General features: G+C 50.7%; 46 protein-coding genes, 2 pseudogenes and 2 CRISPR repeat arrays (2 of these 50 only partly in view). Of the genes and pseudogenes, 15 read left to right on the top strand and 33 right to left on the bottom strand.

The window, feature by feature from the left end; genetic code table 11:
• Window positions 1-186: the end of a Gfo/Idh/MocA family protein gene (locus tag QWV57_RS02015; protein WP_301100221.1), read on the top strand. It extends 993 nt beyond the left edge of the window; only the last 186 of its 1179 coding nucleotides appear in the window; its start codon lies beyond the left edge, outside the window; it ends in the stop codon at window positions 184-186.
• A 61-nt stretch (window positions 187-247) separates the two neighbouring features.
• Here the strand turns inward: QWV57_RS02015 and QWV57_RS02010 are convergent, their stop codons facing one another.
• Entirely contained in the window at window positions 248-700 is a 453-nt protein-coding gene (locus QWV57_RS02010) for a (deoxy)nucleoside triphosphate pyrophosphohydrolase (protein WP_128578064.1), read from the bottom strand.
• Between the two features lie 162 nt (window positions 701-862).
• Between QWV57_RS02010 and QWV57_RS02005 the strand changes: the two genes are divergently transcribed.
• On the top strand, window positions 863-1627 hold the full coding sequence (locus QWV57_RS02005; RefSeq protein WP_020754998.1) for a sporulation protein: 765 nt from the start codon (window positions 863-865) through the stop codon (window positions 1625-1627).
• 423 nt (window positions 1628-2050) lie between these two features.
• Window positions 2051-3313, top strand: a complete 1263-nt coding sequence (gene sstT, locus QWV57_RS02000; protein WP_063193685.1) for a serine/threonine transporter SstT — start codon at window positions 2051-2053, stop codon at window positions 3311-3313.
• A 58-nt stretch (window positions 3314-3371) separates the two neighbouring features.
• Here the strand turns inward: sstT and rlmD (QWV57_RS01995) are convergent, their stop codons facing one another.
• Complete coding sequence (gene rlmD, locus QWV57_RS01995) at window positions 3372-4760, bottom strand: 23S rRNA (uracil(1939)-C(5))-methyltransferase RlmD (RefSeq protein ID WP_063193684.1); 1389 nt, start codon at window positions 4758-4760, stop codon at window positions 3372-3374.
• Window positions 4761-5022: 262 nt separating this feature from the next.
• Between rlmD (QWV57_RS01995) and QWV57_RS01990 the strand changes: the two genes are divergently transcribed.
• Window positions 5023-6105 carry an RNA-guided endonuclease InsQ/TnpB family protein gene (locus QWV57_RS01990; RefSeq protein ID WP_015863580.1) on the top strand — a complete coding sequence of 361 codons (1083 nt, stop codon included), beginning with the start codon at window positions 5023-5025 and terminating at the stop codon, window positions 6103-6105.
• Window positions 6106-6186: 81 nt separating this feature from the next.
• Window positions 6187-6537 carry an ArsR/SmtB family transcription factor gene (locus tag QWV57_RS01985; RefSeq protein ID WP_050572306.1) on the top strand — a complete coding sequence of 117 codons (351 nt, stop codon included), beginning with the start codon at window positions 6187-6189 and terminating at the stop codon, window positions 6535-6537.
• Window positions 6538-6693: 156 nt separating this feature from the next.
• Here the strand turns inward: QWV57_RS01985 and QWV57_RS01980 are convergent, their stop codons facing one another.
• The 9 genes from QWV57_RS01980 to QWV57_RS01940 all read right to left on the bottom strand — a co-directional run bounded on the left by QWV57_RS01980 (window position 6694) and on the right by QWV57_RS01940 (window position 19825).
• The gene (locus QWV57_RS01980; protein WP_020755003.1) at window positions 6694-8163 is read right to left on the bottom strand and encodes an alanine/glycine:cation symporter family protein; all 1470 of its coding nucleotides are present in this window, start codon (window positions 8161-8163) and stop codon (window positions 6694-6696) included.
• 365 nt (window positions 8164-8528) lie between these two features.
• Complete coding sequence (locus QWV57_RS01975; protein ID WP_015373875.1) at window positions 8529-8693, bottom strand: hypothetical protein; 165 nt, start codon at window positions 8691-8693, stop codon at window positions 8529-8531.
• A gap of 121 nt (window positions 8694-8814) precedes the next feature.
• Window positions 8815-12156, bottom strand: coding sequence for a DEAD/DEAH box helicase family protein (locus tag QWV57_RS01970; protein WP_301100220.1), 3342 nt, complete (start codon window positions 12154-12156; stop codon window positions 8815-8817).
• Between the two features lie 43 nt (window positions 12157-12199).
• Window positions 12200-13429 (bottom strand): restriction endonuclease subunit S, encoded by a 1230-nt coding sequence (locus QWV57_RS01965; protein WP_301100219.1) that lies wholly within the window; start codon window positions 13427-13429, stop codon window positions 12200-12202.
• A complete protein-coding gene (locus QWV57_RS01960; RefSeq protein ID WP_301100218.1) occupies window positions 13426-14880 on the bottom strand; it encodes a type I restriction-modification system subunit M in 1455 nt (484 codons plus the stop codon). The genes QWV57_RS01965 and QWV57_RS01960 overlap by 4 nt, the downstream gene beginning before the upstream one ends.
• Before the next feature lie 343 nt (window positions 14881-15223).
• Window positions 15224-16597 (bottom strand): 23S rRNA (uracil(1939)-C(5))-methyltransferase RlmD, encoded by a 1374-nt coding sequence (rlmD, locus tag QWV57_RS01955; protein WP_238980938.1) that lies wholly within the window; start codon window positions 16595-16597, stop codon window positions 15224-15226.
• A 76-nt stretch (window positions 16598-16673) separates the two neighbouring features.
• Window positions 16674-17594, bottom strand: a complete 921-nt coding sequence (locus tag QWV57_RS01950) for a diacylglycerol kinase (protein WP_301100217.1) — start codon at window positions 17592-17594, stop codon at window positions 16674-16676.
• A 149-nt stretch (window positions 17595-17743) separates the two neighbouring features.
• Window positions 17744-19267 (bottom strand): flotillin lipid rafts scaffold protein FloT, encoded by a 1524-nt coding sequence (gene floT / locus QWV57_RS01945; RefSeq protein ID WP_055359157.1) that lies wholly within the window; start codon window positions 19265-19267, stop codon window positions 17744-17746.
• Between the two features lie 21 nt (window positions 19268-19288).
• Window positions 19289-19825 (bottom strand): NfeD family protein, encoded by a 537-nt coding sequence (locus tag QWV57_RS01940; protein ID WP_100664449.1) that lies wholly within the window; start codon window positions 19823-19825, stop codon window positions 19289-19291.
• Window positions 19826-20030: 205 nt separating this feature from the next.
• Between QWV57_RS01940 and QWV57_RS01935 the strand changes: the two genes are divergently transcribed.
• The gene (locus QWV57_RS01935) at window positions 20031-20897 is read left to right on the top strand and encodes an Rpn/YhgA-type helix-turn-helix domain-containing protein (protein ID WP_301100216.1); all 867 of its coding nucleotides are present in this window, start codon (window positions 20031-20033) and stop codon (window positions 20895-20897) included.
• 101 nt (window positions 20898-20998) lie between these two features.
• Here the strand turns inward: QWV57_RS01935 and QWV57_RS01930 are convergent, their stop codons facing one another.
• The 3 genes from QWV57_RS01930 to QWV57_RS01920 all read right to left on the bottom strand — a co-directional run bounded on the left by QWV57_RS01930 (window position 20999) and on the right by QWV57_RS01920 (window position 22974).
• Window positions 20999-21328, bottom strand: a complete 330-nt coding sequence (locus QWV57_RS01930; protein WP_050368152.1) for an Mpo1-like protein — start codon at window positions 21326-21328, stop codon at window positions 20999-21001.
• The gene (locus tag QWV57_RS01925) at window positions 21309-21665 is read right to left on the bottom strand and encodes a hypothetical protein (protein WP_225995674.1); all 357 of its coding nucleotides are present in this window, start codon (window positions 21663-21665) and stop codon (window positions 21309-21311) included. The genes QWV57_RS01930 and QWV57_RS01925 overlap by 20 nt, the downstream gene beginning before the upstream one ends.
• A gap of 736 nt (window positions 21666-22401) precedes the next feature.
• Window positions 22402-22974, bottom strand: a complete 573-nt coding sequence (locus tag QWV57_RS01920) for an IS630 family transposase (RefSeq protein ID WP_015373864.1) — start codon at window positions 22972-22974, stop codon at window positions 22402-22404.
• Window positions 22975-23548: 574 nt separating this feature from the next.
• Between QWV57_RS01920 and QWV57_RS01915 the strand changes: the two genes are divergently transcribed.
• The gene (locus tag QWV57_RS01915) at window positions 23549-25267 is read left to right on the top strand and encodes a M56 family metallopeptidase (RefSeq protein WP_042382517.1); all 1719 of its coding nucleotides are present in this window, start codon (window positions 23549-23551) and stop codon (window positions 25265-25267) included.
• 433 nt (window positions 25268-25700) lie between these two features.
• Here the strand turns inward: QWV57_RS01915 and QWV57_RS01910 are convergent, their stop codons facing one another.
• From QWV57_RS01910 to QWV57_RS01900, 3 genes are read right to left on the bottom strand one after another with little or no spacing between them, the layout of a single operon-like run.
• Entirely contained in the window at window positions 25701-26906 is a 1206-nt protein-coding gene (locus tag QWV57_RS01910; RefSeq protein ID WP_301100215.1) for a S1C family serine protease, read from the bottom strand.
• Window positions 26887-27072, bottom strand: coding sequence for a hypothetical protein (locus tag QWV57_RS01905; RefSeq protein ID WP_081212707.1), 186 nt, complete (start codon window positions 27070-27072; stop codon window positions 26887-26889). Before QWV57_RS01905 ends, QWV57_RS01910 begins: the two co-directional genes overlap by 20 nt.
• Before the next feature lie 23 nt (window positions 27073-27095).
• The gene (locus tag QWV57_RS01900; protein WP_020754554.1) at window positions 27096-27521 is read right to left on the bottom strand and encodes a PepSY-associated TM helix domain-containing protein; all 426 of its coding nucleotides are present in this window, start codon (window positions 27519-27521) and stop codon (window positions 27096-27098) included.
• A 179-nt stretch (window positions 27522-27700) separates the two neighbouring features.
• Between QWV57_RS01900 and QWV57_RS01895 the strand changes: the two genes are divergently transcribed.
• From QWV57_RS01895 to QWV57_RS01880, 4 genes are all read left to right on the top strand, one after another.
• Window positions 27701-28372, top strand: coding sequence for a response regulator transcription factor (locus QWV57_RS01895; RefSeq protein ID WP_033005208.1), 672 nt, complete (start codon window positions 27701-27703; stop codon window positions 28370-28372).
• Window positions 28317-29726, top strand: a complete 1410-nt coding sequence (locus QWV57_RS01890) for a sensor histidine kinase (RefSeq protein ID WP_435817512.1) — start codon at window positions 28317-28319, stop codon at window positions 29724-29726. Before QWV57_RS01895 ends, QWV57_RS01890 begins: the two co-directional genes overlap by 56 nt.
• A gap of 175 nt (window positions 29727-29901) precedes the next feature.
• A complete protein-coding gene (locus tag QWV57_RS01885; RefSeq protein ID WP_301100213.1) occupies window positions 29902-30471 on the top strand; it encodes a TetR/AcrR family transcriptional regulator in 570 nt (189 codons plus the stop codon).
• 75 nt (window positions 30472-30546) lie between these two features.
• On the top strand, window positions 30547-32856 hold the full coding sequence (locus tag QWV57_RS01880) for a YhgE/Pip domain-containing protein (RefSeq protein WP_301100212.1): 2310 nt from the start codon (window positions 30547-30549) through the stop codon (window positions 32854-32856).
• A gap of 221 nt (window positions 32857-33077) precedes the next feature.
• On the opposite strand, the gene QWV57_RS18030 is transcribed toward QWV57_RS01880, so the two are convergent.
• Together QWV57_RS18030 and QWV57_RS01875 are read right to left on the bottom strand one after the other, a co-directional pair.
• Window positions 33078-33293: a hypothetical protein gene (locus tag QWV57_RS18030; protein ID WP_483299730.1), complete on the bottom strand. Its 216-nt coding sequence runs from the start codon at window positions 33291-33293 to the stop codon at window positions 33078-33080.
• Between the two features lie 660 nt (window positions 33294-33953).
• A complete protein-coding gene (locus QWV57_RS01875) occupies window positions 33954-34337 on the bottom strand; it encodes a hypothetical protein (protein WP_129447002.1) in 384 nt (127 codons plus the stop codon).
• Between the two features lie 179 nt (window positions 34338-34516).
• On the opposite strand from QWV57_RS01875, the gene QWV57_RS01870 reads away from it, so the two are divergent.
• From QWV57_RS01870 to QWV57_RS01860, 3 genes are all read left to right on the top strand, one after another.
• Window positions 34517-35041, top strand: coding sequence for a hypothetical protein (locus tag QWV57_RS01870; protein ID WP_129447001.1), 525 nt, complete (start codon window positions 34517-34519; stop codon window positions 35039-35041).
• Window positions 35001-35654: a PspA/IM30 family protein gene (locus QWV57_RS01865; protein WP_081132787.1), complete on the top strand. Its 654-nt coding sequence runs from the start codon at window positions 35001-35003 to the stop codon at window positions 35652-35654. The genes QWV57_RS01870 and QWV57_RS01865 overlap by 41 nt, the downstream gene beginning before the upstream one ends.
• Window positions 35655-35888: 234 nt before the next feature.
• Window positions 35889-37121, top strand: coding sequence for an MFS transporter (locus tag QWV57_RS01860; RefSeq protein ID WP_060788656.1), 1233 nt, complete (start codon window positions 35889-35891; stop codon window positions 37119-37121).
• Window positions 37122-37181: 60 nt separating this feature from the next.
• Here the strand turns inward: QWV57_RS01860 and QWV57_RS01855 are convergent, their stop codons facing one another.
• The 10 genes from QWV57_RS01855 to cas6 form a co-directional block, all read right to left on the bottom strand.
• Window positions 37182-38228 (bottom strand): DmpA family aminopeptidase, encoded by a 1047-nt coding sequence (locus tag QWV57_RS01855; protein ID WP_033005207.1) that lies wholly within the window; start codon window positions 38226-38228, stop codon window positions 37182-37184.
• A 289-nt stretch (window positions 38229-38517) separates the two neighbouring features.
• Window positions 38518-39565: a CRISPR direct-repeat array (repeat unit 30 nt; unit sequence GTTTCAATCCCTCATAGGTACGATAAAAAC).
• Between the two features lie 180 nt (window positions 39566-39745).
• Window positions 39746-40888: a type III-B CRISPR module RAMP protein Cmr6 gene (gene cmr6, locus QWV57_RS01850; RefSeq protein ID WP_301100211.1), complete on the bottom strand. Its 1143-nt coding sequence runs from the start codon at window positions 40886-40888 to the stop codon at window positions 39746-39748.
• 12 nt (window positions 40889-40900) lie between these two features.
• On the bottom strand, window positions 40901-41305 hold the full coding sequence (gene cmr5, locus QWV57_RS01845; protein ID WP_025039256.1) for a type III-B CRISPR module-associated protein Cmr5: 405 nt from the start codon (window positions 41303-41305) through the stop codon (window positions 40901-40903).
• Between the two features lie 14 nt (window positions 41306-41319).
• Entirely contained in the window at window positions 41320-42222 is a 903-nt protein-coding gene (cmr4, locus tag QWV57_RS01840; protein ID WP_081132784.1) for a type III-B CRISPR module RAMP protein Cmr4, read from the bottom strand.
• A complete protein-coding gene (gene cmr3 / locus QWV57_RS01835) occupies window positions 42222-43352 on the bottom strand; it encodes a type III-B CRISPR module-associated protein Cmr3 (RefSeq protein WP_301100210.1) in 1131 nt (376 codons plus the stop codon). Before cmr3 ends, cmr4 begins: the two co-directional genes overlap by 1 nt.
• Window positions 43349-44989, bottom strand: coding sequence for a type III-B CRISPR-associated protein Cas10/Cmr2 (gene cas10, locus QWV57_RS01830; RefSeq protein WP_301100209.1), 1641 nt, complete (start codon window positions 44987-44989; stop codon window positions 43349-43351). The genes cmr3 and cas10 overlap by 4 nt, the downstream gene beginning before the upstream one ends.
• Window positions 44986-45891, bottom strand: coding sequence for an RAMP superfamily CRISPR-associated protein (locus QWV57_RS01825; protein WP_301100208.1), 906 nt, complete (start codon window positions 45889-45891; stop codon window positions 44986-44988). The genes cas10 and QWV57_RS01825 overlap by 4 nt, the downstream gene beginning before the upstream one ends.
• Window positions 45891-47231, bottom strand: a complete 1341-nt coding sequence (csx2, locus tag QWV57_RS01820; RefSeq protein WP_015373845.1) for a TIGR02221 family CRISPR-associated protein — start codon at window positions 47229-47231, stop codon at window positions 45891-45893. Before csx2 ends, QWV57_RS01825 begins: the two co-directional genes overlap by 1 nt.
• A 2-nt stretch (window positions 47232-47233) precedes the next feature.
• Complete coding sequence (locus QWV57_RS01815) at window positions 47234-48433, bottom strand: CRISPR-associated protein (protein WP_081212710.1); 1200 nt, start codon at window positions 48431-48433, stop codon at window positions 47234-47236.
• 1105 nt (window positions 48434-49538) lie between these two features.
• Window positions 49539-50285: a CRISPR-associated endoribonuclease Cas6 gene (cas6, locus tag QWV57_RS01810; protein WP_015373843.1), complete on the bottom strand. Its 747-nt coding sequence runs from the start codon at window positions 50283-50285 to the stop codon at window positions 49539-49541.
• Window positions 50286-50333: 48 nt separating this feature from the next.
• On the opposite strand from cas6, the pseudogene QWV57_RS01805 reads away from it, so the two are divergent.
• Window positions 50334-51207: pseudogene (locus QWV57_RS01805) on the top strand (IS982 family transposase).
• 49 nt (window positions 51208-51256) lie between these two features.
• Window positions 51257-51686: direct repeats of the CRISPR family, unit length 30 nt; unit sequence GTTTCAATCCCTCATAGGTACGATAAAAAC.
• A gap of 196 nt (window positions 51687-51882) precedes the next feature.
• Here the strand turns inward: QWV57_RS01805 and QWV57_RS01800 are convergent.
• The 4 genes and pseudogenes from QWV57_RS01800 to QWV57_RS01785 all read right to left on the bottom strand — a co-directional run.
• A pseudogene (locus QWV57_RS01800) lies at window positions 51883-52266 on the bottom strand (RpnC/YadD family protein); the annotation flags it as partial.
• Between the two features lie 49 nt (window positions 52267-52315).
• Window positions 52316-53536 carry a TIGR02679 family protein gene (locus tag QWV57_RS01795; RefSeq protein ID WP_015373841.1) on the bottom strand — a complete coding sequence of 407 codons (1221 nt, stop codon included), beginning with the start codon at window positions 53534-53536 and terminating at the stop codon, window positions 52316-52318.
• Complete coding sequence (locus QWV57_RS01790) at window positions 53533-57654, bottom strand: TIGR02680 family protein (protein WP_301100207.1); 4122 nt, start codon at window positions 57652-57654, stop codon at window positions 53533-53535. The genes QWV57_RS01795 and QWV57_RS01790 overlap by 4 nt, the downstream gene beginning before the upstream one ends.
• Window positions 57614-57671: the final stretch of a TIGR02678 family protein gene (locus QWV57_RS01785; protein WP_301100206.1), read on the bottom strand. It continues 1139 nt past the right edge of the window; 58 of the gene's 1197 nt are visible here — the last part of the coding sequence; its start codon lies off the right edge, out of view; its stop codon occupies window positions 57614-57616. Before QWV57_RS01785 ends, QWV57_RS01790 begins: the two co-directional genes overlap by 41 nt.

Genomic DNA, 57671 nt, shown 5'->3' with positions numbered 1-57671 from the left:
GCGCTCTCAAACCGCCACGGTTGGTACGAAGCGATCGCCCAAGCGCGCTTTCTCGACTTTTGCCGCCTAATCGAAAACCCAAACGAGTGCGGCCTTGTGACGGCGGAAGACGCCGCCGCCGACCTCTCCCTAGCCGAAACGTGCACCGTGACGGGTAAAGCAGTCGACCCACTTGACATCCGCTAACATGCTGACACAAAAAGAGCCTGGTGCGGCCACATGGCAAACGGCCGCAACCAGGCTTTCTTCACCTCAATCGGCGATAGATCTCGGTCTCACCAGAACATCCAAAACGCCCTTCTGCGCCCCCCTCGACCAACAATGCCTCAACAGTCGGAATGTCCGCCGGCGCCCACTCAAGCGAGCGCAATGCTTGAAGCGGCACCCACCGAAGCTCAGCATGCTCCCGCGCCCGCGGCTCCCCATCGACTAAGCGGGCTTCATACGTCCGCAAATGCACGATGGCGTGTTCATACTCATGGAACACATCAGCCAACAACTCACCGACCGAAATGGTGCAGCCAAGCTCCTCGCGAATTTCCCGAACTAAAGCGTCTTCGGGCCGCTCCCCCTCTTCCACTTTGCCGCCGGGAAACTCCCACACGTTTGGAAGCGACATATTTGGCGCACGCAACGCGCATAACACATCCCCCTGTTCATTGAAGATGGCTGCCCCGACAACGTGAACGACCCGTTTCATTCATAACCCGCCCTTCTCATCCATATACGCCATTTTAGCAAAAACCGTCTCGCTTTCCAAAACAGTGGAACCCCTTTAGGCGTTAGTTACTTTAAAGAAGAGCAGAACCTTTTCACCAGGTGCTCCGTATTCTCAACTGAAATCGCTGACAAGGGGGAGAACGTGTTGTTCAAAAAACTGTTAAGCTCCATCGGCATCGGTGCCGCCACTGTTGATACGAAGCTCGCCAAAGCGCAATATGTCCAAGGCGAAACCGTCGAAGGGGTTGTCGACATTCGCGGCGGCAGCGTCGAACAGCACATTGATGAAATTTATTTGGCATTAGTCACAACGTACATCCGCGAAATCGATGATAAGAAATTTGAAGAAAAAGCCGTGCTGGCGCGCTACAAAGTGAGCGGCCCGCTGACGATCGCGCCGAACGAAACGAAAACGATCCCGTTTCAATTCGCCTTGCCGTACGACGTACCGGTCACGCTCGGTTCTTCGCGGGTATGGCTGCAAACCGGCCTTGACATTAAAATGGCGCTCGACCCGCAAGACCGCGACTATCTCACCATCGAGCCGCACCCGCTTGTCGCCGCGTTTCTCGAGGCGGCCCGCCAATTAGGTTTCCGCCTTCGCCATGTGCAATGCGAACAAGCGCCGCGCTATTGGCAACGGCGGCTGCCGTTTGTCCAAGAGTTTGAATTCAAGCCGGCAAGCGGACCGTTTAAAGGCCGACTTGACGAACTGGAGGCCATTTTCTTTGTCTCCGAGCATGGGGTTGAAGCCATTTTAGAGATTGACCGCAAAGCGCGCGGGTTTGCTGGATTGCTTTCCGAGGCGCTTGATATGGACGAAACGCTTGTCCGGTTCACCTATGGGCCGAGCGATGTCGCTTCATTGGCGCAACGGTTGGCGAATGCAATTAGCCGGTATAGCTGAGCTAAAAGGGGCAAAAAACGAAGGGGCCACTCGGCCCTTTTGTACTATGTGCTATACGGATGCAGTGAAAAGCTTGTCTATCTTCCCTGCAGTCGACCCAACTGTTCTGCAAAAACCACATTACTACAATTTCAAATTGCACCACACACTCCTTTTGTTTATTTTGATTCATACGGCTAGGATTCAGTGAGCTTTTTGCTTTGCAACCGATGTCAGCCCCATCGCGGCTGGCTTCTTTTTCGACCTTGCCATAAGCGCAAAAGGCAATGCAACGTTTGGATAATTCAAACTATTCTAATATAACAATCTATTCGTTAATCACTAATATTCATGCTAAAATAGTGTTTGTTCACCACTGGAAAACACTTGTGCATGTACGGTGAATTTCATTCTTGATCATCCATGAGTGTCAGGAGGAACGTTATGAAGCAACTCATTGTAAGGTGGAATCAGCTTAGCCTTGTCAGACGTATCCTTGTCGGTATCATCATCGGGATTGTCCTCGCCATGGCCGTCCCGGAATCAACAAAATGGGTGTCCATTTTTGGTTCCTTGTTTGTCAGCGCTCTAAAGGCCGTCGCACCCGTATTGGTGTTCTTTCTCGTGGTCTCCGCCATTTCCCGCCATCAAAGCGGCCAAAAAACAAATATCCAACACATTCTTGTCCTATACGGGGCCAGCACGTTCTTAGCCGGTCTTACCGCCGTCGTGGCCAGCTTCATCTTTCCGGTTCATTTATCTTTAGCTGAAGGGATGAAAGATATCTCTCCCCCTAGCGGCATAACAGAGGTACTTCAGTCATTGTTGCTTAATATTGTTGATAACCCTATTCATGCACTGATCAATGCGAATTATATCGGTATCCTGACTTGGGCGGTGCTGCTTGGCATCGCATTAAGACCTGCGCCGGAGACGGTCAAAAACGTCATCGCCAGTTTTTCTGACGCCATTTCAAACATTGTCACATGGGTCATCAATTTGGCACCCATCGGAATCATGGGGCTTGTTTTTGACGCGATGGTCACCAACGGGCTTTCCGCTTTCATCGAATACGGAAAGTTATTGGCCGTTCTTCTTGGGACGATGTTTTTCGTGGCATTCGTCATGAATCCGCTGATTGTCTTTGTGAACATTCGCCAAAATCCGTACCCGCTCGTGTGGAGATGCATTCGGGAAAGCGGAATGACCGCCTTCTTTACGCGCAGCTCGGCCGCAAACATTCCGGTGAATATGAATTTGGCTGAAAAACTCGGATTAAACAAAGATACGTATTCGGTCTCGATCCCTCTCGGTGCAACGATTAATATGGCTGGCGCCGCCGTTACGATTTCCGTGTTGACGCTTGCTGCGGTTCACACATTGGGGATTGAAGTCGATCTAGGTACAGCGCTGATTCTTAGCATTCTTTCCACCATCGCCGCTGCAGGGGCATCCGGCGTCGCGGGCGGCTCGCTTCTCCTTATCCCGTTGGCATGCAGTTTGTTTGGCATCCCAAATGATATTGCCATGCAAGTAGTAGGGGTTGGTTTTATCATTGGCGTGTTGCAAGATTCATGTGAAACGGCCCTGAACTCCTCTTCCGATGTTCTTTTCACCGCAACAGCGGAATATGCGAAGAGACGCAAAGAAAAAACCGCCGTCATCATCGAAGCTGAATTTCATGCAAAACGAGCGGGTGGCAACTGAAACCCTTCTTGTATAAAGCCCGTTTCCCTCTCACTTGGGGGAACGGGCTTTTCCTGATTTATGATGATTTGACAAGCAACGCACAGCACTCGACATGCGCCGTATGCGGAAACATGTCCACCGGTTGGACAGTTTTCAACACATAGCCGAACGGGGCTAGCTCCGCAATATCAGCCACAAACGTCTCCGGATTGCAGGAGACATACACCACCCGCTTTGGTTGCGCCCGGCCGATTTTGCGCATCACTTTTCCGCCTGCGCCAGAACGTGGAGGATCCAAAAGCAGCAGCTCCGGCCGCCCGAACTGCTCCAACACGTCATCAATCCCGCGCCGCGCATCCCGCGCCAAAAAGTACGTATTGTCAACGCCGTTGTCTTTCGCGTTTCGTTTCGCCGACTCGATCGACGTTTCCACAATTTCAATGCCCGCCAACGCTTTCACCCGCTTGGCGAACGGCAAGGAAAACGTGCCGACTCCGCAAAAGAGATCGATCATTTTCTCATGGGGCTTGGGCTCGCCCATCTCCAACGCCAGTTCAACCAATTTGGCCGCCTGCACCGGGTTCGTTTGGAAAAACGTATCAAACCAAAGACGGTAGCGGAACCCGCACAATTCATCGTAAATGAAATCCCGTCCGGCCAGCACGTGCGTTCGTTCCGCCTGGGTGCGGTCGGCCCACGCCCGATTCTCCAGCCAAAGCAAACTTTTCACGTCCGGGAGCGCCTTCGTGATCCGCTCCGTCAAATCAGCCGCCGCTTCTTTCAACTCCCCTTCCGGCGCCTCGGTCGCAAAGAGCGCCACCATCACCTCTCCTGTCGCAAACGACTCGCGCACCATGACGTGGCGAAGCAGCCCTTCATGGGTGTCTTTGTGATACCCAGGCAGCTGATGATCGCGCGCCCAACGCGCCACTTCCATAGCGGCTTTGACGATCTTCTCGCCGGCAATGAGACATGTCTCCAACGAAATCACTTGCCGGAAATTCCCTTGCTCGTGCAGTCCAAGCAGGCCCTCAGGAGAGAACGTAAACTCCATTTTATTGCGGTAATGCCACGGATGTTCCATCCCGATCGTCTCGCGCACAACGTCCGGATCAAATCCGTGCTGGGCAAGCAGCGCCTTCACCTGTTCGGTCTTATGCCGCAGCTGTCCCTCATAGCGCCAGTGCTGCCAGACACAGCCGCCGCAGCGGTCAAAGTGCGGACACGGCGGATCGAGCCGCTCTGGATGCCGCTCGATCACTTCTTCCACTCGGGCATGGGCCCTCCGGCGTTTCGGCCAATCGATCAAAACCCGCACCTTTTCACCAGGAAGCGTGGACGGAACAGTGAGTTTGAGCTTTTTTCTCCTCCCTTCTTCTTCCTGCCAAACGACCGCTTGTCCCGCTCCTTTTTTATCCAACTGATGAATGTCCGTAATGAACGATTGTTTTCCGCTGTCTGTCAATGGCTTTCCTCCTTCCGAGATGAACGATGTTGTCACCCTTTATGTATTGTACACGATCAGTGGACGAATCCAAAGAAACTTCGCGCAGGGAAAAGATTGGGAATGAAAAGCATTGGAAGACGGAAAAACGGAATTCACGAGAACATCCGCCGGAAGCCCACTGCTTTAGCTGTGGGAGGAAGGCGGGGTTTATATTTTCAGTATATATTGAATTTTCGTTCAATATAAGTACACTGGATTTAGAAAGGTAGGTGAATCAAGAATGCTCTGCACTCTCAAGATTAAATTAATGCCAACTCTTGAACAGTTTCATGCGCTGCTGGAAACAATGAAACGGTTTAACCAAGCATGCAACTATATTAGCGAGATTGCTTTTCGCTCCAGAACCTTTTCCAAAACGAAAATCCAGCGGCTTTGCTACTATGACGTCAGGGAAAAATTTGGCCTCTCTGCCCAAATGACCGTTCGTGCCATCGGCAAAGTGTCGGAAAGCTATCGTTTGGATAAAAAAACCTTGCATAACTTTAAAGAAACCGGTGCCATCGTGTATGATGAAAGAATCCTGTCCTTTAAAGGGTTAGAGTATGCTTCCATCCTTACCTTGCAAGGAAGAATGGAAATCCCTATGGTCATTAGCCGCTACCATCAAGGTTTGCTGTGTGGCAACCGTGTTCGGGGTCAAGCCGATTTAGTCCTTCAAAACGGTATTTTTTATTTACTGCTCGTGGTGGACGTTCCCGAAGGCCAGCCCAATTCCGAAAACGGATTTATCGGTGTGGACCTTGGCATCATTAATATCGCCGTCGATAGCACCGGTGAGGTATTTTCCGGCTCGAAGGTCAACGGGCTGCGCCGCCGCCATGCGAAACTTCGCGCCAAACTCCAAAAGAAAGGCACCAAGTCAGCGAAACGCCTGCTTAAAAAGCGTTCCAAGAAGGAAAAACTATTTGCCCGTGATGTGAACCACTGCATTAGCAAGAAGATTGTTGAAAAGGCAAAGGCACTCGGATGCGGCATTGCCCTTGAAGATTTAAAGGGCATCCGCCAACGCACCGAGAAAACGGTTAAAAAGCAACAGCGTCGTCAACACTCTTCTTGGTCTTTTTATCAGTTGAGAAAGTTTATTGAGTATAAAGCGGCGATCGCTGGCGTGCCGGTGGTATTGGTTCATCCAAAAAATACTTCCCGCACCTGTCCGGTTTGCGGACATGTGGCCAAAGAAAACAGACCGTCAAGGGATCAGTTTTGTTGTCGAGCTTGTGGGTACGCTGCCCCTGCCGACAACGTGGCTGCGGAAAACATCCGCAGGGCTGCTGTCAACCAGCCGAACGCGGCAGCCAATTAGGCTAGTTGCAAGCCCACGGCTTTAGCCGTTGGGTAGTTGACACAGTCGTTCGCAAGATTATGGATGACGGGTGGGAGAACATTGTCAACCAAAAACTTCCCGCATATCTCGAAGGATAAACGAACCGTTTCCGCGCCGAAGCACGATGTGTTTCACGCCATCGCCGATCCAATCCGCCGCCAGATGTTGCAGATGCTCGCGGACAACGAATTGTCGATTGCCGCGATTGCCAAATCCTTCCCGATCAGCCGCACAGCTGTCAATAAAGCAAGGTTGGGCAGCTGTCGGAAAACGGGACGTGAAACAAGGTACAGGCTGGAGCCCGAACCTCTCGTCGAACTGAAAACGTGGCTTTCCTTCTTTGAAGGGTATTGGGATGAACGGCTTGCGGCTCTCAAGCGTGTGGTGGAAGCGGATGAGGAGCCATCATAATGGCAAAATCGCATGAATTCACAGGGGTCAAGATGGTTCGAGGATGCCCATCCTAGAGAATGTCTAACGAAAGTGTTCCTTAATCCATATAGATGATGATGAAAAAAGGGTGTCCCGCTGCATCCGGGACACCGTCGACTCCAACCAATCAACCTGTTACAATGCCTTCTCTTTCTTTTCTTCCCATCTCTTATATCCATTTTCCCAGAATTCCGCATTCTTGATTCCGTATTTCGACGCGTTGAACTCCGGATCTTTCCCTTGCTTCAGCTGTTCTTCGTAATCTTTCAAGGCCATATAGGCCGGTTTAAATAACAACAAGATCGCAATCAAGTTGAGCCACACCATGATGCCAAGCCCGATGTCGCCCATCGCCCACGCCGTCGTCGCCGTTTTGACCGTTCCATAGAACGTGGCCGCCAAAAAGATGAGCTTCAAGGCAAAGAAGGCCGTTCCCCTCTTTTCACTGCGCACCAAATAGGCGAGGTTCGTCTCGGCAATATAGTAATACGCGTACATCGTCGTAAACGCGAAGAAGAACAGAGCGATCGCAATAAAGGCCGACCCGAATCCCGGGAAGAGCGTGTCCACCGCCGCCTGCGTATACCCTGCGCCCGGTTCCACCCCTTTCAAATGCTCGACAATCGTCTCTCCCGTTTTTTCATTGATCACATTGTATTGACCTGTAAACAAAATCATCAGCGCCGTCGCCGTCACGACCAAGAACACATCCAAATAAATCGAAAACGCCTGCACAAGCCCCTGCTTGGCCGGGTGGGACACTTCCGCCGCCGCTGCCGGGTGGGCGCCCGTCCCTTGCCCCGCTTCATTCGCATAAAGGCCGCGTTTGACCCCCCACATCACCGCCGAACCAAGAATGCCGCCAAACACTTGATCAGCGCCAAACGCGCTTTTGAAAATCAAACCAAACACATCCGGGACTTTCTCAATATTGGCCGCAATAATGGCAATCGCGACCAACAAATAGCCAACTGCCATAAACGGCACGACAATTTCCGCCGTTTTCGCGATCCGCTTCACTCCGCCAAAAATCGTAAAGCCAAGAACGGCAATCACGAAAATTCCCGTCACCAATTTCGGAATGCCAAACGCATTCGAAAAGCTGTCGGCAATCGAGTTTGCTTGAATTCCCGGCATCAGCACCGCCATCGAGAGAATGATCGCCGCGGCGATCACCACCGCAAACCATTTCCAGCCAAGGCCTTTTTCAATGTAGAACGCCGGACCGCCGCGGTATTGTCCGTCTTGTTCCTCTTTATAAATTTGCGCCAGCGTCGACTCGACATACGCGGTCGCCGCTCCGATAAAGGTGATCACCCACATCCAAAAGACCGCGCCCGGCCCCCCGTACGCAATCCCCGTCGCCGTCCCGGCCACGTTCCCGACGCCGATGCGGCCGGACAACGACATCGTCAACGCCTGGAAAGAAGACACCCCGGCCTCAGAGCTTTTCCCCGTCGTCACAAGCCGGACCATCTCTTTCACATGGCGGATTTGCAGGAAACGGGTGCGAATGCTAAAATACAAACCGCAACAAACAATGAATGCAATCAAAAAAGGACTCCATAGCCACCCGTTCACCGTTTCTACAAGCTTTTCAATCAACCCAATCCCTCCTATGCCAGCTGATTATTTTTGTTGTACAACACACAACTTAAATAATATTATAAATATTACACATTTCAGCTTCAATAATTTTTTTCATATATCATTCTTTTCTGCATTTTCTTTATATTTCCTGCGCTTGTCCTCGTGTAGAAAAATGAACGACTTTCTTCGCTTTTTTAAAAATAACTTTGAAGCCCAAAAATGATAGATGAGGCAAGACAGAGAAATCCGCCTCGAACGGTCCCCTAATGCCAGTCCTTGAGGCCTTGAGCGCGAGCCCCATCTCCCCCAATGATCCCCATCTGAATCGCCGCAAACGCAAAGCCGAACACACAGAACAGCGTGTTCGGCTTTGGCTGTTGTTACATATAGCCGATGAGAAACACGACAAAACCGGCCAATCCGACCGATGCGACGAAGAGGCCAAAGGCGATCCGTTTCGCGGCTTTGCTCTTTTGGACAACACCATACACGAACAACACGATCGACATGACCAACAAAAGCAAAATGAGAGACGAAATGCTCACGTTCAGCGCTCCTTATCGTGCACTGCCCCTAGGAAAGACAGCGCATCTCCATCCGTGCCATCACAACCAGCGATTGATCCATTCCCGCGAGAACCTCTTCCCGGTTGATGCCGCCCATCGCTCACGCCCCCGCAATTTCTTCCGAATTTCGGTTAATCTCATCGATAATGCGAATAATCTTCCGCGCGTCATCCATGTTGTCTTGAAAGAGTTCAACAATGCTGCCGACGGTTTTGAACGGTTCTTCCTGCAGCACCCGCTTGTCCATGACTCCATTTTTCACAAAGTAATCGACGATCAATTTGACAAAACGGCTTTGTTGGATGTTCAACCGTTCGCTTGATAAAAATTCGGAAAACGCTTCGTTGGCGGCCTGTGGGTCAAGGCCGACGATTTGGCGGACGAGTTTTGTAATCGGTGTGTCTCCGAATTCTCTTTGATAATCTTCCTGTGTGCCAAGCTCATTCCAAAGAATATGCTCCAACGTTTTTACGTCTTGGACGGTTAGCTTTTTATTATTTCGCAACTTGTAAATGGCCATCTGGTCGCGGTGTTCGTGCAGATAATGTTCCACCTTTTTTCGATAATTTTTCAGATCATTGACATTAAACATCGGGCCGTTTTCTTTGACCTCTAAGACTTGGTCTTTAAAGTTCGTATAGTAAATTTTTTGCGTCTCTTTTTCAAGGAATTTCACTAAATCACGCAACGCTTCGCGAACGGCTTCCAATTCGAAAATATCGGCTTCGCTCCAAAATTCTTCCGTCTGTACTTTTTCAATAATGTATTTTTGTTCCATCACTTGAGGAATGGAGCCGAGCTTAGATAACGCCTCTGCGGTGCGAATCACACTCCGAATTGGCTTTGTGGCATTTTTCGTTTGCAGCTTCGCCAATTCGATCGTGTACATGAGCAAATCAAAACGTTTCGCAAATTCATCATCATTCAACGGAACAATCAGCGGCGAAATATGTTCTTTGATTTCATTGACATCCATGGCCGTTAAGGAGTCCCATTTAGTCCGGTTTTTAAACTTGTGTACGTATTGAATATGTTGGCGTACACGGAAGTTTTCTTCGTTCAACTTATTGATTTCCGCCAGCACCTCGTCAATCAATTCATTGCGATAGGCAATATACTCTTCTTCTTGGTACTGTAAATGCTGCAGTTCTTTAATGATTTCGATTTTGGCATTAAATAGACGCTCCGTTAAGCTTTCCACCGCTTTTCCTTCGATTCCCTTTGGATTCTCGCGAAAAAACTCAAAGTTGCCGCAATAGTCAAAAATAAGGAAATGCGTTTTATCTTTCCCGACTCCGAATAAGTCTTTGCATAAACGGGTTCCGCGTCCAATCATTTGCCAAAACTTTGATTTGGAGCGTACTTTCTTGAAGAACACAAGGTTGACAACTTCCGGAATATCCACTCCAGTATCGAGCATATCGACCGATACCGCAATCTGCGGCCATTTGTTACGGTCGGAAAAATCATCGATTAAGGTTTGGTAGTAGTTCACGCTGTAATCAATGATCCGCGCAAAGCCGCCCTTGTATTCAGGGAACAATTGATCAAAGCGCTCCACAATCCGTTCCGCATGACGATGGTTTTTCGCAAAAATAATCGTTTTGCCAAGTTTGTCTCCGCCTTCGACGCGAATTCCTTTTTCCATTAAATCTCTCAGCACCGTATCAATCGTATCGTCGTTAAACAGCCATTCATTTAACGCGGCACTGTCAATGTCCTCGCCCACTTCCTCATCAAATGTTTCTTCATATCGTTCTTTTTCTTCATCCGATAACTCATCGTAATGAATGCCTTCTTCGAGAAACTTTAATTTTGTTTCAATCGTCCGATAATCGACTAAATAGCCGTCCTGAACGGCTTGATCTAACTCATAGGCATAGGTCGGCACGCCGTTTTCTAAATCAAACACTTCATACGTATTGCGGTCAATTTCATCTTTTGGTGTGGCGGTAAGCCCAAGCAATATCGCGTCAAAATAGTCAAAAATAGCCCGATATTTCTTATAAATACTGCGATGGGATTCATCGACGATAATTAAATCAAAATGCCCGACGGTAAAGAGACGTTTGCCGTCTTTTCGTTTCGCTTCGTCAATCGCGTTCATCATTGTCGGGTACGTCGAAAACACCATGCGGCTTTCCTCTGGATTATCTTTGTTATCGAGCAAATTACAAAGTGTCAAGTTCGGCAACAAATGGCTAAAGCTGTTTTTGGCTTGCGTTACCAGCGTTTTGCGGTCCGCTAAAAACAAAATATTTTTTACCCAATTATGACGGGTAAGAACATCGACAATCGAAATCGCCGTCCGGGTTTTGCCGCTCCCCGTCGCCATGACAAGCAACGCTTTGCGCCGTTTGTTCTCGAGCGCGTCACATACGGCTAACACCGCTTCTTTTTGGTAATAGCGATTCGTTATGTTGTCATTGATTTGCACATTTTTTAGCGGCTTCTTCATCGTCCGACGATCAATAAGCAAGCTTAATTCTTCCTTATTGTAAAAGCCGGAAACTCTCCGCGCCGGATAGTTAAGGTCGTCCCAAATATACGTTTCAAAACCGTTTGTGTAAAAAATGATTGGACGCTGGCCGTGCATTTTTTCAATACAGTCGGCATATAGCTTGGCTTGTTGCTTTCCTTTGTTCGGGTCAGCGGTTGTCCGTTTCGCTTCGATAACCGCAAGCGGCTTCCCGTTGTCGCCAAAAAGGACATAATCGACATAGCCGACTCCTTCCTGATTCGGCATGCCAACCACAGGGTATTCCACAATAACGTCCTTTTTAAATTCCCAACCCGCTAACTTTAAATCTAAATCAATGTATTTCCTTCTAGTTTCAAATTCGCTTAATTCGTCAACTTGGAAATCGTACTCTTTCGTGTTCGCTTCCCGTTTGGCGGTGAGAAGGGCGCGAAGCTGTTCGTTTTCTTTCATCATTTCTTCGAGACGTTTATCTTTGGAGCTTAACCGTTCGTATAAATCTTTTAATTCTTCCGGACGCTCGCGCTTCTCCTCACCGATCGGCAGCAACGATTCATCAAAGTCCGTAGCGGTGTATTCGTCAGAATAACAATAATCAATCCAAGACACAAACTGATGAAGATTGTGGAGAGAAAGAATCGCTTCTTCCCTCGTAATCATCGAGTTCGTATGAACCGCGACATTTCCCAGTTTGACAATGTAACGCAACAACGGCAATAAATCTTCGTCAATGATCGACAAAAATCCATGATCATGAATCAAGCTCGAGAGATTATCTTGATACGGAACTTTCAAAGCGCTATCAAAGCTGTACACCCACTTCACCGCGAGTTCCAGCGCACGGCGCGTCAAAATCGCGCACGTCGCCGGACTCACGACTAAACTTTTCTCTGCCTCTAAACACGCATTCGTAAAGCTCTCATAATGAGGTTTTCCTATTAAAAAATGAAAGTTGGATAACAACAAACACCCCTCCCTTGACCAGCACGAATTCCTTTTACATTTACTAATCGTTGAACAACTCTCCCTTAAACGCCCGTTGCATGAGGGAGTTGAAATTATTCTGTAGCTCTACCATGCTCTTTTGAAGTAACTCTTTTTCAGCTTCTATTTCTTCAACAATTTTAGCAAACCTGTTTTGTAATTCTAACGGAGGGCAAATTATAAATAGTTCCTCTCCATACTGCTTCGCATTTATATTCGGTTGAGCAACAGTATTTTGCTTACTCATAACCCACTGCTTATAATATTGGGTTCTTGTGAAATGAAATAAGAATTTAGGATTTATTTTACTAGTATCCGGAACAAATCTGATTAAGTAACCCGCAAAGATACAATATCCATTTTTCTCAGAATGTAAATAAGTTTTTCCAACAGTTGCGCCAGACCTTGCAAATAATATATCTCCTTCGTTCAATCTATACTTCTCATAATCATCTGGATTACTCGGTGCCACTATATCATCATTTAAACTACCATCATCTCTAATATCAGTAATTCTAATATACCTTGGTTTACCAGAATCATAGGGGATTGCAGAAGAACCTGAACCATATTCGCCCTTACGAAGGCAAACATCATTTAATTTTTGTTTTTTCCAATTTTTCTTATTTAATTTTGGATCCCCAAACATCTCCAAAAACACACTTTGCGTTAACTGGTCTAACGCTTCAATTTGGGCTTTTCGTTTGTCAATGAGTTCTTGGGCTTTCAACAAAACAGCACTAATCTTTTTTTGTGTCTCAAGAGAAGGCATAACAACCGGTATTTGTTTAATTTTCCCTAGACTTAAAGCCGGCTGAGCAGTCTTAGATGCATTTTTCTTCAAATAATTGACAACTGTATCAGATCTTAACCAAAAGAGTAAATAGTTTTTATCAACTTTACTATAATCAATAGAAACTTTTGCTAAGTTAGCTGGGATAATAGCAAAAGGGTACCCGTTTAAATCAGTTACTTCTGCTGAATAACCAATTGAACCTATTTTTACAAATAATATATCTCCTACTTCAACTTTACTTCTAATTAATTCCTGCGCTTTTTGAGGAGTTATATATCTTATATCTGAAAAATTAAATTGAAAGTTACTAATATTTTTCCCCTGTAAAACGGGTATCCCATCATCAACGTAATCTTTTACTTTTAATGCCGATCCGAAGGGACCATCAACAATTGCATTTTTGCTATTAACAGCAATATCTTCTAACTTTAATACTTTATATTTAGTCCTTATCATTTGATCATTCCTTCCAGCTCAACAATACCCTCTCTAATTTCTTCTTCCAGTACCTTAATTCTTTTAATTATTTCCATAGGCGCTTCATACTCCACTTCTTCATACTCAATCTCTTTATACTTGTTAATCGAAAGGTCATAGTCATTTTCCCGGATTTCTTCCACCGGCACAAAGAACGATTGCTCTGTCCGTTTCCGGTCTTTTTCCGCTTCACGGTTATGGAAGCGCGCAATGATGTCCGGAATGTCATTTTCTTCAATCGGAGTGCGCTTGTCGTCCAATGAATAGCCATCGGCTTTCATATCATAAAACCATACTTGATCCGTACCGCCGACTCCCGTTTTCGTGAAAATCATAATCGCTGTCGATACGCCCGCGTATGGTTTAAATACGCCGCTTGGCATGGAAATAATTGCTTCTAATTTATGATTTTCCACAATTTCTTTACGGATGTCTTTATGCGCTTTCGAGCTGCCGAACAATACCCCGTCCGGCACGATGCACGCGCAACGTCCGCCTGTTTTTAAAATGCGTAAGAATAATGCCAAAAATAAAAGTTCGGTTTTCTTTGTCTTTACAACTTTTAACAAATCATTTGAAACTGCATCATAATCTAATGAACCTTTAAAAGGCGGATTGGCAAGGACAAGGGTGTATTTGTCCTTATCTTTGTTTTGTTCCGATAAGGAGTCGCGATATTCGATATTCGGATTTTCAATGCCATGGAGCATCATGTTCATCGCACCGATGCGCAACATCGTGCGGTCCATATCAAAACCGTAGAACATATGGTTATTAAAATGCTCTTTTAAACTTTGCACTAAAAATAAGTCACTGCGATGTTTGCGCAAATATTCGCCCGCCGCCACCAAAAACCCCGCCGACCCCGCCGCCGGGTCGACGATGATGTCTTCCGGCGTCGGTTTCATCAGTTCGACCATCATGTGAATGATATGACGCGGGGTGCGGAATTGGCCGTTCGTGCCTGCGGTGGCGATTTTCGATAACAAATACTCGTACAAATCGCCTTTCGTATCGCGGTCTTTCATCGGAATGCGGTCAATGCCGTCGACGATTTTGACGAGCATTTGCGGCGTCGGGATCATGAAAATGGCGTCGCCCATATATTTTGCATAGGCCGATTCCCGATTGCCGTGCAAGTTTTTGATGAACGGAAACACTTCATTGGACACGACATCGTACATATGGGCGGCTTCAAAATGTTTGAATTTGCTCCAGCGCAAGTGTTGCTTATCGGGAGGAAAGATGCGTTCCGATTCAATGCCGAGCAGCGCATCCTCCTGCTCGCGCTGTGTTTCGACTTCATCCAAGCCTTTGATGAACAATAAGTAGGTAAACTGTTCAATGACCGTCAGCGGGTTCGTAATGCCGCCTGTCCAAAACGTTTCCCATATTTTATCGACTTTATGGCGCAATTCGCCTGTGAGCATGGCTTCTATGTACCTCCTTGTGATTTCCAATCTCCATTATATACGGTTTTCGGTACAAAAGGGGAAGAAAAATACGTTTTATGCCGGTTGACGCTCAGGAAGACGGAGAATGGCTTTCTTTGTGGAACAAAGAAACTCCCACTGTGCTTTGTTATGAAGCGGGAGTCGTTCACCATAACCGTTCGAGGAACACTTGCAAGTGTTGTGGATTCTCAATAGGATGGATCTCATCCAGCCCCCAGTTTTGCAGGCGGATGAAATCTTTATCATGTCATTCGTGTCGTCATGGCCGTTTGCCCAATTCGACTGCAAACAACAAGGCCGGATCCACCGGCCCGTTGTCTTATCTCAACCGAATTTTCGCCACACACTCCACATGCGCCGTGTGCGGAAACATGTCCACTGGCTGGACTTCGATCGTTTCGTAGCCGCCGTCTTCTAGGATGCGCAAGTCGCGGGCGAGCGTCGCCGGGTTGCACGAGACGTAGACGACGCGGGGCGGTTTCATGGCGATGATCGTCTCAAGCAGCGAGGCGTCACAGCCTTTGCGCGGCGGGTCAACGACCAAGCAGTCAGCGCGGATGCCTTCTTCGTACCAGCGCGGGATGACGTCTTCGGCGGCGCCGACTTCGAAGGTGACGTTTTGGATGCCGTTGAGTTTGGCGTTGCGCTTGGCGTCTTCGATCGCTTCGGGGACGATTTCGACGCCGTAGACGTGTTTCGCTTTACGCGCCAAAAAGAGCGAGATCGTGCCGATGCCGCAGTAGGCGTCGATCACCGTCTCCCGCCCGGTCAGCTCCGCGTATTCGAGCGCTTTGTCATACAGCACTTTCGTCTGTTCGGGGTTGACTTGGTAAAACGAGCGGGCCGAGATGGCGAATTGAATGCCGCCGATGCGGTCGGTGATGAACTCGCTTCCCCATAACACCCGCGTTTTGGCGCCGAAAATGACGTTCGTCCGCTCGGGGTTGACGTTTTGCACGATCGATTTCACGCCCGGAATGGCGCGGACGATGTCACGGACAATGTCCTGTTCGTGGGGCAGATGGTCCGTGCGGGTGACGAGCACGACCATCACCTCGCCAGTTGACGCGCCGTAGCGGGCGACAATATGGCGAAGAACGCCCTTGTGCGTGGTTTCGTCGTATGGGGGAATACCATAGCGCTCGGCGATGCGCTTCACGGCCTGGACGACGACATCGTTCGCCTCTTGCTGGATGAGGCAGGCGTCCATATCGATGATTTCATGCGTCCGCTCCTTGTAAAAGCCCGCCACCAAGCCCCCTTCGCGCTCGCCAACGGGCACTTGCGCCTTGTTTCGATACCGCCATGGGTTCTTCATCCCGATGACGGGATGGACGGTGACGCCTTCTAGCTTGCCGATGCGGGCGAGCACTTCTTTCACCTGCTTTTCCTTCGCTTTCAGCTGGCCTTCGTAGCTGAGGTGTTGCAGCTGGCAGCCGCCGCATTGGCGATAGACGGGGCACGGCGGCTCAACGCGGTCGGGGCTTGGTTCGTACAGCTCCACGAGGCGGCCGTACCCATACCCTTTTTTCACTTTGATCGCTTTCACCTTCGCCCGCTCGCCGGGAAGCGCGTGTTTCACAAACAACGGAAAGCCGTCGACTTTCGCCACCCCGAGCCCGTCGTGGGTCAAATCGGTGAATGTGACGTCATAATACTCGTTTTTGGCGACTGGTGGTTGCTGCTTCGTCATGTCGTTCTCCTTTCTGCCGTTCCTCTGTATATGTAGCGTGCCCTTTATAGGGGAAAGGCATAAGAAAAGAACAGGCTTATCTTCCTGTTCTCACTTGTTCTGCCTTTTCTTTTGGCATCAATACGTCAATATGGCGGCGCAAATTGACGAACTCCCCTGGAAGCATGCCGCCGAATTCGCCGTCTAAGTTTAGCTGCATCGGCGAGTGCACTTTCACCCGGTTCGCTTTCGTGTAAATGATATGCGGGTCGTTGATGTGCTCGCCGCGCGCGGCGAGCGTGACAAGGCGGATGAATTCGGCCAAGTTCGTTTTCTTGACGATGATAAAATCGAACAGGCCGTCATTCAATGATGAATCGGGTGCCAGTTTTTCAAACCCGCCGACCGAGTTCGTGAGCGAAACTAAAAACATCATAATCTCGCCTTCGAACAGTTTGCCGTCATACTCAATTTGCGCTTCGGTCGCCTTGATGGACGGCAACATCTCGATCCCTTTCAAGTAATAGGCGAGCTGGCCAAGCATCGTTTTCAGCTTGCTCGGCACTTCGTAGGTGAGCTCGGTCAGGCGCCCGCCGCCCGCGATGTTGATGAAATAGCGCGTTTTGTCTTCGTTCGTCACACAGCCGATGTCAATCGGGACGGGCTCACCCGTGGCGATCACGTCGCACGCCCCTTCAATCGAACGGGGCACGCCGATGGCGCGGGCGAAATCGTTCGTCGTCCCAACGGGAATGACGCCCAGTGTCGGCCGATGCGGCTGATCGGCGATGCCGTTGACGACTTCATTGATCGTTCCGTCGCCCCCTGCGGCGACAACGAGATCAAATTCCCGCAGGACGGCCTGGCGCGCTGCTTCCGTCGCATCCCCCGGCCCTTCGGTGGCGTGGCACGACGTTTCATAGCCCGCCTTTTCCAACCGCACGAGCACATCAGGCAAATGGCGCTTAAACAACTCGCGACCCGATGTCGGGTTATAAATAATTCGAGCTCGTTTCATTATTCTCAACCTACTTCCTTTTTTCCATTCCACCCGTTCCCATCATAACGAAACAACGCTTCATGCGCAACTCCGACGAATGTCGTGAACAAGGCGGCGAGAAACAGCGCCCTCGGGTTCAAGCGAAGGGCGCTGTGGGAGGATAGGCATCATTCTGTTGTCTTCGCCTCTTGGGACGATGCTGGCGCACCGAGCGGCTGGGCATGGGCGGGTGCGCCCCCTTGGGCGATGTTCTCAAGCAACTGCTTCACATCGATGCCCGTTGACGCTTTCAACGTCTCCTGCAAGCTCGCCATTAAGTTCGTCGCATAGCCCGTGACGCGGTTGGCGCCGCCTCCCGCTCCTGAGCCGGTGTCGACGATCGTCAGCTTCTCGATGTTCGCAAGCGGGCTCGCCACTTGTTTCGCATACTCCGGAAGCATCTTGATGATCATGTCGAGCACCGCAGCCTGGCCATAGCGCTCGAACGCTTCGGCGATCTTTTGTTTCGCTTCCGCTTCGGCGAGGCCTTTCAGTCGGATGATTTCCGCTTCCGCTTCCCCTTTCGCTTTCTCCGCCTCGGCTTTTGCCAACCCGTCGAGTCGGACGCGCTCCGCTTCCGCTTTCGCCAGCGTTTCGACGCGGTACTTTTGCGCATCGGCTTCGGCGATTTGTTTCGCCTTTTCCGCCGCCGCTTTTTGTTCGATCGCATAGCGCTCGGCATCGGCTTTTTTCTTCACTTCCGAGTCGTATTGGCGCTCGCGGCGCAAAATTTCTTTTTCTTCGAGCTCGATTTGTTTTTGCCGCTCGATGATTTTGATTTGCATTTGTTGGGCCATCACTTCTTGTTTCGCCTTCGCTTCCTCCAAATGATACGCCTGGTCGGCGCGCGCTTTGGCGATGTCTTGTTCGCGGCGGAACTCGGCGAGCTTCAGTTGGTTGATTTTCTCCGCTTCGGCGATTTCCGTCAGCCGCTCGAGCTCGGCTTTGCGCGCTTCCTTGTCCGCTTCGGCGCGCTTGATGCGCGTCTCTTTTTCCGCCTCGGCTGTTGCGATGTCGGCGTCGCGCTTCACTTGGGCGATGCGCGGTTTCCCGAGTGCATCAAGGTAGCCGTTTTTGTCGCGCACGTCTTTGATCGTAAACGAGACGATGACGAGCCCCATTTTCGCCAAATCTTGCGACGCAACGCGCTGCACTTCTTGCGAAAACTTGTCGCGGTTTTTGTAAATTTCTTCAACAGTCATTGACCCGAGAATGGAACGGAGATGGCCTTCGAGCACTTCTTTCGCTTCGTTTTCCATATCTTGACGCGTTTTGCCTAAAAACTGCTCGGCCGCGGTCGCGATTTCGCCGATTGAGCTGCCGACTTTAATGATCGCCACCCCGTCCGCCATCACGGGCACGCCTTGTTCGGTGTACACCTCGGGCGTTTGCACGTCAAGCTTGATCGACAATAGGCTCAGCGGCTCGGCCTGTTGGAAAATCGGCACAACAAACGTGCCACCGCCGCGGACGATTTTGATTTTGTTTCCCGACTCATCGACATGAACGTTTTTGCTTCCTAAGTAGCTGCCCGTCACAATGAGCGCCTCGTCCGGCCCGACGGTGCGGTAGCGGGCGATAAAAATGGCAATAAGTCCGACAAGAAGCAAGACGACGACGCCGATCACGACAAGCCATGGCGCAATAGTCATCACTTTTTCCCCTTTCTCTGTTTAAATCAAAACATGATACGGATCGCGCTTCGCCACTACAGCGATGCCGTTTTCCATTTGCACGATGACGACTTCTTCCCCCGCAGCGATTTCCTCGCGATGGAGGCTTTTCGCTGGTTTCGCCACCGCCCCGCTTTTGCGGGAGATGAGAATTTCTCCAAATCCATCAGGCGGCACCGGGATGATCACTTTGGCGAGCGCTCCCTCCAAATCGGCGTCCGTATACCCAAGTGACGCCTCAGCCGAACGGAGCGGCAAAAAAACGAAAAAGTGCAACAGCAACACAGCAACAAGCGCCACGCCGATGGCAAGCCACAGAACCAAGCTCGATGCCCAGTCTGTGTACCATTCCGCCAGCAATCCGACCGCGCTGCCAACAATGAAAAACGATAAAACTAGCTGCGGACTGAACAGCGGATGATCAGCCACATCGAACAAACCGTCAAGCACATCGCTGAAGAAAAAATACAAAACCGTCAACAACGCACTGACGACAAGCACCCATCCGTACACAACTTCAGGCGAATGGCTGAACAACTCCCCTCCCTCCTTTCCCCTTCGCTTATACATACGGCGAGGGCAGCCGTTGGTTTCATCATTTTTCCAATGTCATCAAAATTCGACAATCCTCCCTGATTTCCTTCTTCTAACAGCAGAAAAAATGCAGGGAGACCGGCAGGATTTTGCATAGTGCAAGGCGAATCAAGCTATGCGAATCTAAAAACATATCGGGAGGAAGACCATGTCAGAAACGCGCATTGACCACGATCGGCTGTTTAAAGAGTTGTTGAGCACCTTTTTTGAAGAATTTGTTCTCCTCTTCTTTCCTCACGTACACGAACAGATTGACTTTCACTCCCCTTCCTTTTTATCAGAAGAAGTGCTGACCGATGTCACCGCGGGTGAAAAACATCGAGTCGATTTATTGGTCGAGACGAAGCTGAGAGGAGAAGATGGACTGATCATCCATCAAAGCTACATCCAATCCTCGTTTTCAGAGCGAATGTTCATTTATTTCAGCCGCTTGTTTCAAAAACACCGCCGCCGCATTCTTCCGATCGCCATCTTCAGCTATGATGCCATCCGCGATGAACCATCTTCATTCACCGTTTCGTTTCCGTTTTTGACCGTTCTCGATTTCCGTTTTTTGACGGTGGAATTGTCCAAACTCCCATGGCGCACATACATCCGCCATGACAACCCGGTCGCTGCCGCCCTGTTAAGCAAAATGGGGTATAATGAGGAGGAGAAGGTGGAAGTGAAAAAGGAATTTTTGCGCATGCTCGCCCGCCTCGAGCTCGATGAGGCGAGACAGCGTCTGTTGTTCGGCTTTTTCGAAACGTATTTGCGGTTATCGGAGGAAGAAGAAGTCCGACTGCGAAATGAGGTGAAGACCGTGGAGGAAAAGGAGGCTGCCAAAGTCATGGAACTCATCGTGTCATACGAACAGAAAGGCATGGAAAAAGGAATGGAAAAAGGAATAGAGAAAGGAATGGAGAAAGCAAAGCTAGATGTTGCGAAACGAATGTTGGCAAAAGGATTTGATGCTGACACGATCCATGAACTGACCGGACTGCCGCTGGAAACGATTGAACAATTGAAGCCATGAGAAGGCAAACCCCTTCTCCCTGAATCATTCGGGTTGCCGCCCCCCATTTCTCCAAACTTTGGAACATCTTCAGGGAGAAGGTCTTTTCATCGTTCTTCGCTTTATTCCTCTGAAATCCCCAGCCGCTCCAACTCCCGCCCAAGCTGCCCCGTAAGCATGAGCCCGTACATGCGAAAATCGGCCCGAAGCGACCAAAACGGATGGCCGAAGGTGGCGGGCTTGTTTCCTTCAATGAAAAAGTGGCTGAACCAGGCGAGCGCATAGGCGGCCACTGGAGCGCCGAGCAGCCACCACGCATTCCTCGTCACGATCGCAATGATCACAAACAAAAACACGAAGCTCGTTCCGACAAAATGCCAGCGCCTTGTCGCCCGTTTGCGGTGCTGAGTCAAATAAAATGGCCAAAACTCTTCATAATCGCGGAATTCCATCTCCCTTTCCCCCTTTGATGGATGCGGCGCGCCGCCCACGAATGCCGCGAACGAGCAGCACCCAGTACCCGATCATGTACAGAAACAGCACAAGCGACAGCCACGCCCACCATTGCCCTTCGATGAGGGATTGCTGCCAGTAGGCGAACGGATCGACGCCGACCCTGGCGATCGTGTGAAAATTGTTCAGAAAAAAGAGCGGCACTGCGATCACCGCAACGAGCGAATACAAGCGGCGAACCGTTCCTTTCACTAGCATCGCCACACCGACAATCAAGGTGGCCATGCACATAATGTAGTACAACACGGACATCCATAGCGGCGCACTCGGGCCCATTTCAAATCCCTTTTCATCCGTCATAATGGCCATATTCGATGAGAACCAAAAGAGTTCCTTCCTGTTAGAACGATGTTCCCTTCCTCTGTGAGGGAGCGGCTGCTCAAGTTCAACACACATTTGGCCTGCACCCACAAAGCTCCCCTTCATAATGAATTGTGTTTTCAAGTTGCGGGAAAGAGTGTGGGAACACAGAAGGACGTAACTCTTAGAACGGGATCTCCTCCATTTTTGGGATCATGCCCGCTCAGCTGCAGTCAGTTCGCTTTTGTTATGTTTAGCACTTGAGAATCAATACCTAATTCTATATACATGCAACATGAAGAGTTAACTTCTCAGTCATCCTGCACACCCTAAGCGTTGCAGCACTTCCTGCGGACGTTCGTGGATGTCGTCCGCAAACCGAGCAATGGCCTGGACGATATCGTTTCGATGTTTGTGAAACACATTGGCGATCACGGTGTCTTTCAGCCATTTCCACAAGCTGAATGCGGGCGTTATCCAACACCAAGACGATGAGACGGTCTGGATAGCGCTCTTTGAGCATTCTCAAGAAATTCAAGAACGTCGCGGCATTGGCACGGCAGTCGTTTGATGAAGCACCGTTTCGCCATCGTGGATGTTGACCGCGCCAAACCGCGATACGTGGGCATGATGGCCGAACGTCGGCACTTGTTTTTGGCGGCCGACTTCTGACCATGTGGACCGCAAGACATGGTAAGAGCGGATATGGGTTTCATCGATGTACAGAAGAACGGCATCTTCTGTGTCCTTGGTGATCAAGTTTTTTGATCAGATCCATTTGCTTTTCCAATTGCTTTTGCTCATCCGGGTTCCCTTTCGCCAGTGTGTACGTCGGTCGTGTCCACGACAGCCCTTTGCGGTGCAGGAGTTTTCGCAGCGCTTCGCGGGAAATGGAAACACCGAATTGCTTTGCGACATAGGATTGCAGGAGTTTGGTGTTCCACGCCGAGGCGACGTCCCAGCCCAGTTCGGCGGGAGTGGTGGTCAATACAAGCTGTTTGATCTTTTCCTGCTGTTCTTCGGTGAGAAACGGCTCCCGCCCGGGGGCGAAATCCCGATGAAGCAGGAGTTCAAGGCCGCCTTCGTTGAACAGCGACACATAATGGGAAACGGTTTGTCGGCACACGTTGACCATGGAGGCCGCTTCTTTGCCCGAATAGCCTTCCATGACGAGGCGAACGGCCATCACCCGTTGGCGAAGAAGGGTGTTTTTGATTTTCCGTTCCTGTTTGCGAAGTGTCCGAGGTGTCCATCCGTGATCGTTGGTGATTTTGAGACGTTTCATGCAGAATTCCGCTCCTTTTCCATGTTTTTCATTAGGAGCAGTATAACCGGAGTGGGCACCGCTTATGCGAAGGTTAACTTTTCAATGAGCATGTATATACAATGAATGGTCAAAACATCAGCAACAATCTGCTGATCCATTCATGCAACGAACATACCAGGACACTGACCGCTCGCTTTCGTAAGCGTAAATCACGAATCATGCGGAAGACAACAACATGAGTCATACAAAAACGGGTCTCTTAATCATACGGTTCCTCTCCTACATGAATGATCGTTATCCGTTACATGTGAGGAAAATATTGTAGGTCATATTCATGTTCCCCAACAAGCGCAGTGGAGTGAAAAAAGAAAAAGATATACAAAACGAACCTGTCCCTGCTATAATGTCAATTGAAAAAAGAACCAATATTGGAGAAAAACGTTCATGAACGTTCAACAACATGCCATTGTCAACCACCTACATGTAGAATGGACGAATTTCGTTACCAATGGGTGTTAGTGGATTTACTTAAGTGATAAATAATGACTAGGGGTTTTCTTGCACTTTTTCAACTAGACAGGGGGAGCAACAGATGCCAGATGTGACTATATCGATTTGGACTGCTGCAGTCGGCTTTTTTCTCGGTTTCTTGGCATACTTTTTTAAAAAATGGTGTCCTTCTTTATATGTACATATCCTCACTGCGATACTCGGAATCGGATGGATCGTCTATGTGTTCTTAGATCAAGGGTTTATAAAAACGGTGCCCATTTTTTTTATATTTGGATTTAGCTTTTTTAGCTCTCCGGTACCGGAAAGAAGCAAAACCCAATTGAAAGAGATCATCGATCAACTAAAAGAACAAGGTGCGAGAGAAATAGTCTTGTCTAAAAATAAAGAGCGCCTATTAGCGGATTTGTTATTTTCCGGATTTTTCATCGTCATTGCTGTTCTTTATTTCCTTTTCGGGCCGAATTCCGCGATTACGTTCATCCTTTTATATAGCTTCATCTCTCTTTTTGTTGGGCTGACAAAAAGAGTGGGACTGCTTCGCTCTCTCCGCCTTTTTTACGCAGAACACGAAGAAGCATTATATGCTGTATCTTTGTTTGAAACCAAAAAATATCCATTGAAGGAACTTTCAGAAGTAAGCGTTCAGACAAGGCCGGATGTGTTGCAACTATTCCAGCTTTTTTCTTTGTTCTCTCCTAATATGGACTATACGACCAGCATGGGGAAAACGTGGAAGTTATCTTTTTCCGGTGAAAAAGTTTATCTCACCCCTGATCCATTAGAATCGATGGATTTTCTCCTTAAAGGAGAAATACATAAAATGGAAGAGTTCGAAGTAAAGCCTTTTTATCATCCGAAAAATTGGAAACGACTTTTAGGAAAATGGTATTTTGCAGCAACGGTGAAAGGGGTGGGAGCTTATGCAGCCCTTCTCACACTGTTTACTTTGCTGGGGATCGGGCCGATCGCAACAACCGCTGTTATTATACTATTTTGGATATTCAATCTATGGATTTCGGATCGCGTATTGAAAATCGCTTTAGATATGAGGAAAATAGACGATCCCGATTTGCTGCCCATCATCGAGAAAGTCTTTTCACGTGCCGGCCTTTCTCATGTTGATATTTATGTTACGGAATCGGCCGAATATAACGGTTTTGCGATAGGTGCGAATATTGGTCGATCATTGGTAGCGTTAACTTCAGAAACGCTGAAACTTCCCCATGAAGCCATTGAAGGCATTTTGGCTCATGAGGCGATTCATGTGAAAAAGCGAGATGTCTTGATGGGACAGTTATTGCGATTTGCGTTGATCGGGTTAGTTTTTGCTGGTGTTTTCCTTATCCATGAAGCCTTTCCAAATTGGCTAGAACATAATCAAATCTTTGTTTTTCTCGGCCTATGGCTCTTGATTTTTCTGCTTCCTGCTTTCCAATCTCTATTCACACAGTGGATGGAAGTCCGGGCAGATCATTTAGGAGCAACGCTGTTGGACGGTGGGAATGCTCAAATGGCTAACAGTTTGACGATCCTGTGTGAATATCAAGATCGAGCATTGGAAAAGTCTGTAGGATACCACATTGATTTTAAAAACGAGCAAGAAGCAAATAAAAAGGACAAAAAAATCTCTTCCTTAGAAAGAGATTCTTGGTTTTTTAGATTTTTGGAATTCCAGTTTATGTCCCATCCGCCCATGTATTGGCGTGTTCATGCGCTTCAAACAACAGAAACCGAATGGAGCATCAGGAAAATCAAATTATGGTGGTGCAGCCGCTTCCGAGAGTCGTTGCCCAATTGAAACCGTAGGTGAGCAAACTTACTCATCTCCATGGACAACTGAGATCCCTTCGTGAGACTTCGCTGTTGTACATATGAGGCACGAACGGTCCTTGTGGCTCGTAGTAGGCACGCCTATTCTAGCCAAGGAATTCGGTCCTTGTGACAACAGCAAACGAAGCCCTTCCTCCAACATCATTCCGAGCGAAGTGATGATTCGGATCATGGGGCCCCCTGTATTGAGGGCGCACCCACTCTCGGACATGCAACGGCTGCACGTCGTCCTGCCAGCTCTCGCAATATGAGCAGACTCGATACAAAAAGTGCTGACGACACGGAATCAACGTACAGCCGTCTCATTTCGCTTTATACTCCAGCATCATGAGCAAGCGCCGCACACGAAAATGAACATCGCCTCTTTCCAGCCGCTTCGGCTGAAAAGAGGCGATGTCTTCTTACGACTGGCTGCTTTCTCTCGCTTTTAAGGTGACGGATACGGTCGTCTCAAACCCGTCGCGATAAATCGTCAGTTTGATGCGATCGCCCACCGATGTTTTCGTATACAAATATTTGCGCAAGGCGCTGACGCTGTCGATTTTCTCCCCGTTGATCGCCGTGATGACGTCTTTCGATTTCAATCCGGCCTCGGCGGCTGGGGAGAACGGTTCGACGGATGTGACGGCCGCCCCGCTTGTGATGTTCGCCGGCAATTTCAATTCATTCGTGCGGACGTCATCGGACAAATCCGCCACATCGACAAGCTGGACGCCAAGGTACGGGCGTTTGATTTTCCCATCTTTCATCAGCTGCTCGACGATCGGTTTGACGTTTTCGCTCGGGATGGCAAAGCCGAGCCCTTCGACGCCCGTTTCCGCGATTTTCATGCTGTTGATGCCGATCACTTGCCCCGCGCTGTTGATGAGCGCCCCGCCGCTGTTGCCCGGGTTGATCGCGGCGTCCGTTTGGATGACGTCGATTTCCCAATCGCCCGCTGACGTTGAGACGGGCATCGTCCGTTTGCCGCTGACGATCCCTTCCGTCACCGTCCGCGACAAATCAAGGCCGAGCGGGTTGCCGATCGCCGCGACAGGCTCGCCGATTTTCACCTTCGACGAGTCGCCGAAGCTCGCCACTTTCGTCACCCCTTCAGCAGGGATTTTCAAGACGGCGAGGTCGGTGAGTGCATCCGCGCCGACGATGTCGGCGTTCACTTTCTTGCCGTTCGCGAGCGCCACTTCGACTTTGTTCGCCCCTTCAATGACATGGTTGTTCGTCACAATGTAGGCCGCATTGCCGTCTTTTTTAAAGATGACGCCCGACCCCGTTCCCGCTTCGGTATCTTGCGCTTGATCAGAGAAAAAGTCCACTTGCTTCTGAATGTTGACGACCCCGACGACCGCATCGGCGACTTTGTTAATAGCGTCAATCATATTCGTGTTGACGTTCGCCGTCGGCTGCAATGGCAGCGCCTCGCTTTTTGCGGTCGTTTCCGCTGTTTCCGTTTGGGAATTCGTTTCTTCATGCATCCATTTCGGCGCCACATACCACGTCGCCGCGCTCCCAATCACCGCCCCTGCGACGGAAGCGGCGAGCCACGATACAAAGCGGCCGCGGCGTTTCGGTTCTGGCGTTGGGGTTGGTTCAAATGGCATCATGTCCATGGCTCATCTCCTCCTTCGTGATCCCTAATCGCATATACGACATTTTTGTGCGAATGGCCGCCAAGCAGTGAAATGGCGGGCGAAATACGACGATGCCACCGACATCGATCGGTCTCGCATAAAGGGAGGACCAGCGGCACTGTTTCCTCCGATTGTTCCGATGCATCGTTTCATCCCTTCCTGCGTACGTTATGTCGTCTCCGGCGCTGGCGTCATCCGCTTCTGCTTCCGCCTCCGTCCCGCTGCGAGCGTGCGGATCGACAGGAAAATCCCCGTCGCGGTCAAAATGATCATCGCCACCGCCGCGACATCAACCGCCCAGCGGATGTCAAGCGAACCGATTCTCCCTTCGTGCAGCTGGCGGACGAACATCATCAGCGACGATCCCCCTTCCTCGGCACGCGGAGTCATCGGGGCCGTGGACGCTCCCGTCCCCGACGTCTGCCCCGCCCCGAACGCGTTCATTCTTTCCTGCGCGGCGCGGTGCATCTCGCCGCGCTCCGCCTGGCCGATCAGCCACGGCTCGGATAGAAGGAGCCCCGTCACCGCCTCAACAAGCAAAAAGATCGAACTGATCAGCCCAATCCAAAGATGCAAATTCCTCATTTTCCTCATCGCCGTTTGCCTCCTTTTCCTCTTCGTCCATCATGATAGCCAAGGAAGGTGAAAAAATGGTGAAAATTCTTTTTGAGAGAACAGCCTTCTGCGCGGCGAATGGGCTGCGTTTTCACCGTTTTTTCACGAACGATTTGATATGATTAAGAAGGAAGAGAGACAGAACGGGAGGAATGGCGATGAAAATTTTGCTGGCCGAGGACGATCTTCACCTAGGGGAGCTGATCGTTCATTTATTGAAAAAGAAAGGGATCGACCATATCGATTGGGTGCAGGAAGGGGAAGATGCGTACGATTACGCCATGGCGGAGTTTTACGATGTCGTCGTGCTCGATTGGATGCTTCCAAACGGCGATGGGGTGGACATTTGTCGACGGTTGAGGCAAAACGGCTACACAGGCGCGATTTTGATGTTGACGGCGAAAGACGCCGTCCACGACCGCGTCACCGGGCTTGAGGCGGGAGCGGACGATTACTTGGTCAAACCGTTTGAAATCGACGAGCTCGTCGCGCGGCTCAAGGCGCTCGCACGGCGGACGTTCGTCCCGCTTCAAGAGGAAAAAGTGGCGTTTCACGGCTTCACCTTAAACCGGACAAGCCATACGCTCCATCGCGGCGATGAAGAGATTTTCCTCACCCCGCGCGAGTTTCAGCTCCTTGACCTGCTCGTGCAAAACCAAGGGCAAGTCGTGCCGCGCGAGACGATTTTGGACCGCGTCTGGGGGTGGGACGCCGATGTGTCGATGAAAACGATCGATGCGACGATCAAACTATTGCGCAAAAAGTTGAAAGACGATGTCATTCAAACAGTGCGCGGGGTGGGATATAAAATTGAGAAATCGATGGAATGAATGGCGCGACTGGCTGCGCCGCCTAGGAAGCGCCGACTTGTTCCGCCGCGCCCATTGGCGGCTCACAGCGCTCTACAGCGGCATTTTCACGTTGTTTCTCGCCTTGTTTGTCATGATCGCCGCGGCCTTGTTTTACTGGATCGCCACCTCTGACCAAGAGCGGCGCATCAGCCGCCTCGCCGAGCAAGAGGCGAATACGATCGAACAAGTGCTGCTCAAGCAAAGCAATTTCGACTTGTTTGATGATGAAAATGTCATTTTGTTAAGCGAAGACCAACTCTTTTTTTACGTCATCGGCCCGGACGGGGGCCTGCTCGCCGGGGATGAAGTCCACCCGCGCCTGCGCCCGTATTTTTTAAACGCCTTGTCCCATCTCAAGGCAAATGAGCGCGCTCCCGTCTACATGAGCGTCTCTTTGCCGGAACATATGCCCGGCCTCGCGCGCGAAGCGGCCCGCGACTGGCGCGTGCTCGCCGCCGCCCGTCCGCTCGTCATCCACGGCGATTTCGTGGGCATGCTGTATATCGGCATGGATGTCACGTCGTTTTTCGGGGTGTTCCATTGGCTGCTCATTGTGCTCATCGGCTTGGCCGTTTTGTTTCTTGCCGTCGGCGTGGCGCTCAGCTTCTTTATGTCCAAGCGCGCGCTCGCACCGATTGAAGAGGCGTACGAGCGGCAGCGCCAGTTCGTCGCCGACGCCTCTCATGAGCTGCGGACGCCGCTCAGCGTCGTCTTCTCGTCCGTCGAGGCGCTTTCGCTTGAGGAGGATGTGATGAAAAACGACTTTGCCCGCCGCCTGCTCGACCGCCTGCGTGACGAATTGAAGCGAATCACGAAACTGATGAACGACTTGTTGACGCTCGCCCGCGCGGATGCGAAACACGCCGCGCTGGAGCTTTCAAAACAAACGTTCGATTTCCGCCCGCACGCCGAGCGCACGTTCCAGCTCATGTCGGAACTGGCGGCGAAAAAACAGATTACGATGCATTTTCACGCTCCCGAGCAAGCGCTCGTCACCGCTGACCCGGACAAATTGACGCAGCTGTTGTACATTTTGCTCGACAACGCGATCAAATACACCCCCGAAGGCGGCGAGGTGACGCTGTCGATCCGCACCGAGCCAAAGCAGTTCATCCTTTCCGTCAAAGACACCGGCATCGGCATTCCGCCGGAAGACATCGGCCGCATTTTCGACCGCTTTTACCGCGTCGACAAAGCGCGCTCTCGCCAACACGGCGGCCACGGCCTCGGGCTGTCGATCGCCAAATGGATCGTCGACGCCCACGGCGGCGCGATCCACGTCCATAGTCAAATCGGGAAAGGAACCGAATTTCTTGTTCGTCTTCCTCGCTAAATCCAGGGGGCAAAACAGTAAGGCGAAGGCTTCCTTCCCCGATAGAACGCGCCGTTGAGTGAGAAAAACGAAACATAAATACTTTATTGCTGTTGCAAATCGAACGTATTCATGTTATGATTTGAAACGAAATGACCAAATCGTCCATTTAGTCAAAAACAAAGGATGAATGCCCATGTCGGATAAAAGACAGCAAATTATCCATGCCGCCACTCAATCATTTTCGCTGTTCGGCTACAAAGCAACGACAATGGATCAAGTAGCGAAGATGGCTAATGTCGGGAAAGGAACGATTTATACATTTTTCAAAAGCAAAGAAGAGCTGCTTGACCATATCGTTTCCTCTGTTATATCCGAAATTAAGCATGAAGCGGATGCGGCTATGGATGATCGTTTGCCGTTCAGCGAAAACGTCCAACGCGCCTTGCAACGTATTTTTACGTTCCGCCAGGAACATGAATTAACCATCAAACTTTTGCAGGAAGTTCGCGATATTGGCACCGCAGCTGTACGAGAGGTGATGAAACGCCTTGATCGCGAAATGATTGCCTATATTCGCGAAAAAATTGAAGAAGCGATGGCAAAAGGAGAAATTCGCCCTTGCGATCCTGAGTTGACGGCATTTTTCATGTTTAAAATGTACATCGCACTAAGCATTGAATGGGAAAAAGAGCACGAACCATTGTCTCAACAAACCATTGCCGAACTGTTTGATCTGTATTTGCTGAAAGGATTGTCTCCATGATAATCCTTCACTTTTTGGGCTAAAAATGACTAAATGGACAAATCAGTCATAATTATAAACAAAGGAGGTTCGGGCATGCACGCATTTCAATTATGGTTGAAAGAATGGAAGGCCATTCTGACCAACCGCAAAGTACTGATTCCTGTCATAGCTGTATTATTCATCCCTCTTCTATACAGCGGCATGTTTCTATGGGCATTTTGGGATCCATACAATCATTTGGATGAACTTCCCGTCGCTGTAGTCAACCAAGACAAAGGGGCAATGCTCGACGGAAAGGAGATTCATCTTGGAAAAGATCTCGTCGAGAAGTTAAAAGAGAACAAACAGTTTGACTGGCATTTTGTAACCGAACATGAAGGGGAAAAAGGGTTAAAAGAACAAAAATATTATATGCTCATTCAAATCCCTGACGATTTTTCCCGGAATGCGACAACGCTGCAAGACGATCATCCGAAAAAACTGGAGCTCATTTACAAACCGAATGAGGGATTTAACTTTCTATCGGCACAAATCGGTCAAACTGCAGTTGAAAAAATAAAAAACGAAGTAGCGAACGCCATAACAGAAACATATGCCGAAAGCATGTTTGATACGATTCAAACCGTCGCTGACGGATTGACAAAAGCGAGCGACGGAGCCGCACAACTGCATGACGGACTCAGCCAAGCACAAAACGGAACAAACCGACTGTATGATGGCATGAAAAAAGCACAAGACGGAAGTGAAACGTTATATCACCATTTAGCGACACTCGCGGAAAAATCCGTGAGCTTTACTGACGGACTGCACCAAGCTGCCAGTGGCTCATTGCAAGTTCAAACCGGAATCGAAACGCTTTACAACGGGATGAAACAAATGACCGCTGGGCAAGAGAAACTCCTCTCCGGAGCCAAGCAGGCTCAACAAGGAACAGCGAATCTTGCTTCAGGGACAAGACGCGTATATGAGGGGATGCAAGCGCTCGACGCCCGCATTCCGCAACTTTTACAAGGATCTGAACAATTGAGCGATGGAGCGGCAAAGCTCACAGCTTCACTGGCTCAGTGGCAGGAAGGAGCCGCACAAGTTCAAACAGGAGCAGCACAAGTCGCAAACGGTCTTGAGCAGTTGGACACACAGTTGGATGCGCTCATCAAGGCAACTCCCCAAGCGCAACAGAGAGCCGTATACGAACAATTAAAACAGCAGATCATGAAGCTATCATCAGGAAGCCAACAAGTCAAAAACGGCCTTGCACAGTTAAATAGCGGCGCCCAATCGTTGCACTCTGGAGCCTCTTCTTTGCACGAAGGAGCCCGACAGCTGCACGAAGGGCATATCGCTCTCGATCGCGGAATCGACAAACTGCTTGCCGGTCAACAACAACTTGTCAATGGAGCAGACGCACTGGCGAATGGCCAAGAACAACTCGTCAGCGGCATGAACACAATGTATGAAAAAATGCAAGAAGCTGCACAAGGAGCAAGCCAGCTTGCCCATGGCAGTGGAACACTTTCTTCAGGCCTGCAAACATTGGCTCAAGGAGCAGATCAGCTTCAAGATGGCACGCGTCGGTTGGCAAACGGTTCACAACAAGTAGCGGATGGAACGAAGGAATTAACGAACGGGACAAAACATTTGCAAGATGGTGTCAACCAACTGACAGACGGCTCAAAAGAATTGGCGAATAAGTTGAAAGAAGGAGCCGAACAAGCAAGCGATGTCAAGGCCAATGAGGCTGTCTACGACATGTTTGCCCAACCAGTGAATCTCCACAAGGAAGAAATCAATAAAGTGCCGAACTACGGAACAGGGTTTACGCCGTACTTCTTGTCACTCGGATTGTTTGTGGGTGCGCTGTTGCTTTCCATCGTCTTTCCGCTTCGCGAACCAGCAGGGGTTCCACGTTCGCCATTGCATTGGTTTTTGGCTAAATTCGGCGTCTTGATCGGCGTTGGGATTTTGCAAGCACTGCTGGCGGATGTCGTGTTGCTGGTTGGACTCGATTTACACGTAAAAAGCGTCCCGCTCTTTATCGTGTTTAGCATTGTCACTAGCATCACATTTTTATCTGTCATTCAATTTCTTGTTACCGTGTTCGGCGATCCAGGAAGATTTATCGCGATTGTCGTGCTGATTTTGCAATTGACAACAAGCGCGGGAACATTCCCGCTCGAACTGATTCCACGCTCGTTGCAACACTTTAACGCATGGCTTCCGATGACGTATTCGGTTTTCGGATTGAAAGCGGTCATCTCAAGCGGTGATTTCTCGTTTATGTGGGAAAACATCGGCAAGCTGCTTCTATTTGTTGTTGCCATGATGATGGGAACACTCGTTTATTTGACTATCCAACATCGCCGCCAATTTGCAACAGTCGTCGAACAAGCTTCTGAAGCGTAATTGCTTCAGAAGCTTGTTTTTTTCTATCGACCCTTGCCATCGTTATCATTCTTTCATGATTTCTCTCTGATGCAAGGGACAATGATGGAGAACCGTTTTTTCACGTTCTCCATCACCTTTCGCACCTTCTCAATGAAAATTAAGAGGATTTTTCTTTGTGTTTACTTTGTTACGAAGCAAAACGTGAATTGACGTTCAAACAATCTCCTTGAAACGTTGCCCTACTCACTGAGCAAACGCTTCAATTCAGTTTCATATTTTGAAGGAAGGACCCCATATTTTCCTGTTTTTTTATCGAAGATCATTGTGTTATTCTTCTTAAACCAAATGTTGTAATGGAATAGCCTGTCCTTCGTTTTTGGATGTTCGAGCCAAAAACGATAGTCGGGTTGACCTTCATCGACTTTGGCTGTTTTTGACCATTCTGCGAATTTCATAATTTCGATTATTCTATTTACTTTTCTCTTGTCTCGAATTTCATAGATTTTGGAAAAAATTATCCATTCTACTTGCCGCTCGAATGATTTCTGTTTCCTTCCGATTGAAATGGTATTTGACTCGTGACGTAGCAAACACCGTTTCTACATAGATGCAACGAAGAAGTTTAACATATCCTTGACGGAAAAGCGGTTTGTCCATTTTCGACTGTCGAAGGCAAGCCTATGGCTTGCCCCGTCACGCCAAGGCGTGACGGAAGACCGAACAACCACCTGCTTCCAGACCCATACATGGGTCTGGAAGCGGCGTTGTTCGGTCGCCTGACAGTCGATAAAAGCTGCAAATGGTAAATCTTCAAATTGCATCTATATATGACCGGATCTTTTCCTACTACAAAAGTGCAGACATCAGGAAGTGCAACAATTGAAGTGAAGACTAGCGATCGTATAACAGGATCATTTTCCATTTCAGCTCTTAAAGAGGCTGGGTTCACGTACGGCTACTCATTCGGGTCAGATATGTATTATCGAAAACCGATCAACTTAGGGTTCATGTATTCACTGTATTAGGCGTTAAAACATGGCGAGCAGACTTTTGAAGCAAAAGGCGCTCCAGACAGACTGGGGCGCCTTTTGCTTGCGACGGCCGCATGCGCGGCTTCACCGTTTGTTCCAAAACGAAACGTTTCCCGTTGCCAGGCGATGCCACAAGTGGAGGGCGTTCAGCACCAGAAAATAAATCAACGCATTCACCACGGCATTGACATAGGGCATGACCAAGTCTCCGACATCGCGGATTTCGATGGGAAACAGGCGGATGATGAGGACAGACACCGCGATGATGAGGAACGAACCGATCAGAGTACCGCCGAACCGCGCCTGCGGATGCCATCGAATTCTCGCCAGGCCGACGATCAACGAACCGATGGCAAACCCCAAAAACGAGCCGTACGCATAATATCCAACATAAAACGTCGGAAACAAAAAGGAAAACCACAACACCAACAAAGCGCCGCCCACATCAACCCCATACGACCGAACCACGTCTTTCCTTCCTCCCCCACCTGTCATGCGAACATCACCGTTCATCTCGCAGCTCCCCACCTAATGGATGATATGCTCAAAACCCCTTCAAAAAACATTCGCTTTTCACCTAATTTTCTCCTTCCCCTTCTACAATACAAACCGTAAGCCAGTCCACCACACAAAAGGAGGTGACGAGATTGAAGAAAGCTCGAGCGGTGTTTCTGCTCGCCCTTGTTGCCCTTGCAGGGGTCAGCCTGTTTCACATTCTCGCTCCGCATGAAGTGATGGCGCACGGGCGGCCGGGCGCTCCGTTTGACGGCATGCCGGGCGGATTCGGTCATCCCCATCGGGAGTTCATCATGGAGCAGCGTGGAGGCTGGATGATGCCGATGTTGTTCCTAAAGTGGCTCATCCCTCTTTTGCTTGCCGCCGCCGGGGCCGTATGGCTCGCCGCGGCGCGGTCGAAGCGATGGATCGGCTGGGTGCTCGTCGCGCTCGGAATTGCGGCGTTGCTGCCGAAATGGGTGTTGATTTTGCTTGCACTGGCCGTGGTGTACGCCTCGGGGCGGCGTCAAGGGCGCAAACCATCTGCTGTTGAGGTGTTGATGCCAGCGGCGCCATCCGTTTCCGCCGATTGGCTCGATGAATGGGAAAAAACGATTCAAAAGGAGGCACAAACAAATGGGCATTTTTCGCCGAATGAAGACGATCGTTCTCGCTGAAGTGAACGAACAAATCGACCGCTGGGAAGACCCTGTCGCCATGACGAAACAATATTTGCGCGAACTTGAAGAACAGCTAGAACGAGGGCGCCAAGCGCTCGCCCAGCAATGGGTCGCCGAGCGGCGCTATGAGACGCTCATCGCCCAAGCGGAGGCGACGATTGAAAAACGGAGCCGCCAAGCGAAACTGGCGCTCGAGCGCAACGAAGAAGCCGTCGCCAAACTCGCCTTGCGCGACAAGCTGTTGTATGAGAAAAAGCTGGAGGCGTACAAACAACAATACGACGCCATCAAAGCGAAAACAGCCGAAGTCGCCAACCGTCTAAACCAACTGCGCGAGCGGTACGACGAGCTCGCAGCTAAGCAGCTGGAGCTCGCTACCCGCGTTAACGCCGCGCAAGCGTTGAAGCAAATCGACTCGGCGCTCGCCTCCTTTTCCGCCGACGAGGCGCTGCGCGGATTCGCCCGCATGGAAGAGCGCGTCATCGCGTTAGAAGCCGAAGCGGCAGCCGCCCGATTCGGAACGAACGCCGTGTTGTCCCCTGTGCCGTTTGACGAAGAAGTGGAACGTGAACTGGCGAAATGGAAAGACGCCCAAGCGCATAACGCCTAATTTTCCCCTCCCCCCTTTTGACATAGATCACCCCCCTTGGCGAGTTGGCAAGGGGGATTCGTTTGTTTCGCTCCCTTGGACAAGCGGCGGCCAAAAGCACATGCAGCCCGCGACAAGCCTGAACGATGCCCGATGCCATGGTCTTGCCCCATTGATAAGCAAAATCGTTTCCTTTGTTTTTCCATCGTGCTAAAATTAATTAGAGAGACGAAAGAATACAGGAGATGACCTGCCTTGAACTGGAAACGAAGCGTCCGCATCCTTTGGCTGTGCAATTTCATGGTGTCGGCGGGAATGACGATGGTCATTCCGTTTTTGTCGCTGCTGTTGTGGGAAATGGGCGTCACCGAGCACCATTCGTTGAGCGTCTGGACCGGTCTTGTCTTTTCGGCGACGTTTTTGTCGGCGGCCATCATGGCGCCGATTTGGGGCATGTTCGCCGACAAGTACGGCCAGCGCGCCAACCTCATCCGTGCAGGGATTGGCATGGGGCTGATCACCAGCTGCATGGCGTTCGCCCATTCGCCGATGGCGCTGCTTGTTCTTCGCTTTTTGGTCGGCTTTTTCTCGGGATTCATCACCGTCTCGTTTTCGTACTTGGCGCGCGTCGTGCCAAAAGACCATAGCGGCGAGGCGCTCGGGACGCTGCAGACGGGAAGCATCGCCGGCAACATCATCGGGCCGCTCATCGGCGGCGCCTTATCCGACCTGTTCGGCTTCCGCCCGGTGTTTCTCGTGACCGGGTTTTGCATTTTGGCGACATTGCTTCCTGTCGTCTTTTGGCTCGACAAAGACCCCGTCGCGCCGCAGACGCAAGAGCGCCATGCCAGTTTCAAAGAAGTATTCGCCCATCGGCCGCTCGTCATCTTGTTTGTCGCCACCTTTCTCGTGCAAATCGCCGTTCTTGGCGTCAACTCGATGATGACGATTTTCGTCCAGTCGCTCGTCGGCGATTCTCGCAATCTCGCATTTCTATCAGGGCTCGCCTCCTCGATCACCGGCATCGCCACGATCATCGGCGCGCCGTATTTAGGCAAGCTCGGCGACCGGATCGGGCAGGAGAAAACACTGCCGATGTTGCTTCTGCTCTCCGGCCTGTTCGCCTTGCCGCAAGTATGGACGGACCATCTTTATGAATTGTACGTCTGGCGCTTCTTGCAAGGGCTTGTCGTCGGCGGGGTATGGCCTGCCCTTCAAGCGCTGATCAACGCGCAATGCCCGCGCCGCATCCAAGGCCGCGTGTTCGGCGTCACAGCCAGCTCCCGCTTTCTCGGCAACCTCGCTGGTCCGACGGCAGCGGGAGCCATCGCAGGATTCGCATCCATTTCGGCCATTTTCGCCTTGTCAGGGCTGCTCCTCATCGCCACAGGGGCTTTGGTCGGATCCACCACCCACGACCGCGCATGGCGTGAAGACATGAAAGAAAAAATCGCCGCCTGGGCGCACCGCCTTCACATCCGGCACTGACAGCGCGGCCAAGATCATAAATAAACGACCTGAGAGGAATCCCTTTCAGGCCGTTTTCGATCATTCTCCCATCCGTCGAAGCAGCGAATACGGAATCGCCTCCCCAACCCGCCCGTTGCGCCCGGTCGTCGTCTCGGCCGTCGTGAGCGAATTCCAAATCGCTTCCTCGGTCGCCTCAATCGCCGCCTGGAACAGCTCATTCATAAGCGGCGCGTCATCACGGACGAGCGGAGGGAACGGTTGAAGAGCAGAATCCGAAAAATGGGGAATGGTATAAGCATTGGAAAACGCAATGACAATGTCGCCGCTCCCGTGATGGACGCAGCTTCCCGTCCGCCCGAGCCCCACCGCCGCCCGCCGCGCCAGCCGCTTCAACTGCCGCGCATCAAGCGGCGCATCAGTCGCCACGATCATCATAATCGACCCAGGCGGCACGTCCCGCTCATCAAACGACGGCGGCACATACGGCGCCAACCGCAGCTCCTCGCGCCGTCCAAAGTTGCTCACGACCAACGCCCCGACTGTATACATCCCGCCCGCGATCCGCGACGAGCTGCCAATGCCTCCTTTCCACCCGAAACACATCATCCCCGTACCCGCGCCAACCGCCCCTTCTTCCATCTCCACCCGCGCCGCGGCAATCGCCTCTTTCGCATGCTCCTTCGTCACCGCCATCACCCGCGCTGTATTCAAATAGCTGTCATTGCATTCCCCGACGACAATGTTGACCGACCCCGTCACATCCCCAATCTCCGGCGTCGCCTCCAACATATATTCCAGCGTCCCTTGCCAAACCGCCCCGACGCTGAACGTATTCGTCAGCATAATCGGCGACTCGATCGTCCCAAGCTCCTCGACTTGCACGAGTCCAGCCGTTTTCCCAAACCCATTCAGCACAAAACAAGCCGCAGGCACTTTCTCCAAAAACCAGTTGCCCCCATGCGGCAGCACCGCCGTCACCCCGGTGCGGATCACCGTCCGTTCATCGATGTCCTCGCGAATCGTCACATGCCCCACCCTTACCCCGGGCACATCGGTGATTTGATTGCGCTCCCCTGTCGGAAGCGTGCCGATGGAAAAACCGAGATCGCGAAGCTTGCAGCGCATAACCGTTCCCCTTTCTTTCCTTTGCTTGCCCCCATCGTGAAAAAGCAAAAACAAACGCCCATCCGGAAGCAAACAAATGTTGCTCCTTCTATCCAAGTATAGCGCATCGAACAAAGCTGCCGCGAGAAAAACAGAACGAAGAAGAAGTTTTGCGCGTGGCGAGGATCAAGGGAAGATGGTGGGTCATCTCCACATTGCCAGCGAAGACAGCACAAGAGGAGAAAAGATCACCAAATTGCGTGGGTGAAAACGCGATTCAGATATGTGTGGAAGACGGGGAGTTGGATAAGTTTTAATCCCTCATAGGTACGATAAAAACAAAGAGTGTTGGCGGAAGTGAAAAAGGCATTTTCTGCGTTTCAATCCCTCATAGGTACGATAAAAACGGCGGCCACTGCGATTGGCGGAGCGCTAGGGTTTGCCGTGTTTCAATCCCTCATAGGTACGATAAAAACGATGGCAGCGATGAACCCGTCAACTAACGATTATCAGGTGTTTCAATCCCTCATAGGTACGATAAAAACAAGCGCTATTCCTTAAAGAAAGGATAGCGGAAATTTTGTTTCAATCCCTCATAGGTACGATAAAAACGACACCACATGTGGTGAAAATTGTGGACGACGCGGGGTTTCAATCCCTCATAGGTACGATAAAAACGTCTGCTCCATATCGCAATAACCATTTCACCGCTTCGTTTCAATCCCTCATAGGTACGATAAAAACGCCAATCGAGTAGATCTACGTATTACAAGAATTATTGTTTCAATCCCTCATAGGTACGATAAAAACGCGAGTTGGATGACCGTTCGATTGCCAACCGCATCTGTTTCAATCCCTCATAGGTACGATAAAAACCGTGTAACGTCTAACAAATAAATGACCAATCTCATGGTTTCAATCCCTCATAGGTACGATAAAAACTTGGCTCGCCTTTGGAAGGGGGTGAAATAATGAAGACCATTAAAAAAATTGGTTTCAATCCCTCATAGGTACGATAAAAACTTGCATACATACTCCGCCCGTTCGTAATCATCATCGTTTCAATCCCTCATAGGTACGATAAAAACCATCGCATAATTCGATATATTGAGCGTACCCATAAACGTTTCAATCCCTCATAGGTACGATAAAAACAAACACGGTGGTGCATACGAATCCCATCTTGCTGAAGTTTCAATCCCTCATAGGTACGATAAAAACGCTCATGAAAAATACCATAAAATATTAAACGTGTTGTAGTTTCAATCCCTCATAGGTACGATAAAAACCGTTCTTTCATGCTATAAGCCTTAACGGATATACCCAAGGTTTCAATCCCTCATAGGTACGATAAAAACCCAAACCATGCGCATCAAATCAAGCTTTTTCCCTTTGGGTTGTTTCCAGAATATCACGTTTCAAAAATTCTGTCAATACAGTTCGGCCGTGATGGCTGTAGGATTTTTGGCGCAAAAAACATTGTCGTCGATCCCCCGGGATTTTTGCACGATTGGGGGTCGACGACAATCGCAAGACCCTCACTTTTCCTCCAACAGTTGTTGAAGTTTGTCCATTTTTTGCTTTTGCTTTTTGCTGACGGCTTTTCCCCATTCTCCGATGCGTTTCCAATACGCCTGCAACGCAACGGCGGCTTGTTTGTTTTGCTGCTCGATCACTTGTTGGTAAAGGCTATCCTTGCTTCGCTGCCTATCCGTTTCGCTGTCAGTCAACCGTTCAATTTCGGCCACCAACCGTTCTTCGGGGGAGAGAAGAGCCAGCCTTGCTCGTTCTTCTTCCTCGCGTCTCTTTCGCTCCAACATATCCTGCTCGATTTTTCGACGCTCAAGACGGGCGCGTTCTTTTTGCACCATTGGGAGGAATTCGGTTTCCGTCACGTCGTCCACTTCAGAAAATCGACCGTAGCCTGACGATGTTTTCGAACCGATCCCCCATTCCATCAACGCCTGTTTTGTGTATAACGATGCTGCCTCCAACAAACGGGCGGTTTTTTCATCGTCTCGAAAGCCATGGGCCGTTAAATAAATGTCTGCCTCTGCAGCCATGACCGTCCAAAACGAAACGGGAACAGGTTTTTGATTATCTGTCGCAGCGTTTTTTCCCTCATAATACTCCTTCATATGTACAGCGAGCACATCCTTTTCCAACCGCAAGCCATCGATGAGAAAGATATCGTAAAACTGCACCTGTCCTTTATGGTCTTGTATCCCAAAAATCGCACATCCATCTTCATGCTCGCTGAGCCGTTTCTCGTCCCCTTCGCAATACGCCTCGATGAACCAATGGCGCACAAGGCCTTTCAAACTGGAGGCAGGAATGTAAGGAAGACCGTACACGGGGTGGATCGTCAATGACGTCTCGCGAACATGCCCCGCGCCCAGTCCGTGGACAATTCGGCCAGAGAGGCGGGCTTTCAGCTTCTTGACTCCCCCTGTTTGCGCCCATTCCACCATGGCCTGTTCTCGCTGCGCCCGCAGCTGCTCGCCAACCTCTTTCAGCTCGGGGAGAATCGGGGCGGATTTCAACTGTTTCGAAGGCTCCCACACTTTTTTACGGTCATTCCACCGATGCTCAATAAAATAATGGAGATGGTACGCCAAATGCCCGATCGATTTATTGGCCTTTTGCACGACTTCTAGGGTGTCCTTTGGATGAAAAAGCATGCCCTCCCCTCCTTACTCTGCCGCCTTTGCATCGTCTTTCGCCATCCCGTCGGCAAACTTGCGCATCCAATCTAACAGCGCCATGGCTTCCATCGTCCATAACCGATAATCAGCGCTCGATAAGTTGACGACAGCCTCGACGAGTTCTTGGTTTGCCGATGAAAATTGATCCGGAAACTGTTCCCTCATCCATTTTGCGAGGGATTGATAAATCGCCTTGTATTCCTTCCCTTTTTGAAAACAAAACGCCAATGCTTGTCCGAGACCGTTGACTTGAATTAAGGACGGCATTTTTTTGACGTAAGAACGATAGTTTTCGAAGCTTCCTCTCAATCGTTCTTTTGCCTGTTTCACTTCTTGAAACGCAAATGCGGCTCGCCCGTTCTCAATCCCCACACGCTTCACGTTTGTTTCCATGGCTTCTCCTCCGTTCACACCCAAATCGTTCTCATCATTCCGCGGCCTAATGTACTGTTCCCGCCAAGCTGAAAGACGGATGGAAATTTGTTTTCATTCACAAAGTACTGTTCAATATCCGCAGCCTTCGCAAGACCGTCTATTCCGTCTCCCCGTACATCACCAATGTAGAGGAAACTGTAAAAAACCGTTTCTGGCGGAACATTTTCCTCATACCAGAGCGCACCGTTGTCAACGGTCCCTGTCTCCGGTGAAATGCGAATGCGCGCGTTAATTTCGGTCGACAATTTGACGAAATCCGTGAAATCGTCATCGGAGAGAACAACGAGTCGATCTACAAGACGCAGGCGGCAATGCTCCCCAAGGAGGGCGGCAAGTTGTTCCGCCAACTGTTTCGCTTCAGAAGAGACGGTGACCGAAAACGCATACTCCTCCAACACAATGCGTCCATTGACCGCCATCAACCGGTCGGAACTGACCGTGTTCGGTGCGGGCATCGGAAGAAGTTGAACTTCTTTCCCGATCGATTGCTGATGAACGCTCATCTCTTGATTCCACCGCTCAATCACAAACGGGCACGTAATCCAAGCAAATACGCCGCGAAGCGATTTAACCGGAAACAGCAAAACGCGTGCATCACTCAGAGCAATGGCGCTCGCTTGTGTGACGCTTTCCTGTCCTTTGTCCGCGCCGAAAATCAGTTCAAGCTTCTTCCGTTCAGGATTCTTCCCATCTTCAGGAAGCGACTCTGTCATATGATATCGAAGCGCCCCTTTGAGCGAGGAGCTTTCGATTTTTGGAAATCCTGTATGCTTCTCTCGCTGAATAGGCAAGTCGACAAACCCGATCTCGCTCCCGCTCCCCGCATGGACAGACGTAATGGCATGCATAAGAAAAGGCCGTACGATCGAATACATTACAACTCCTCCTCGCTTTCTTTCGCACTCGTGATCACCGCAAACCCAAACCCTTCCTCCGCCCCTTCATCGGTGAGATGAACGCCGTCAAGGGCGGAGAGGACAAGCGGCAAAGCATCGTCGCGTTCGATCTTCACATAGATGACCGAACCGGCTGGGATCATCCATTTCCGCGGTTTTGGCCGATGGCGGACGATGTCCCATCCCCCGTACAACTCCGGACGTCCGATGGAAGCGGCAAGCCAAGTGACGACCGCCCCGTTCGGCCATGTCCACTGATCGCCGTCCATTGCCGCTGGACGGGATCCGTTCGAGAAAATAGCTGGAGACAAAAAGACGATTTTCGCCAGCTTTGTCCGCTGAATGTCTTGTTCAATCCCCTTTTTCTCGTCTGGATTCCATATACGAAGCGTTTCCGGCTGCTGGCGGATAGACCACGGCCGGTTTTCCCCGCCGATCCGCGCCCACTTGACATCAGAGAAATCCGGTCCATCACCGACGAAAGCGACAAGGGACGCCCCGTCTACAAAACGCCCTTTCGCCACCCGGTATAAAAGCCCCTTTTGGGCTGTTCGGCTGGACGTGTCGAGTTGAATTCCCACCTTATCTTCCCGAGCGATGAACGATGACAATGAACAAAGGGAAGAGATTGGCTTATTCTCCAGAAGCGCCTGCTTCCATTCCTCCATCGGGACGTAATAGTGCTGCGGACTTTTCGTTTTGTCACGCCGCGAAGAAGCCAGACGCCACATCGAAGCAGATGATGAAGGCTTTCGGTCTTTGACAAGCCGCAATGGATACGCTTTGAGCGATTTTTCCTCCTCTATGACTTGATAATCAAAGGGCAGGGGAAAGAACAAGACGTCTTCTTTCACCAGCGTGCAATAATGGAGACAGAACTGCCCCCGCTCAGTCGGGGTGCCCATCCATCTCCTCACCTGTTCATCACTGCCCCTCGTAAAATCGTCAAACGTGCTGTACGCATAAATGTACGCCGCCCGCAACGCGCCGTAAATCGTATTCGGGCGCGGAGGGAATATCGACTCCATCACCGTCGCCTCCCCCGCTTGCGTCGCATGATGGTTTTTAAAGAAAAACGTGTCTACCGGTGTCAAGACTAATTTTGTCATTGCCCGTTCCCCTCGCTCCGTTTGAAAAAGGTCAATATCTTTAACAGATACAAAAAGTCATAGCCGCTGCGAACCGCTTCATGCAAAGACAAAAGAACTTGCGTGTGATGGGCGATCTCTTGGGCGCTCAGATGGCTTCCCTCTTTTACAGACCGCTTAAGCAAACGCCGAAGCTCTGTCGCGAGCATGTCGCCATTCTCCCATTTAGGGCAGTGCCGCTCATGCAGCAGCGGGGCAAACGCGGAAGCGAAATGAAAAATAAAGTTCGGCGACAGGGATGTTTTCAACAGATTAATCCATTGATCCAATAATTGTGAAACCTTCTCTCCTCCAATCATCCATGGGAGAACCGCTTCCGAAATCTCGCCAGAGCGGGTGTGAAGCGCTAAAGCAAGGGCGTCCTTTCGCTGCCCCGTCTTGTCGTTGGAATACTGTTTCGCCTTTTTCTCCAACGCTCTGACAGCGTTAAGAACGAGATGGAGCGGCGACTTTTTGTGAGCGATGACCACGCCAAACGAGGCGGTCGCTCCATGACCTAATCCTTTCCGTTCATCGCCAAACGCCAATCGGAGCTCCTCAGCCGCTTTCAGCACCGTCTCGGTCGGCAGGAAGGCAAGGACGTCATCCCCCCCTGCATAAACGAGCTTGCCGCGGCACTGTTCTTCGACAATCCGCGGAACGATTTCCTTCGCAAACCGGGCCAGTTTTTGGCTCGTTTGACTATACTCCTCTTTCCGTTCCCCGGAGAACCATTTCCCCATGTTGTCCCCGTCCATCATGAGCACGGCGTAATAATCGCCCGCTCCGATCTCGAGAACAGACGGAAACGACAAAACCGAAGCGCCAAACAAAGTGGAGAAGTAATCGCGGGCCACCCGTTTGCCTAAGCAAATGCCGCATAAAAATTCGTTGTCCTTGATTCGTCCCGAGCGGCGGTCGTCTTCTTCGCCTCCAGCTCCTTGAAATTTCTCCGCCCGCCGCTTCCAAAGGTGGAGCGTTTTCCGCTTGATCTCACCGTAATGATCCGTTTCCTTGATCTCGGCAAGCCGCAGCGCCTCCCTTTCCTTGCAGACGGAACAAACAAGGCCGAATTGGGAAACAGGAATGTAATGCTTCTCATTTTTCAGCGCCCCCAACCGCCGTTCGGCGCGTTCACGCACGGTCCGGAACGAAGCGGACGGCTCATACGGTTCAGCGACCCAGTACACTTCTAAAAACGACTGCACTTGCTGTTCCACCATCATCTCCAGCCATTCATACTCTTCGGCAGTGAGATGTGGAAACACGCGTCGAATGGCTTGAAAGCAGAAGTCCAGAAACACTTGGCGAACATTGTCCTCCACTTCGCGCAGCCAGCCGCCAACCTTTTCTTCTGTTCCCTCCATCACCACCGTCACGCGGTTCGGGATCGAAGCAATGCGAAAATCCCGCGCAGATGGCGACCGCAACTCCTCCCTTGTGACGAGCGGGTATACGACTTCACAGTTGGCATCCAACTGGTAAAACTGTTTGATCGCCTCTCGCACCAAATGGGACAAAATATAACTTCCGCTCCAAAAATCTTCCGTTTTGCGGGCTGAAGCGATAAACGACTGCACAGGCCCGACCGTAAAAATGACGATATAGCGATTGGTCATATCCTCACCCCAACGATCTCTAAAAACCGGTTTCGATCTCGCTCATAGCGCGGCTCGCTGTAGCGCGAGTCATGGTTTCTCACTTCTGTTACAATCGGATAGTAGCGGCCTCCGATTTTCCTCACCGTGCACCATAACGGGGAAGAAAGCTTTCCTTCTTTCCCCCTCATATATCCTAGGTTGCCATAACGATTCGCTTCATGCGATGCCCTGCCAAACGCCTTCACCACTTCCGCCGCGCTCTCTTTTCCTTCTCCAACCCACACCGCGGACAATACCGGATGAGGTGTTGCGATGTCTTCACGTCGTGCCACAAGGCAGCCGCGCTCCGCAAAGGAAAACGCATCCGCCGCCCCGATGCGTTCTAGCGTCATACGCAAACTTTCACCGTATTCCTCAACGTGATCCCATTGATGCTCCGTCCATTGGACAGCTCCGAATCCGCGGCGCGACCGCTGCCCGAAGCTGGCGAGGTGAAGCATATATTGAAAGTGCCAATCATATTGCGCCAATCGCTCTTGATGACGCTTCCGCACCGAGAGCGTCACGGTCACCTCCCCGCCGGCAGGAAGCGCCGGAACAAACGTTGGAGACGTACGATGCGGCAAAATATTTTCTCTCATTGTCCCTTCCATCGCTCTTGCCAACGTTAGATGGACAGGCGATTGCTGCTTTGTTTTCCTCGTGCCGCCAAACCACTCTTCCTCCTTGGCAAGCAACTTTTCGTGATGAGGTTCATCCTGCAACGTCCGCCACCAGTACCTCCATACCCCCCGCAACGACGGAAGGCGAAACTCCGCCTTCCCCCTCGGATCAGCGCCGTGAATGGCGGCCGGCGTCAAGAGAACAAGCGGATATGACGACTGAACAACAGCTGTTGCCCCGCTTTCCTGATAGGCCATCACGCATTCTCCTTTGAGATTTGCATCGTTTTTGCGAGCGCTGACATGCGTTCAAAAAACGCACCAAGTTCTCGGAACGACTGCTCCGCATCGGGCCAAAACTTTTCCGCCTTTAGCGGTTGCGGCCGCGCCCCAGCATGATTGATGTCGTTGCGCCGCTCCTTAAGCGTGCTAAATCGTTTTAAGTCGCCCTTATAAGGAGACAAGAAATCGATTATTTGTTCAACCCGCTCTACGGAACGAACGCGCCATTCCTCTTTCGGAATATCTCGCAATAAAATTTCAATAGCCGAATGAACATCTCCCCGGGCCTTCTCATTCCGCAAATCAAGCCCCAACACCCGGCAAACGGCCGTCACCGCATTTTCCTCCAACATCGTCAGCGCCTGCTGAATCAATCCGTGGTCCAAACACCAACGCACAGCCTTCCAACTGTTCATGATCGGATCATCATCAAACATCGCATACTTTTTCTCCATCACATCCAACAATGGGACAAGCGGTTTAATCGCTTCCGCCGACGCTGAGCGAACGCGGCCGAGCTGTTCATGAAATTTCTGCACTTCTTCATCGATTTGCAAGCTTCGGCACGTGCGGATCACTTTTTCCGTCTGATCAAGCTGCTTCGTCAACTGATTTAATTCTTTCACTTCGTTTCGCATTGTCTGGCTCGAAGACGGATTGCGGAACACTTCGCTGTTTTCTTTCGCGGTCAGCGCCTGGATGATGGAGGCATCCCCCGTGCGCAAAAATTGATCGACCCCGTTCGTCCAATCGAGCAGCCTCGCCATGCTTGTCAAATTGACAATCGGCGCCAACCGCCGTTCTGGAGGCAACTGTTTGACATCGGCTGGACGCCCAAGCATTTCAAACCAGCCGTAAACGATCGCGCCAATGTCCGTTTTTTTCACAAAGCGGGCGTAGTTCAACACGATGAGCGCGACAAACGGGATGGAACGGAAACTGTGGGTGATGTCAAAATAAATCGTATCCCCTTCCCGAATTTCATTCAGAATGCAGTCAAACAACCGCCAATTGGCCTGTTCATCCTGACGGCTTTCCATTTCCACGAGCTTCACATTCGCCTCAGGAGCGATGCGCTGAAAAGCGGTGATCAAGCCCTCCAGCCGCTCCTCCCCTTTGAAGCGGTCTCGCCCATTCCGCTCCCGCGCTTCTTTCGTCGCAAACACCACCACATCCATCGGTCCATCCCCGCGAAACAACTCATACACCGCTGTCTGGATAAAACGCGTATAAGAAGACGATTTGCCCTCGTATGTGTAATAACAATATTCATAATCGCTCAATCCAAGAAACGACAACAATACCCTTCTCCCCACGCTTATCTCCCCACTCCCGCCAATTGTTTCGTGATATCGATAAACTCAGAATCCTCTTCATAAATCCCTTTTCCTCTTTCCGCTTCCCGCTCATATCGGTTATGGTCAAGCCATAAATAGTTGGCATACAAGCAATCTTCTTTTTCATCGTATCGGTAAGCAAGGCGAAACGCCGTCTGTCCGTTGCTCGCTCCTTTGTACAAGTGATATTTCACTTTTCGGACATCAATCGTTTTGAATGACTTTTCGTGGTACAAAACGCCCATGTCTCCCTCTTCATGCTTCAGCTTCTTTACCAGCTCCCGCATTTGTTGGTGCACAAACAGCAACTGGTGATGATTGTGTTGCAACATATTGGCGACTTGTTTGGATACAAGGTACGTGGTCGCAAACAAATGTTTATATTTTTCATGTTCAAACAAAAATTGTCCAAATGCACTTAAATACACAAGACCATCCTCTTGCTGGAACAAAAACGGATATTGAAGAATACATTGTTTTTCGCGGTAAGAAAGCGAATCCGCATCAACCATGTCCTTTTGGCATTTCCGCAACAGATCAAAGTGATCATGAACAAATTGCTCATCAATATGTATCGGCACAGGAGGAATCTCATGTAACACTTGGCCGTCCTCATGCATATAAGCTGTCGGATAGTGCAGAAATGCCCCGACGATGTAGCCCAACGATGTCATCACTTTATACCCGCCAATCGGCGCAAAACAAGTTGTTGACGGTTCCCCGTGGGAGAGAGCATCCGCCACCTTCCACATGTACTCTCCCAATGTCTCCTGCATCCGTCTCGGATGGTTCACATCAACGTCCACATATATAATGCGGACATTTGCTTGAAAGTCCTCCTCAAGCAACCTCGTCAAGATGGCTTCCACAATCCGTCCCCCAACCGTTTCCGTCACAATGAGAACGACCGTCGGCCTTTCCGCCAATTTCCCTTGTCTACGAAGTTCGTAAATCATCGAATATTCCGCCGACACACGATTGGGATCTCGGGCGGCCTCATGAGCAAACTGCCCGGCATGGCGAATCCATTCATCAATTTTTCGTTGTTTTTCCTCGTCGATGTTGGTCGCGCTCAACCAAGGACGAATCTCCCCCATGATTTCATCCCGATTCATCGAGAAAACGTTCCTGTTTCCTGTCAGCAACGACACACCACACGTTACAACAATATGCTGGTACAACCGCCCTTCCCCTCCATATTTCTTTCATCTCAGGAAAATATAGCTATGTTTATATCAATTATATCCTATTTTTCAATTATAGAGGAGGATATTTTTAACAATTTCAAACATTTTCCCACTGAAGAGACGGGTGAAAAACGAATTTTCCACCCAACTTCACGAAGGCGAATGGAAAATAACAAGGGCCCTCGAAAGTAAAAGAGCGTCTCTTCCAGCTGGTTTTTCCGTTGCTTCCCCCTTTTAAGGAGCGACGCAAAACAACGTCGGAGGACGAAACACAAAAAAAGAATCCCCTGCTCAGAAGGGATTCCCTCGATCGAAAGATGCCGCCAACATAGATCGCTGCCATCTTATTTTTTTCTCCCGTCACTTAGAAAGGCAACCCGTGAGACTAGAAATGCCTTTGCCCAACTTAGAATGCTGTACTGCCTGTTCCGCAGGCGCCCATCCGTTACGCACAATGCTTCATCACCGCAAACGAAGCAAATGAGAGATGTGGTCTGAACTAACTCTGCGACAACAACGAGCCCCCCATCACACCTGCGCGCGAAGATGAAGAGGGTTCAGTTCCTTGTGGATACGATAAAAACATCATAGATTGGCTTGACCGCCGCAAGCAAAAAGTTTCAATCCCTCATAGGTACGATAAAAACGTTTTTCCTTGCGTAAAAGAAGAAAATAAATTAATTGGTTTCAATCCCTCATAGGTACGATAAAAACCCGAAGTTATCGAGGGAGAAAAATCAAGATATGTACAAGGTTTCAATCCCTCATAGGTACGATAAAAACCCGAAGTTATCGAGGGAGAAAAATCAAGATATGTACAAGGTTTCAATCCCTCATAGGTACGATAAAAACTCATGGAAGAAATCATGACAGTAAACAAAACGAGAGTTTCAATCCCTCATAGGTACGATAAAAACCCCAAAAATGCTTGTTGCATCAAGCATTTCGATCTAGCGCTGTTTTCAGAATACCACATTTCAAAAATTCTGTCAATAACCTTCAACCTCGATGGCTGTAAGTCTGAACCACCAAAAACCATTGTCGTCGATCCCCCGGGATTTTTGCACGATTGGAGGTCGACGACAATCCCATGACTCGTTTATCCACTTTTGAGGCGAAACATGCCAAATCCTTGTGAATTTCGGCCACCTAGACCAACATGATATAAAAATGTCAACTGTTCTGGCGAAGAACAGAGGCGGTAATAGCCAAGCCATCCTGTAATATATATATTCTTGAACATCGTCACCACACGATGACGATGATGAACATGAATCGGCTCGATCAATAGCCTTTCCGTCGGCGGAACACCGTAGTATGCTTCATATTTATGACGGAAATTCAATTCAATCAAGTGGGGGAACACCTCATCATCGGGATCAAAAAATTGCGTTTTCTTTCTTCCATCGAACGTTTCATATGTGCTATATACGGTCAACGGAGAGAGCATGACAATGTCCATTTCGTTTTCACGTATGTCGATGTTCTCCATTTTGACACTTTTCACTTCGATCAACTGTCCGTAAAGCTCAATCTCTCTCTGCAACAAGAATCGCTGCCCAAGTTGTTGAGTCAGTTCTGGGAGAACGGTGTCGATATGCCATTGGAAATCCCCCAAAAAATGAATTGTTTTCCTTTCTCGATTCACTTGATGCGTTCCAAATAAACGGCTAAATGTGAAAAGTTTAAATGACCGTTTCCCGTGACGGAATCCTTTGTCATGCAAAAAAGCGGCTAATTGTTCATTCTCTAACGAGCGATACACCACCCCTTGTAACAAATGTTGGTAATAGAGAGGCAAGGAAACAGGCCCTTGCCGTCCGCTCATTGTGATTGTCAATCTCATATTTTATCCTGTCCTTCCTTGTTGAGTGCCGTCCTTTGCCCTTATAAAATAAATTCGTCTCCACTTACTACAGATCGAGCCAAGATTCAAAAGCAATATGCCGCCATTTTCTTTTTTGTCTCTGCCCAACTGTCATCGATTCAGATGTACCTACAGCGTCGCAACCGCCATTTGGTCAAACAGGAAGACGCCGTGGTCATCGCGATTCATCTTTTAGGAAAGTTGCTCGGTTTGACATCCGAACGGGCATGGCATCGCTTTGTCACGGGAAATTTGTTCACAAATGGCTCGTTTCTCGAACGTTCCCGGTACAACCGCCGTTGCCTGACGCTTGACTTCGCCATCAAATGGATCGCCGTCGTGAGCAAAACGCGGCCAACATCATGCCTATGCCGTCGTCGACCGCTTGCCGCTCCCGTTGTGCCATACCGCAAGAATGCATCGCGTCAAACGGTTTCAAGAGATCGCAGACATCGGGTATTGCGCTTCCAAAAAGCAATGGTACTATGGGTTGAAGCTGCACCTTCAAGTGACCGATCAAGGGTTGCCCATGGGCTATGTGGTAACGGAAGCATCCTGCCATGATCGTATCGCCGCTGAAAGCGTGATGACTCAAATTCCTCATCCCTATAACTTTGGGGACAAAGGATTCATCAGCCGTGAGTTGCAAAAAAGGCTGTACGAAGAGTACCAAATGGCGCTTTGGACTCCGTCTCGAAAAAACCAGAAACATTGCTGGTCCGAAGCATAGGAGAAATGGATCCAACAAAAACGCAAAGTGATCGAGACGGTGTTCTCGGTTCTGGTTGACCAATACCGGATCACAGGGATCCGAGCAAATTCCATGATCGGATTTGAAGTAGCGCTCGACGGCATATTGTTAGCCTATTCCCTAGTTACACTTGGGCTAGTTGAGTTCTAACGCTCAACTAGCACCACGGGTAACACAAATATTTTGGTACACCGGCACAGGTCTCATCCCTTGTAGGTACGATAAAAACGCTGTTGTTATACGGCAGAGAACTGCCTTTTTTCGGTTTCAATCCCTCATAGGTACGATAAAAACTTGATCCAGTTCCCCGATATGAAAATGAGGCTCCTGAGTTTCAATCCCTCATAGGTACGATAAAAACATATTATCGAATCCTTTGGGAACGCGGCGAAGAAATGTTTCAATCCCTCATAGGTACGATAAAAACATTGCTTCCATCGTCTCTGAAATACTAGAATCAAAAATGTTTCAATCCCTCATAGGTACGATAAAAACTTCCATTCTGGTCATTCTACCTTAGGTCTTCTTGTATGTTTCAATCCCTCATAGGTACGATAAAAACGCTGATTTAGCTTTACAAGAAAGAGAAAAGGGAGATAGTTTCAATCCCTCATAGGTACGATAAAAACCCACACAATGCGCATAAAATCAAGCTTTTCCCCTTTTGGCTGTTTTCAGAATATCACGTTTCAAATATTCTGTCAATATCGTTCAGCCGTGTTGGCTGTAGGATTTTGGCGCAAAAGAACATTGTCGTCGATCCCCAGGGGTTTTTGCACGATTGGAGGTCGACGACAATGCGGAGCTTGACGGCGAAGGGCCGTCTTACCCCTTCATCCTTTCAATCTTCTCCATCGGCATCCCGGTCAGTTCGTGGATCGTGTCGGCATCGTACCCTTTCGCCATCATTCTCTTCACCACGTCGAGCTTCCCTTCCTCGATTCCTTGTTGGAGTCCTTGCTTCATCCCTTGCTTTAACCCCTGTTCGATTCCTTGTTGGATTCCCTTTTCCATCCCCCGCTGTTCGTATGAGACGATGAGCTCCATCACACGCTTTGCTTCCTTCGTTTCCATTTGGCTCACCTCGTGTCGCGGTTTTGCTTCCTCCTCTTCAGATAGCCGCAAATACGTCTCGAAAAAACCGAACAACAGCCGCTGTTTCGCTTCATCCAGCTCGAGACGGACGAGCATGCGCAAAAATTCCTTTTGGAGAAGGAGACCCGATCGCTCCGGGCTCCTTCTCTGGCTCGTGGATGGACTACCCGTTGATATCCTCTGTCAGCCTCCCGATAATTGCCTCTTGATACCCCGCTTTTTTCGTTTCCGCCATCTCCTCTTTCAGCGGCTGCAGCGGCGTCGACGTTACGGACGCGAGCTTGGCGAGGCGCTCGGGGGTGAGGTCGACGACAGGGTTGGCAGCCTTATAATCGTCCACGGAAAAGCGCCAAAGGGTGACGGACGGTCCGTACCGCTCCTGCATCCGCTCCGCCATGGCCAATCCTTCCGGGTCGAAGTCACCGGAGTAATACAGCTTGGCGCCAGAAGCCGCGAGCAAATCGAGCAGCTTCATCGTCGCCAAGTTCATTTGCCCGTTCGTGCTGACAAGCGGGGCGCGGGTGTCAAGCAGCGTCGAAAAGACGCCCGCGTTTTCGACAATGTACACCGTCCCCCCATGGGCAGGGCGGGCGCGGACAAGCGACAGCACATCTCTAAGCGGCATGTTCAGCGCCGTGTTCGCCTCCCAGGCAGCGGAGAAAACAGGATGCGGTCCGTCCTTGGTTTCAGCAAGAATGTTGGCGCATGTGACAAAGTTCAGGATATCCTCACGGAGCAAGCCGACGGACTGGAGCAACTCGTTGACGCTCTCTACAGATGCCATGTCCCAATCCCCGGGCACGGTCGCTTGCAACGCCGAAAGCAACAATCTCCCCGGTAGCGTGGACAAATCGAACGCGTGCGGGTCGCCCGCCACTTGCTGGGCAAAGAGCGGGAGGCGCATGTATGACGGGAGCGGGAAGTAGCCCAGGGCGGCGCCGACAAGGCGGATGGCCTCCTCCAGGCTGCGGCGGTCGGCTTCGTACGCCGTTTGGACGAAGCGCTGAGGGCGGACCGACTCAACCCAATGATGCTCCTCGGTCAGACGCGCAAAAAAACGATCCCGTTCCTCTTCCTCCGCCTGGCGCCGTTCTTTGTTTGAGACAAGCGGGGCGCCGAAGTACTGTTCAAGCAGCTCGACAAGCCCAACGCCCGCAAACCTCGTCTGTCCGAGCTGTTTTTCAAACGCGATAAGGGAGACGCGGGAGACGTCTTTGCCGAAAAAGGCGGCGATCGACTCCCGCTCTTCCTTGGAGAACGACTGCAATGAAACCGCGCCGCCGACGCGGCCGAGCGACTCGTACTTGCGTTTCATTTCGGCAAACAGCCGCTTGAAGCCCGGTTCGGATCGGAAAAAGGCAGCCGCCTCCTTGGCCGTGCTCACGTCTCGATCGTCTCCCATTCTTTATCATTGACCATCAGCTGTTTGACGCGGCCGTTCCAACGGTAATGAATGACGGTCACAAACGACGCATTGCGCGGGCGGACGAGTTCGCAAATGGACAACGCGGGCACGGTGTCGTAGTCGCCCCAAAGCGCCTGCGAGTTCATGATGTAGTTAAAGCCGAGCTGTTCGACAAGTCCGAACAGGTTGCGGATGTTGTTTTCGTCAACGCCGGCGAACGCCTCGTCAAGGGAGATGATGTACGGGGCGTCATCGCCCGCTTCTTGGTAGCGCGAATACGCCGCGGCGAAAAGCGGAATGTACATCGCCATCGCCTTTTCCCCGCCGCTGAATTGGTAAAAGCGGTGGTTCGTCAGCTCGCGTTTCGGCTCGTTTGTTTTTTCATAGTACAAAGTGAAGGAAAACCATTTCCGATAGTCGAGCACTTCTTTAATGATTTGATGGAGCGTGCTGCCTTGGCCGCGCTCTTCAAGCAATTCGCGGGCGCGGGCGATTTTCGAGCGGAAATGGTTCGTCACCCGCTGCAAATCTTCCTCTTTCAACAGCCGTGAATCGATCCGCAATAGGCGCACCAATTCTTTCGTATCGAGCTCCGCTTCCGTCTCCGCCGTTTTCGGCTTCCATTGAATGGACAGCACAAGCCCTGATGATGTGTCGAGGCCGCCCATCAGTTTATTCATATCATTCACCCACCGTTCGGCGCGCTGAATGCGGCTGCGCAAAATGCGGCCGACTGATTTTAAAATGACGTCCTCATACAGCTCGCGGTCTTGTTCTTTCATATACTCGTGCTGCAAGACGATGTCGCGCTCCACTTCCGCCAGCACCGCAAACGGCGTGGCGCGCTCGCCTTTGTAGTCGAGGTAAATGACGTGCCGTTCTTGTTTCTCCCGCCAGTCCGCGGCTTTCATGGCCATCTCATCGTCTGGGGCAGCGGCGGTCCATTCGGGCTTCGTTTGTTCTTCCAGCGGCTCGAAGGACGCCCGGTATTCGGTCAAGTTGGACGACTCTTGGAAAAAGACGGTGTTCAGCCGCGCCAGAAGCGAGGAACGCGTCTCTTTTAACACTGCTTCGTACCGTTGTTTCGCTTCTTTCGCCTGCTCCAGGAGGGAGCGGGAACGATCAAGATCCACAAGCCCAAGCGCCGCTTCACGGGCAAACGACTTTTCCCACATCGCGGCGAGCTCGCGGGCGAACGCTTCCCGCTGCGCCCCTTTTTCCCGCTCTTCGACTAAGCGCATGAGCCGCTGTTCCGTGCGCGCCCGTTCGTTGACAAGGCGCGGAATTTCGCGGCGCAAAAACGCCAATCGTTCTTGGATGCGGGCGATTTCGGCGCGAATGTCATCCGCCCCCATTTGCGCGAGCGTCCGTTCCATCTCCGCGATTCGCAAGGCGAGCCGCTCGGTTTCATCCCGAAGCCGATTTCGTTCGCCTTTCGCTTCGTCGATCTCCGTTTCCAGCGCCGCGAGCCGCTCGCGCTGTTGGGCGATCATCGCCTCGGTATGGCGCGTTTCGCGGTAAAGCACTTCGAGTTCGTGCACATGGCGGACGTACGATTTCATGGCGAGCTGGGCTTGTTCACAGCCGTCTAAAGTAAAGGCCAAATCGAGCTCGGCCGACTCGTCGTGGAGCTGTTGTTTGATTTGTTTCCATTCGCGCGCCAAGAGAGCGGCTTTTTCTTCTTGCCGCTTCCATTCCCGTTCTTTGCTTTCGGCTTGGCGGCGCGCTTCTTGCGCTTCGTCAAACGCGGTGCGCACATCGCGGTCCGATGGGAAGGACGCCAACCAGTCGGCGAGCGCTTGGATGGCCGCTTCCACCGCCTGATGCGCCCCGCGCAGACGGTCGATCTCTTGCCCCACAGCGGCGATCTCGGCTTCCAGCGCCGCGATGTTCTCAAGCCGCCACCGTTCGCGCGCCGCACGGCCAATGAACATCGCCTTCGATCTCCGCGGCGCATGGCCGCGCACAAGGCCGAGCGAATAGCGCCCCGTTTCATCGATCGTCATGCCGCCTTCTTGTTCCACATCGGTGATCATGATGCTTCGGAGCACTTCGTCGATCCGTTCCATTGACACAGGGGCGTCTTTGTCGGGGCGCAAATAATCGGCGAGCGTATGCGCCATATGAGCCGGGTTCGGAGTGAGCACACGATCGCAGGCGACGTCAATCTCGCGAGCGGTAATGAGGGCGTCAAGCAGCCCCGCGTGTGAAAGCGCCGATTCGATCCGCTCGCGCACATCGTCAGGCACATCGTCGACAAATTCGACCGCGGCATAAAACGGGACAAACGGAATGCCTTTCTCCTCCAACGCCAACCGGGCGGCGACGGTTTGTTCATCCCGTTCAGGCTCGGGGTCGCGTTGTTCCCGCCATTGACGCAGTTCGGCCTCGCGCTCTGCCCGTTTTTCTTCCAACAGACGGATGTCATGCTCGAGCCGCCATTTCTCATCCTTTTTCTTGCCGACGGCATCGTAATACGCTTGCACGAATGGGCGCTTCAAATCATCGAGCGAATACTGCTCATAGAGGGCGCCCATTTGTTGCAAAAACGCCTGAATGTCCGTTTCGGAAACGTCGATTCCTCCCTGCTCGACCCAGGCAAGCACGGCTTGTTCAAACCGCTCTTTCTCCTCTTCGAACAGCTCTTCCCATTTCCGTTGCTGGTGGCGCCATTCGTCCATTTCCCGCCGCCTTTCGCCCGCCTCACTGCTCGCTTCTTCATAGCGCCGTTTCACCTCGTCATGCCTGCGCCAAAGGCGCGCCAGCCCCTCAAGCCGTTCGACATGACGATCGGCTTCCTGCTTCCAAGCGGCAAACGAAAACTCCTGCTGCTTTTGGCGATGGCGGTGAAAATCGTCTTCGTTCGTTTCATGCAAGGGAAACGCTCCTTCTTCGGCATCCATGCGCAACTGCTCCAACTCATCTTCAAGCTTCTGCTCAAGGTCATCCAACCGCGCTTCCGCTTCATCGAGGCGGCGGCGGTGCTGACGTTCCTGCCGTTCTTTTTCCGCAATCGTCTGCTCGTGCCGCTCCCGCCGCTCCTCTAGGCGCTGCCGTTCGGCTTTCAGCTGTTCATACTTTTCCGCCTGCTGAAACACTTCATGGCCAGCCAAGTCGATTTCGCGCGCTCGCAGCACGTCTTCCTCGCGGCCGAGGCGGGTGATGGACTCCTCAAGCTCATCAAGCGCCTTTCGCGTCTTTTCTTCTTCATCGTGAAGGCGGTGTTGTTCAGCAGCGAGCTGTTCCGCTTGTTTGACCGCTTTTACGTATTCTGCCGCCTTTTCGGCGATCATATATTCGTTGTACAGGCGGTACTGATCGCAAAGACGCTTCAACGCCCGTTCGTCGCGTTCGAGCTGCTCAAGTTGCTGCTTGGCTTGGTCCATGTTTTCAATCGTTTCGGATAAATGGCGGAGCTCGTCATCGGTCAACGGAGGCAGCGAGCTTTCCAAAATCTCATAAATCACCGTCGGCTTAAAGTCTTTCGACAGCTTCGGGCTGCGCAGTTGAATGAGCAGTTCGATCAATTCTTGAAACGCGTCGATCGTCTCAAAACGAAACACATGTTTGTTCACGAGCTCCATATACTCTTTTTGCGTCTCGACGACCGTCCCGCCCGCACCGAGCAATGCGGCGAGCTCGCGTTTCGTCAGCGGGATTTTTTCACCTGTTTTTTCTTGTTTATACAACTGAAGGTCATAGCCGATGCGGCGGTTGTCGAACATGACAAACCCCCAAAAGTCGAGGCTTTTTTGCCGCTTCGCGCGCAGGCCGATGCCCGTTGTGACGTATTGGTCGGATTCTTTCCGTTTATATTCTAAAAACAAATACCCCGTCCGCTCATCGCGATTGACGACGTCTTTTTCCCCAAGCAAGTAGTCTTCCATGCGCCGCGCCCGTGAACCGAACGGATCGAGGCGATCGGGCGTCTTCTTGCCGTCTAAAAGCACCGGGATCAAGCTTTGCATCGTCACCGACTTGCCCGCCCCGTTGCTTCCCCGCAACAGCAGCTTGCCGTCAGCGAAGTGAAAGTATTGCTCGTCGTAATACCAAAAATTAATCAGCCCCGCGCGATGAAGCACCCATGGATTCGCCATGTTCCTCCCCCTCTTTC

Source organism: Geobacillus zalihae, assembly GCF_030414215.1.
In the GTDB taxonomy this organism is placed as follows: Bacteria; Bacillota; Bacilli; order Bacillales; family Anoxybacillaceae; genus Geobacillus; species Geobacillus zalihae.
Note: the sequence above shows the minus strand (reverse complement) of the source record. Positions and strands in the feature narration are given on the sequence as shown.

Excerpts from the sequence above, each read along its gene's own strand:
- QWV57_RS01910 (WP_301100215.1), bottom strand. The coding sequence starts at position 26,906 with ATGGACATGATGCCATTTGAACCAACCCCAACGCCAGAACCGAAACGC.
- rlmD (WP_238980938.1), bottom strand. The coding sequence starts at position 16,597 with ATGACGAAGCAGCAACCACCAGTCGCCAAAAACGAGTATTATGACGTC.
- QWV57_RS01890 (WP_435817512.1), top strand. The coding sequence starts at position 28,317 with ATGTCATTCAAACAGTGCGCGGGGTGGGATATAAAATTGAGAAATCGA.
- sstT (WP_063193685.1), top strand. The coding sequence starts at position 2,051 with ATGAAGCAACTCATTGTAAGGTGGAATCAGCTTAGCCTTGTCAGACGT.
- QWV57_RS01960 (WP_301100218.1), bottom strand. The coding sequence starts at position 14,880 with ATGCTCACAGGCGAATTGCGCCATAAAGTCGATAAAATATGGGAAACG.
- QWV57_RS01905 (WP_081212707.1), bottom strand. The coding sequence starts at position 27,072 with ATGCATCGGAACAATCGGAGGAAACAGTGCCGCTGGTCCTCCCTTTAT.
- QWV57_RS01790 (WP_301100207.1), bottom strand. The coding sequence starts at position 57,654 with ATGGCGAATCCATGGGTGCTTCATCGCGCGGGGCTGATTAATTTTTGG.
- QWV57_RS01885 (WP_301100213.1), top strand. The coding sequence starts at position 29,902 with ATGTCGGATAAAAGACAGCAAATTATCCATGCCGCCACTCAATCATTT.
- QWV57_RS01990 (WP_015863580.1), top strand. The coding sequence starts at position 5,023 with ATGCTCTGCACTCTCAAGATTAAATTAATGCCAACTCTTGAACAGTTT.
- cmr4 (WP_081132784.1), bottom strand. The coding sequence starts at position 42,222 with ATGTATTCGATCGTACGGCCTTTTCTTATGCATGCCATTACGTCTGTC.
- QWV57_RS01855 (WP_033005207.1), bottom strand. The coding sequence starts at position 38,228 with ATGCGCTGCAAGCTTCGCGATCTCGGTTTTTCCATCGGCACGCTTCCG.
- QWV57_RS01925 (WP_225995674.1), bottom strand. The coding sequence starts at position 21,665 with ATGGGCCCGAGTGCGCCGCTATGGATGTCCGTGTTGTACTACATTATG.
- QWV57_RS01965 (WP_301100219.1), bottom strand. The coding sequence starts at position 13,429 with ATGATAAGGACTAAATATAAAGTATTAAAGTTAGAAGATATTGCTGTT.
- QWV57_RS02010 (WP_128578064.1), bottom strand. The coding sequence starts at position 700 with ATGAAACGGGTCGTTCACGTTGTCGGGGCAGCCATCTTCAATGAACAG.
- QWV57_RS01935 (WP_301100216.1), top strand. The coding sequence starts at position 20,031 with ATGTCAGAAACGCGCATTGACCACGATCGGCTGTTTAAAGAGTTGTTG.
- QWV57_RS01915 (WP_042382517.1), top strand. The coding sequence starts at position 23,549 with ATGCCAGATGTGACTATATCGATTTGGACTGCTGCAGTCGGCTTTTTT.
- QWV57_RS01930 (WP_050368152.1), bottom strand. The coding sequence starts at position 21,328 with ATGGAATTCCGCGATTATGAAGAGTTTTGGCCATTTTATTTGACTCAG.
- QWV57_RS18030 (WP_483299730.1), bottom strand. The coding sequence starts at position 33,293 with ATGAAATTCGCAGAATGGTCAAAAACAGCCAAAGTCGATGAAGGTCAA.
- floT (WP_055359157.1), bottom strand. The coding sequence starts at position 19,267 with ATGACTATTGCGCCATGGCTTGTCGTGATCGGCGTCGTCGTCTTGCTT.
- QWV57_RS01895 (WP_033005208.1), top strand. The coding sequence starts at position 27,701 with ATGAAAATTTTGCTGGCCGAGGACGATCTTCACCTAGGGGAGCTGATC.
- cmr6 (WP_301100211.1), bottom strand. The coding sequence starts at position 40,888 with ATGCTTTTTCATCCAAAGGACACCCTAGAAGTCGTGCAAAAGGCCAAT.
- QWV57_RS01825 (WP_301100208.1), bottom strand. The coding sequence starts at position 45,891 with ATGGCCTATCAGGAAAGCGGGGCAACAGCTGTTGTTCAGTCGTCATAT.
- QWV57_RS01920 (WP_015373864.1), bottom strand. The coding sequence starts at position 22,974 with ATGAAACGTCTCAAAATCACCAACGATCACGGATGGACACCTCGGACA.
- QWV57_RS01900 (WP_020754554.1), bottom strand. The coding sequence starts at position 27,521 with ATGAGGAAAATGAGGAATTTGCATCTTTGGATTGGGCTGATCAGTTCG.
- QWV57_RS01865 (WP_081132787.1), top strand. The coding sequence starts at position 35,001 with ATGGGCATTTTTCGCCGAATGAAGACGATCGTTCTCGCTGAAGTGAAC.
- QWV57_RS01880 (WP_301100212.1), top strand. The coding sequence starts at position 30,547 with ATGCACGCATTTCAATTATGGTTGAAAGAATGGAAGGCCATTCTGACC.
- cas6 (WP_015373843.1), bottom strand. The coding sequence starts at position 50,285 with ATGAGATTGACAATCACAATGAGCGGACGGCAAGGGCCTGTTTCCTTG.
- QWV57_RS01950 (WP_301100217.1), bottom strand. The coding sequence starts at position 17,594 with ATGAAACGAGCTCGAATTATTTATAACCCGACATCGGGTCGCGAGTTG.
- cas10 (WP_301100209.1), bottom strand. The coding sequence starts at position 44,989 with ATGACCAATCGCTATATCGTCATTTTTACGGTCGGGCCTGTGCAGTCG.
- cmr3 (WP_301100210.1), bottom strand. The coding sequence starts at position 43,352 with ATGACAAAATTAGTCTTGACACCGGTAGACACGTTTTTCTTTAAAAAC.
- cmr5 (WP_025039256.1), bottom strand. The coding sequence starts at position 41,305 with ATGGAAACAAACGTGAAGCGTGTGGGGATTGAGAACGGGCGAGCCGCA.